The organism is Mesosutterella multiformis (assembly GCF_003402575.1).
Classification (GTDB): domain Bacteria; phylum Pseudomonadota; class Gammaproteobacteria; order Burkholderiales; family Burkholderiaceae_F; genus Mesosutterella; species Mesosutterella multiformis.
This window is the reverse complement of sequence record NZ_BGZJ01000001.1, coordinates 287,702-345,239: the sequence shown is the minus strand read 5'-3', so window position 1 is coordinate 345,239 and position 57,538 is coordinate 287,702. Positions and strand designations below refer to the sequence as shown.

At 59.4% G+C, this 57,538-nt stretch carries 51 protein-coding genes, 1 tRNA gene and 1 pseudogene (1 of these 53 only partly in view); 44 read left to right on the top strand and 9 right to left on the bottom strand.

Annotation, left to right across the window (positions count from 1 at the left end; genetic code table 11):
- Positions 1-38: 38 nt before the first annotated feature.
- Positions 39-905, bottom strand: a pseudogene (locus M4NBBH2_RS01560) (IS30 family transposase); the annotation flags it as partial.
- A gap of 58 nt (positions 906-963) precedes the next feature.
- Between M4NBBH2_RS01560 and M4NBBH2_RS01555 the strand changes: the two are divergent.
- Positions 964-1,485, top strand: a complete 522-nt coding sequence (locus tag M4NBBH2_RS01555; protein ID WP_116269329.1) for a hypothetical protein — start codon at positions 964-966, stop codon at positions 1,483-1,485.
- Positions 1,464-2,555, top strand: a complete 1,092-nt coding sequence (locus tag M4NBBH2_RS01550) for an IS3 family transposase (protein WP_116269437.1) — start codon at positions 1,464-1,466, stop codon at positions 2,553-2,555. The genes M4NBBH2_RS01555 and M4NBBH2_RS01550 overlap by 22 nt, the downstream gene beginning before the upstream one ends.
- A gap of 56 nt (positions 2,556-2,611) precedes the next feature.
- Here the strand turns inward: M4NBBH2_RS01550 and M4NBBH2_RS01545 are convergent, their stop codons facing one another.
- Together M4NBBH2_RS01545 and M4NBBH2_RS01540 are read right to left on the bottom strand one after the other, a co-directional pair.
- Positions 2,612-3,670, bottom strand: coding sequence for a hypothetical protein (locus M4NBBH2_RS01545; RefSeq protein ID WP_116269436.1), 1,059 nt, complete (start codon positions 3,668-3,670; stop codon positions 2,612-2,614).
- A gap of 318 nt (positions 3,671-3,988) precedes the next feature.
- On the bottom strand, positions 3,989-4,651 hold the full coding sequence (locus tag M4NBBH2_RS01540; protein WP_116269435.1) for an IS607 family transposase: 663 nt from the start codon (positions 4,649-4,651) through the stop codon (positions 3,989-3,991).
- A gap of 204 nt (positions 4,652-4,855) precedes the next feature.
- Here M4NBBH2_RS01540 and surE point away from each other — a divergent pair, with 204 nt between their 5' ends.
- From surE to M4NBBH2_RS01425, 23 genes are all read left to right on the top strand, one after another.
- On the top strand, positions 4,856-5,626 hold the full coding sequence (surE, locus tag M4NBBH2_RS01535; protein ID WP_116269434.1) for a 5'/3'-nucleotidase SurE: 771 nt from the start codon (positions 4,856-4,858) through the stop codon (positions 5,624-5,626).
- 21 nt (positions 5,627-5,647) lie between these two features.
- A complete protein-coding gene (locus M4NBBH2_RS01530) occupies positions 5,648-6,574 on the top strand; it encodes a M23 family metallopeptidase (RefSeq protein ID WP_116269433.1) in 927 nt (308 codons plus the stop codon).
- A gap of 116 nt (positions 6,575-6,690) precedes the next feature.
- Positions 6,691-8,133, top strand: coding sequence for a 23S rRNA (uracil(1939)-C(5))-methyltransferase RlmD (gene rlmD, locus M4NBBH2_RS01525; protein WP_116269432.1), 1,443 nt, complete (start codon positions 6,691-6,693; stop codon positions 8,131-8,133).
- A 159-nt stretch (positions 8,134-8,292) separates the two neighbouring features.
- Positions 8,293-8,718 (top strand): nucleoside-diphosphate kinase, encoded by a 426-nt coding sequence (ndk, locus tag M4NBBH2_RS01520; protein ID WP_022444170.1) that lies wholly within the window; start codon positions 8,293-8,295, stop codon positions 8,716-8,718.
- Between the two features lie 126 nt (positions 8,719-8,844).
- On the top strand, positions 8,845-9,984 hold the full coding sequence (gene rlmN, locus M4NBBH2_RS01515; protein WP_174703608.1) for a dual-specificity RNA methyltransferase RlmN: 1,140 nt from the start codon (positions 8,845-8,847) through the stop codon (positions 9,982-9,984).
- Positions 9,981-10,937: a helix-turn-helix domain-containing protein gene (locus M4NBBH2_RS01510; RefSeq protein ID WP_116269430.1), complete on the top strand. Its 957-nt coding sequence runs from the start codon at positions 9,981-9,983 to the stop codon at positions 10,935-10,937. Before rlmN ends, M4NBBH2_RS01510 begins: the two co-directional genes overlap by 4 nt.
- Positions 10,938-10,948: 11 nt before the next feature.
- Positions 10,949-12,205, top strand: coding sequence for a flavodoxin-dependent (E)-4-hydroxy-3-methylbut-2-enyl-diphosphate synthase (gene ispG, locus M4NBBH2_RS01505; protein ID WP_116269429.1), 1,257 nt, complete (start codon positions 10,949-10,951; stop codon positions 12,203-12,205).
- 36 nt (positions 12,206-12,241) lie between these two features.
- Positions 12,242-13,555 carry a histidine--tRNA ligase gene (gene hisS / locus M4NBBH2_RS01500; protein ID WP_116269428.1) on the top strand — a complete coding sequence of 438 codons (1,314 nt, stop codon included), beginning with the start codon at positions 12,242-12,244 and terminating at the stop codon, positions 13,553-13,555.
- 1 nt (position 13,556) lies between these two features.
- The gene (locus tag M4NBBH2_RS01495; RefSeq protein WP_116269427.1) at positions 13,557-14,303 is read left to right on the top strand and encodes a YfgM family protein; all 747 of its coding nucleotides are present in this window, start codon (positions 13,557-13,559) and stop codon (positions 14,301-14,303) included.
- A 30-nt stretch (positions 14,304-14,333) separates the two neighbouring features.
- On the top strand, positions 14,334-15,470 hold the full coding sequence (gene bamB / locus M4NBBH2_RS01490) for an outer membrane protein assembly factor BamB (RefSeq protein ID WP_116269426.1): 1,137 nt from the start codon (positions 14,334-14,336) through the stop codon (positions 15,468-15,470).
- Between the two features lie 40 nt (positions 15,471-15,510).
- Complete coding sequence (der, locus tag M4NBBH2_RS01485) at positions 15,511-16,875, top strand: ribosome biogenesis GTPase Der (RefSeq protein WP_116269425.1); 1,365 nt, start codon at positions 15,511-15,513, stop codon at positions 16,873-16,875.
- A 15-nt stretch (positions 16,876-16,890) separates the two neighbouring features.
- Complete coding sequence (locus M4NBBH2_RS01480; RefSeq protein ID WP_116269424.1) at positions 16,891-17,601, top strand: hypothetical protein; 711 nt, start codon at positions 16,891-16,893, stop codon at positions 17,599-17,601.
- Between the two features lie 112 nt (positions 17,602-17,713).
- Entirely contained in the window at positions 17,714-17,953 is a 240-nt protein-coding gene (gene hfq / locus M4NBBH2_RS01475) for an RNA chaperone Hfq (RefSeq protein ID WP_022444160.1), read from the top strand.
- Position 17,954: 1 nt separating this feature from the next.
- On the top strand, positions 17,955-19,160 hold the full coding sequence (hflX, locus tag M4NBBH2_RS01470) for a GTPase HflX (RefSeq protein WP_116269423.1): 1,206 nt from the start codon (positions 17,955-17,957) through the stop codon (positions 19,158-19,160).
- A 160-nt stretch (positions 19,161-19,320) separates the two neighbouring features.
- Complete coding sequence (locus tag M4NBBH2_RS01465) at positions 19,321-20,922, top strand: SPFH domain-containing protein (RefSeq protein WP_116269422.1); 1,602 nt, start codon at positions 19,321-19,323, stop codon at positions 20,920-20,922.
- Between the two features lie 12 nt (positions 20,923-20,934).
- Entirely contained in the window at positions 20,935-21,789 is an 855-nt protein-coding gene (locus M4NBBH2_RS01460) for an SPFH domain-containing protein (protein WP_022444157.1), read from the top strand.
- Positions 21,786-21,995 carry a DUF2065 domain-containing protein gene (locus M4NBBH2_RS01455; RefSeq protein ID WP_022444156.1) on the top strand — a complete coding sequence of 70 codons (210 nt, stop codon included), beginning with the start codon at positions 21,786-21,788 and terminating at the stop codon, positions 21,993-21,995. Before M4NBBH2_RS01460 ends, M4NBBH2_RS01455 begins: the two co-directional genes overlap by 4 nt.
- A 15-nt stretch (positions 21,996-22,010) precedes the next feature.
- Positions 22,011-23,183, top strand: a complete 1,173-nt coding sequence (locus M4NBBH2_RS01450) for an ATP phosphoribosyltransferase regulatory subunit (RefSeq protein WP_116269420.1) — start codon at positions 22,011-22,013, stop codon at positions 23,181-23,183.
- A gap of 9 nt (positions 23,184-23,192) precedes the next feature.
- Complete coding sequence (locus M4NBBH2_RS01445) at positions 23,193-24,488, top strand: adenylosuccinate synthase (RefSeq protein WP_116269419.1); 1,296 nt, start codon at positions 23,193-23,195, stop codon at positions 24,486-24,488.
- A gap of 130 nt (positions 24,489-24,618) precedes the next feature.
- A complete protein-coding gene (locus M4NBBH2_RS01440; protein WP_116269418.1) occupies positions 24,619-25,134 on the top strand; it encodes a phosphoribosyltransferase in 516 nt (171 codons plus the stop codon).
- Between the two features lie 395 nt (positions 25,135-25,529).
- Positions 25,530-26,657 (top strand): porin, encoded by a 1,128-nt coding sequence (locus tag M4NBBH2_RS01435; protein ID WP_116269417.1) that lies wholly within the window; start codon positions 25,530-25,532, stop codon positions 26,655-26,657.
- Positions 26,658-27,173: 516 nt separating this feature from the next.
- Positions 27,174-28,277, top strand: a complete 1,104-nt coding sequence (locus tag M4NBBH2_RS01430) for a porin (protein ID WP_170135094.1) — start codon at positions 27,174-27,176, stop codon at positions 28,275-28,277.
- A 358-nt stretch (positions 28,278-28,635) separates the two neighbouring features.
- A complete protein-coding gene (locus M4NBBH2_RS01425; RefSeq protein WP_116269415.1) occupies positions 28,636-29,754 on the top strand; it encodes a porin in 1,119 nt (372 codons plus the stop codon).
- A gap of 252 nt (positions 29,755-30,006) precedes the next feature.
- Here M4NBBH2_RS01425 and M4NBBH2_RS01420 read toward each other — a convergent pair.
- A tRNA-Leu gene (locus M4NBBH2_RS01420) sits at positions 30,007-30,093 on the bottom strand.
- Positions 30,094-30,138: 45 nt separating this feature from the next.
- Here M4NBBH2_RS01420 and M4NBBH2_RS01415 point away from each other — a divergent pair.
- The 8 genes from M4NBBH2_RS01415 to M4NBBH2_RS01380 all read left to right on the top strand — a co-directional run bounded on the left by M4NBBH2_RS01415 (position 30,139) and on the right by M4NBBH2_RS01380 (position 37,410).
- The gene (locus M4NBBH2_RS01415; RefSeq protein ID WP_116269414.1) at positions 30,139-32,505 is read left to right on the top strand and encodes a ribonuclease R family protein; all 2,367 of its coding nucleotides are present in this window, start codon (positions 30,139-30,141) and stop codon (positions 32,503-32,505) included.
- Positions 32,506-32,549: 44 nt separating this feature from the next.
- Entirely contained in the window at positions 32,550-33,338 is a 789-nt protein-coding gene (gene rlmB / locus M4NBBH2_RS01410; RefSeq protein ID WP_116269413.1) for a 23S rRNA (guanosine(2251)-2'-O)-methyltransferase RlmB, read from the top strand.
- 84 nt (positions 33,339-33,422) lie between these two features.
- On the top strand, positions 33,423-33,863 hold the full coding sequence (gene rpsF, locus M4NBBH2_RS01405; RefSeq protein WP_116269412.1) for a 30S ribosomal protein S6: 441 nt from the start codon (positions 33,423-33,425) through the stop codon (positions 33,861-33,863).
- Between the two features lie 35 nt (positions 33,864-33,898).
- Positions 33,899-34,183, top strand: coding sequence for a single stranded DNA-binding domain-containing protein (locus M4NBBH2_RS01400; protein WP_116269411.1), 285 nt, complete (start codon positions 33,899-33,901; stop codon positions 34,181-34,183).
- Between the two features lie 9 nt (positions 34,184-34,192).
- Complete coding sequence (gene rpsR, locus M4NBBH2_RS01395) at positions 34,193-34,465, top strand: 30S ribosomal protein S18 (protein WP_049687287.1); 273 nt, start codon at positions 34,193-34,195, stop codon at positions 34,463-34,465.
- Between the two features lie 18 nt (positions 34,466-34,483).
- Positions 34,484-34,933 (top strand): 50S ribosomal protein L9, encoded by a 450-nt coding sequence (rplI, locus tag M4NBBH2_RS01390; RefSeq protein WP_022443134.1) that lies wholly within the window; start codon positions 34,484-34,486, stop codon positions 34,931-34,933.
- Positions 34,934-35,142: 209 nt separating this feature from the next.
- The gene (gene dnaB, locus M4NBBH2_RS01385) at positions 35,143-36,567 is read left to right on the top strand and encodes a replicative DNA helicase (protein ID WP_116269410.1); all 1,425 of its coding nucleotides are present in this window, start codon (positions 35,143-35,145) and stop codon (positions 36,565-36,567) included.
- A 12-nt stretch (positions 36,568-36,579) separates the two neighbouring features.
- Positions 36,580-37,410, top strand: a complete 831-nt coding sequence (locus M4NBBH2_RS01380) for a DUF456 domain-containing protein (protein WP_116269409.1) — start codon at positions 36,580-36,582, stop codon at positions 37,408-37,410.
- A gap of 74 nt (positions 37,411-37,484) precedes the next feature.
- On the opposite strand, the gene M4NBBH2_RS01375 is transcribed toward M4NBBH2_RS01380, so the two are convergent.
- Entirely contained in the window at positions 37,485-39,236 is a 1,752-nt protein-coding gene (locus M4NBBH2_RS01375) for a PhoH family protein (RefSeq protein WP_116269408.1), read from the bottom strand.
- Positions 39,237-39,497: 261 nt separating this feature from the next.
- On the opposite strand from M4NBBH2_RS01375, the gene M4NBBH2_RS01370 reads away from it, so the two are divergent.
- The 7 genes from M4NBBH2_RS01370 to clpB all read left to right on the top strand — a co-directional run bounded on the left by M4NBBH2_RS01370 (position 39,498) and on the right by clpB (position 47,640).
- The gene (locus M4NBBH2_RS01370) at positions 39,498-40,805 is read left to right on the top strand and encodes a homoserine dehydrogenase (RefSeq protein ID WP_116269407.1); all 1,308 of its coding nucleotides are present in this window, start codon (positions 39,498-39,500) and stop codon (positions 40,803-40,805) included.
- 24 nt (positions 40,806-40,829) lie between these two features.
- Positions 40,830-42,257 (top strand): threonine synthase, encoded by a 1,428-nt coding sequence (gene thrC, locus M4NBBH2_RS01365; protein ID WP_116270557.1) that lies wholly within the window; start codon positions 40,830-40,832, stop codon positions 42,255-42,257.
- A 6-nt stretch (positions 42,258-42,263) separates the two neighbouring features.
- Complete coding sequence (gene mobB, locus M4NBBH2_RS01360) at positions 42,264-42,791, top strand: molybdopterin-guanine dinucleotide biosynthesis protein B (protein WP_116269406.1); 528 nt, start codon at positions 42,264-42,266, stop codon at positions 42,789-42,791.
- Positions 42,792-42,798: 7 nt separating this feature from the next.
- Positions 42,799-44,004, top strand: a complete 1,206-nt coding sequence (locus M4NBBH2_RS01355) for a molybdopterin molybdotransferase MoeA (RefSeq protein ID WP_116269405.1) — start codon at positions 42,799-42,801, stop codon at positions 44,002-44,004.
- Between the two features lie 89 nt (positions 44,005-44,093).
- The gene (moaD, locus tag M4NBBH2_RS01350) at positions 44,094-44,351 is read left to right on the top strand and encodes a molybdopterin converting factor subunit 1 (RefSeq protein ID WP_116269404.1); all 258 of its coding nucleotides are present in this window, start codon (positions 44,094-44,096) and stop codon (positions 44,349-44,351) included.
- A gap of 4 nt (positions 44,352-44,355) precedes the next feature.
- A complete protein-coding gene (gene moaE / locus M4NBBH2_RS01345; RefSeq protein WP_022444148.1) occupies positions 44,356-44,814 on the top strand; it encodes a molybdopterin synthase catalytic subunit MoaE in 459 nt (152 codons plus the stop codon).
- A gap of 213 nt (positions 44,815-45,027) precedes the next feature.
- The gene (clpB, locus tag M4NBBH2_RS01340; protein WP_116269403.1) at positions 45,028-47,640 is read left to right on the top strand and encodes an ATP-dependent chaperone ClpB; all 2,613 of its coding nucleotides are present in this window, start codon (positions 45,028-45,030) and stop codon (positions 47,638-47,640) included.
- Positions 47,641-47,758: 118 nt separating this feature from the next.
- Here the strand turns inward: clpB and putP are convergent, their stop codons facing one another.
- The 3 genes from putP to M4NBBH2_RS01325 all read right to left on the bottom strand — a co-directional run bounded on the left by putP (position 47,759) and on the right by M4NBBH2_RS01325 (position 53,718).
- Positions 47,759-49,243 (bottom strand): sodium/proline symporter PutP, encoded by a 1,485-nt coding sequence (putP, locus tag M4NBBH2_RS01335; protein WP_116269402.1) that lies wholly within the window; start codon positions 49,241-49,243, stop codon positions 47,759-47,761.
- Between the two features lie 100 nt (positions 49,244-49,343).
- Complete coding sequence (gene moaA, locus M4NBBH2_RS01330) at positions 49,344-50,471, bottom strand: GTP 3',8-cyclase MoaA (protein ID WP_116269401.1); 1,128 nt, start codon at positions 50,469-50,471, stop codon at positions 49,344-49,346.
- Positions 50,472-50,580: 109 nt separating this feature from the next.
- Positions 50,581-53,718, bottom strand: coding sequence for an Rne/Rng family ribonuclease (locus M4NBBH2_RS01325; protein WP_116269400.1), 3,138 nt, complete (start codon positions 53,716-53,718; stop codon positions 50,581-50,583).
- A gap of 797 nt (positions 53,719-54,515) precedes the next feature.
- On the opposite strand from M4NBBH2_RS01325, the gene M4NBBH2_RS01320 reads away from it, so the two are divergent.
- On the top strand, positions 54,516-55,535 hold the full coding sequence (locus M4NBBH2_RS01320) for an RluA family pseudouridine synthase (RefSeq protein ID WP_116269399.1): 1,020 nt from the start codon (positions 54,516-54,518) through the stop codon (positions 55,533-55,535).
- On the top strand, positions 55,516-56,187 hold the full coding sequence (locus M4NBBH2_RS01315) for an HAD-IA family hydrolase (RefSeq protein WP_116269398.1): 672 nt from the start codon (positions 55,516-55,518) through the stop codon (positions 56,185-56,187). Before M4NBBH2_RS01320 ends, M4NBBH2_RS01315 begins: the two co-directional genes overlap by 20 nt.
- 93 nt (positions 56,188-56,280) lie before the next feature.
- On the opposite strand, the gene M4NBBH2_RS01310 is transcribed toward M4NBBH2_RS01315, so the two are convergent.
- On the bottom strand, positions 56,281-56,883 hold the full coding sequence (locus M4NBBH2_RS01310) for a Maf family protein (protein ID WP_116269397.1): 603 nt from the start codon (positions 56,881-56,883) through the stop codon (positions 56,281-56,283).
- Between the two features lie 43 nt (positions 56,884-56,926).
- Between M4NBBH2_RS01310 and M4NBBH2_RS01305 the strand changes: the two genes are divergently transcribed.
- Positions 56,927-57,436, top strand: a complete 510-nt coding sequence (locus M4NBBH2_RS01305) for a YceD family protein (protein WP_116269396.1) — start codon at positions 56,927-56,929, stop codon at positions 57,434-57,436.
- Between the two features lie 72 nt (positions 57,437-57,508).
- Positions 57,509-57,538, top strand: partial view of a 50S ribosomal protein L32 gene (gene rpmF, locus M4NBBH2_RS01300; RefSeq protein ID WP_022444179.1) — the start only. The gene runs 156 nt beyond the window's last position; 30 of the gene's 186 nt are visible here — the first part of the coding sequence; the start codon lies at positions 57,509-57,511; the stop codon falls past the right edge of the window.

Sequence of the window (57,538 nt, the reverse complement as noted above, 5' to 3'; positions counted from 1 at the left end):
TTTGTTTGGATAAGTTGAATTTTTTTGTAGGTGAATTATCAAATCAAGTGCAAAGTTACTGAATAAAAGACTTCAGCCGGACACTTCCAATTGAGACGTTTTCTGGGTCTGAAATTCAGAGCATTGAACCGTTTCTGAACTTCTGCCTGAGAAATTTTATCGATACTCATTCCTTTTGGGAAAAAGTCTCTAAGAAGTCCGTTTGTATTTTCATTACTTCCTTTCTCCCATGGATGATGAGGCAAGCAGAAATACACTTTGGTTCTGAGATCTTTCTCCAGTTTTTCAGCCCAGGAAAATTCTTTTCCGCGATCTACGGTAATCGTACGCAGATCCTTATCTGACAGAGATTTCTCAATTACGGCAGACACATCGGCCGCAGTCTTGGAAGCGGTTTTCCCGCCACAGAGAAAGCCGGACTTCCTATCGACCAGAGTCGTGAGGCAGGCTCCGCCCTTTTTTCCGATGACGGTATCGCCTTCCCAATCCCCCAGGCGAGATCTGTTCTGAGCTTCCAGGGGTCGCTCTTCAATGCTGTGAGTGATCTGGATCTTTCCTCGCCTCTCGGTCATGCCTTTACGGTGACGCGTTTTACCGTGGTGTCGCAGGTGTCGGGACATCTTTCGGCCATCCACAAAGCGATCCAGAAAGCCAGAATTGATTCCTCGGTAGATTGTCGTGGCGCTGATCCTTAGATTCGGCAGCTCCTTTCTGAGACGGTATTGAATCTGCTCCGGAGACCAGAATTTCTTAACCAGCAGATTTGAGACAATCCTTGTCAGCAACGAGTCAGACTTCAGAATGTTTCTCTTTCCGCAATGCTTTCTCTGTCTCTGATATCGGGCCTGCGCGGCACAGGGATCATAGGCAGCTGAAGCCCCATCCTGGGCCGATACAGCCTTGTTTCATTATCTGTCAAAATAACTTTCGCCACTCTTTCAGTCTTACATGGAGTGGTAAAACATGCGATATTCGCAGGAGTTTATAGATAACCTCGTGGCCCGCATTCTGAGCAAAGAGCTTCGAATCTCTGAAGCCTCCGTTCAGTACTCGATAGGCAAATCAACAATCAGGTACTGGCTCGAGAAGGCAAAAGAGAAATCAGACTGCGTCACGCTGCCTAACACAGGAATTTCCAAGCCCATGGCCGACCTTAAGCTTCCTAAGGGTGTGACCTACCTGCAAGCCCATACCGCTGTCAACGCCAAAGCATTCCTGAGCGAGACTGACTTCGGTCAATACTGCCGTAAACACGGCTATCTCGCATCCACTGTGGACGCCTGGGCCGAATGGTTCAGCAAACACCCGGATGCCGTAGACAAGAGACAGCATGAAGCCCAGGCTTCCGCTATTACCGAGCTCAAGAAGGAAAACGCAAGACAGGCTCAGGAAATTTCCAGAAAAGACAAAGCATTGGCTGATGCTGCGACGATGCTGATGCTGTCAAAAAAAGCCGAGGCGATCTGGGGGGAAAAGGAAAACTGATCAGTGCCCAGGATCGTCAGGAAATTATTTCACTGGTCGATTTCGGTCAATCGCTGGGACTGTCGCAGAGGCTGTCCTGCGAAGCAGTTGGAATTACTCCGCGTACATTGCAAAACTGGCGGCATGCCCCTGATGGCGATGGACGGCTCGACCGGAGCAATTTTACGAGCTCCCGGCAAATCCCGGAGGATTTGCGGGAGCAGATCGTGGAGCGATTCTGTCGGGAGGATGTGCGCGATCTCAGCCTGACGCAGGCTTTCTACAAGCTTCTGGATGAAAACAAGGAGTACTGGTGTTCTCTCTCTACGCTTTACCGTCTTTTCAGAGCGCGGGGATTGAACGCGCGCCGCGCTCCCACCCGGAAAGCCCGTCTCCGCAGCAGGCCGACCGCTTACAGCGCGGAGAAGCCTAATGAAGTATGGACCTGGGACATCACCTATCTTCGCTCCAGCACTTACACGGGCAGGTTCTACTACGCGTACGTCATTGTCGACGTCTATAGCCGTATGGTTGTGAGTGCCAGGGTGTTCGACGCAGACAATGCTGATTTTGCCGTGCGCTTTCTCGGAGATGCCTTCAGAAAATATGGAATCAGGCCCGGACAGCTTGTCGTGCATTCAGACAATGGCGCGAGCATGAAAGCCGCGCCCACTATGGCTTTGCTTGAGAAGAACGGAATTATCTTCTCGCACAGCCGTCCGCGAGTCAGTAACGACAACCCGTATTCTGAGTCCTTTTTCCGTACGCTTAAGTACAGCGGCGATTGCCTGTATCCCCGAGACGGCTTTAACAGCGTCGAGGAAGCTGAACAATGGGTGCAAAGTTTTGTGGAACATTACAACGAGCACCACAGACATCGCGGCATCCGAATGGTTACACCCGGACAGCGTTACCGCTGCGAAGATGCGGAGGTGCTGCGCCGACGCAGGGAAACGATGCTGGAGGCTCGCAGAAACCACCCGGAGCGCTGGATCGGCGATTCCGTGCTGAACTGCACTCCGATCGGCAGGGTATGGCTTAACCCCGAAAATGGACAGCTTGAGGAAAAGCGTTTGCCGGGGGCTGCTTGAACAAACACTGCAACCTATTTTTTTACGAACAATTTCGGCGAAAGATCATTTGACACTCACCGATAGTCACCTATCACAACGTCACTCTGGCTATCGGACACGGTGTTTCCTAAGCCAGTGATATAAGTCTGCGTAACGTTTTCAGCCGTGTTCTTGTAGCCGTTCAGCGCATTGTATTGGCTTACGGAACTGGACGTGCCTTTGAGCGTATTGTTAACGCCGATCAGCTGTGAGGCTTGAGTATATTCCGCCTGATTTCCCCCGCCCAGGACCAAAGTTGCACCGCCAGAAGACTGCTGTATTCCGTTGATCAAAGCTTGTTGCATTGCGGCCACCGAGTCATAATGACCTGAGTAAGCGGATGAATTAATGCCAGCAGACGACTCTTTGACCGTGTTCCCAGCACCAATGACCACAGCGCCATTGCTGTTTGTCACCTTGTTAGCCAGACCACCAAGATAGTTGGCGACGCCGCTTGACAAAGTGCCCGTCATAGACTCGTTGGAATTAAGCGTACCGATGACAGTTGCGAAGGCATTTTTCGTTGAGTTATTAAGCGTGTCATAATTTCCACTGGCCGCATATGGGCTGGACTGAACGTTATAACTACCAATCGTCGTGGCAAAACCACCACCTGTATAGGAATTAGTGCCAATCGTTGTGGCGGCGACACCCAACTGACGAAGTTTGTCAGCAGTGGTATCACCAATCGCAATTTTGTTTTTCTCAAGAGTATGATCACCGATCTGGATAGAGGCGGTACGAGCGTAGGTATTGGTTCCTACAGCTATCCCAGAGGGGAGGTTTTGCTTCGCATCCGTGTTGCTGTGAATGTTCATGGAAAGTCCCAAGTTGGTAAAGGAGACATCTTCCCCGAACGACAACATGGATTCCTGCGTCCCCCCACCAATAAACACCTTGGCGTTCTTACCAATGGCAATATTGGTACCATCGTTTGCAGGGGAAATGTCATAAGCGATAGCCTGAGCTCCCTTATCAACGATATCGCTGTCAGCAGCCCAAGCCGGAGTCATGGCAAAAGATGAAGCAACAGCGATAGCTATAGTGGTTATCCTGAAGCGTGAGGACCTTGTACCTTTATTCTGTGTACGCATGTTTCTCTCCTAAGAGTAAAGAAATGTATGGATATGAGATTACCCCTCCTACCCCTCCCTCAATTCAGGGGTTTACCCCTAATTGTTGGAGAGCATAGGGATTTATTACCACAAACTAAGCCACAAACAGGTAATGATATCCGCTTAGCCCCTTTAAAAATAGGGGTATCCGAGTCCCACCACCGACCAATTCCAGGAAGGGAGGTAACGGAAGTTACCTCCCTTTTCCTTTGTCTGCGTGATGAAGGCACAAAAAATCCGCGGTCGCTGATGAGCGATACCGCGGATATTTTTTTGCGGGAAAGCGGCCGCTCGGAATCAGAGCGTCACTTCCGTCTCTTCTTCCTTCGGTTCTGCGGCGGCAGCGGCCCGCTCGGCCGCGCGTTCAGACGCCCGTTCGGACGCCTTCAGCATATCGAGGTCGCCTTCGTGCAGCAGCGCGATCAGGGCCTTCGCTTTCGCGGCGGCTCCTTTCCGTCCGTAGATCTTCGCGCAGTACGTGTCGAGGAGTTCCTCAAGCGTCGTTTCGTCATCGTGCCCTGAGAACTGTTCATCAAGGGCGATGATGCGCCGTCCGTCAGACTGCAGCGCAAGGTCGAGGTAATCAAAGCCGGACGGGAGAATCCGATCCGGGGTTTCAACCACGATCGTTCGGATCTGGCGGTTCTTCAGGAGCTTCTGAAGACCGCGGCGGTTTTCGTTCGTCACGGTCGCGATTTCAGAAGCCTTATCAATGACGCTCCAGCCCATGCTGGCCGCATAGACTTCGAGCCGTCTCATCTGACGCTTCAGACGGTCCTTTTCGGCTGCCGAGGAGACACGGGCGTAGAGCCCCACGCCGCCGGCAGCCGGCACATCGTCAACAACGATGGTGCCGGACGGAAGCTGGCAGGCGGGAACCGGGAGTTTTCCGGTCTTCCACATTCTCCAGGCAGTCTGATAGCAAATGCCCCTTTGATGGGCCCAGGCGGATAGCTTCATGGATAGGGAGAGAAAAAATCTGAACAACTAATCAGTCAATGGCTGAAAGTATAGACTCAGACGCCATTCGGCGTGAGAAAGAACCCCGGAATAATTGTGCTTTTGCGTGACCGGCTGTTCCTATGCCATTATCATTAACCAATTACTGATTGAAAACGGCTTCTGCAGAAGAACGCTGAACGCAGGGGCTGCACGAGGGATTTGATGCACATTCTGATTTCAAACGACGACGGCTACTCCGCCCGCGGCATTCAGGCGCTTGCGAAAGCGATGGCGAAGTTCGGCCGCGTGACGGTCTGCGCGCCCGAGCATAACCAGTCGGGAGCGAGCAACTCCCTCACGCTTCAGCTGCCGCTCCGGGTGACCGAGGTGGCGCGGGATGTCTACGCGGTGAGCGGCACCCCGTCTGACTGCGTGCACCTCGCCTTCACCGGGATTCTGAACGACCGTCCGGACCTCGTGGTGTCCGGGATCAATTCCGGCGCCAACATGGGCGACGACACAATGTATTCGGGCACCGTCGCAGCGGCGATCGAAGGCTACCAGTTCGGCGTCGATTCGATCGCTTTTTCGCAGATTGACCGCGGCTGGATGGAACTTGAGTCTGCCGCGGAAGTCGCTCAGACTGTGGTAGAACAGTTTCTGAATAAGAAGCAGTCCTCCGATCCCGTGCTTCTCAATGTCAATATTCCGAACATGCCTTACAGCGTGCTCTCCGGCATCAGCGTGACGAGGCTTGGCCGCCGTCACAGCGCGGATCATGCTGTACCGGAGCTCGACCCGAGGGGAGAGCAGGTGTACTGGCTTGGACGGGCCGGCAAGCCCCGTGACCAGGGACCGGGAACTGATTTCTACGCAACGCAGCACGGCTTTGTCTCCGTGTCGCCGCTGCAGATTGATTTAACGCATTACGGCCGGCTGTCGGCGACTTCATCCTGGTTTGATGAGGCGCTTCCGGGGAAAGGCCATCCGTAACAGTCTTTAGGGGAGAGTTTCATGTCTTCAGCAGGTAAGCTTTTAATCGCCAGCGCGCTTGCCGCCGTTTTCGCCACGGCCTGTACGTCGACTCAGATTGCTCCGGTGTCGGATAACAGCACCACGGGCACGATCAAGTCCGGTCCCGCCTCCGTGCCGGCCGCGCCCGCGGCGTCCTCTTCCGGCGCTCAGGTGGTGCCGCTTTCAGGCGGCAGCGGCTTCTCCGGAGGTTCCGCTATGTCGTCCGCGGCTCCTGCCGCATCCGGGAACACCTACACCGTGAAGGCGGGCGATACGCTTTACCGCATCGCGAAGAACCACGGCGTGAACGTGAATGAGCTGATGCGCGTGAATGGCATTTCGGATCCGCGCCAGCTCGCGGTCGGCCGTACGCTGCAGATTCCGGGCGCTGGGCGCCCGGCGGTCCGCGTGGCGACAGCCCCGGTCGCCGCTCATCAGGCTCAGCCGACAACCGCTCCCGCCTCTCAGGCGGTAGGCGTGAAGCAGCCGGCGGCTCCCGCTGGTGCTGCGGCCCCTGCGGCGGTGCCGGCAGCCACGGCTCATGCACCGACCCCGATTCCCGGCACTCAGGAGACGCTCTCCTGGCCTGTGACGGGTGACGTTGTGAGCCATTTCACCCCCGCGACCCGCGGTATTGATATTTCGAGCCGCCGCGGCACGGCCGTGAAGGCCGCCGCGAACGGCGAAGTGCTCCTCACCTCAACCGCCTTCAAGGGATACGGCAATCTCGTGATTCTCCGCCACGGCGACGGTACGTTTGTGACGACCTACGGTCAGCTGCAGACGATCAACGTGAAGAAGGGTGAACACGTGAAGGCCGGCCAGAAGATCGGCACAGTGGGCGGATTCGATGCCTCGAAGCCTGTGCTTCACTTCGAAGTGCGTATTGGCGGCAAGCCCGTCGATCCTTCTCCCTATCTGCGGTAATTTCTGAAATCCGCTAATATGGCGCGCCCGGTACTTCCATTTTTATCAGGAAGTTCCGGGCTTCTGATTTTCTGGAAGCAGACCCCCGGATGTATGACGATTGAGGAAAAGCGATAATGGCGCGTTCTTTTCATAAAAACAAAAAACCACGCGACCGTTTTACGGTCGAGATTGAGAGCCTGGATCAGGACGGCCGCGGCGTAGCGCATCGCGAAGGTAAAGCGGTCTTCGTCGAAGGGGCTCTGCCTCACGAAGTAGTGACTTACGAGCGGATCCGCAATAAGACGTCGTTTGAGATCGGACGCCTTGTGGAACTGCATAACGAGGGGCCGCTGCGCGTGAAGCCCCGCTGCCCGCATTTCGGTCTGGAGCCGGGGTGCTGCGGCGGCTGCGCGATGCAGCATCTCGATCCCTTCGCTCAGGTAGCGATCAAGCAGCGGGTGCTGCTTGATGCCCTCTGGCATATCGGTAAAACGAAGCCTGAAAACATCCTTCCCCCGATCTACGGTCCCTTCTGGGGCTACCGCCACCGCGCCCGCTTTACGGTGCGCGACGTGACGAAGAAAGGCGGGGTGCTGGTCGGCTTCCATGAGCGGAGCTCGTCCTACGTTGCCGATATGCATAGCTGCGCGATCCTCCCGAAGCATGTTTCCGACATGATTGATCCGCTGCGCGAACTCGTGTCGACGCTCACGATCCGTCAGCGTCTGCCGCAGATTGAAGTGGCGGTGGACGGTCACGGCCGCACGGCGCTGGTTTTCCGTAACCTTGAGCCGCTCGGTGAAGGGGACGAGGAGAAGCTCCTCGCGTTCGGCGACCAGTACGGCGCGGATATCTGGCTTCAGGCGAAGGGGCCGGATTCGGCTGCCCCGATCCGTCCGGAGCTTGAAAACGCGCTCGGCCTTTATCTTTCCGAATTCGATGTCCGCATTGCCTTCAAGCCCACGGACTTCACGCAGGTGAACCACGCCCTTAACGAAACCATGGTGAGCCGCGCGGTGAGACTCCTCAGGCTTACGCCTGAATCCCGCGTGGTGGACTTCTTCTGCGGCCTCGGCAACTTCACGCTTCCGCTCGCCCGACGCAGCGCCCGCGTGATCGGTCTTGAGGGAAGCGAGGGACTCGTGTCGCGCGCGAAGGCCGGCGCCGCGGAAAACGGTCTCGCGGATAAAACGGATTTCGTTGCCCGTAACCTCTTCACCTGGTCTGAGCAGGACTGGGACGCGATCTGGAAAAAGATGGGCGGAATCGACCGCCTGCTTCTTGATCCGCCGCGCGAAGGCGCTCAGGCGGTCTGCCAGGTGCTTGCCGCGACCGATAAGCGTCCGGAACGCGTGGTGTATGTTTCCTGCAATCCGGCGACGCTTGCCCGTGACTGCGCGATTCTGCAGCATCAGGGCGGATGGCGGCTGCTTGAGGCCGGCGTGATGAATATGTTCCCGCACACGGGGCACGTCGAAAGCATGGCGGTGCTTGTGCCGGGACCCAAGCCGATTCCCTCTGAAAAGGCGGAAGATAAGGCGGAATCAGGGGATTCCCGTCCCGCGGAAGCTGCCTGAGTCTGCTCCTAACACATGCTAAAATAAGCACCTTTCATCCGGCAGCCCCTTCGGGATAACTGAGGGCTGGCTGCCTGTCGGAAGAATTCTTTTTTGCCTCCGGGCAGCCTCTCGTCAGGTGCCCCGGCGGTGTTTCTTTGTTTTTCAATTGGACTAAAAATGACTGTTCAGCGTACTCTTTCCATCGTGAAGCCCGATGCCGTCGCCAAGAATGTGATCGGCAAGATCTACACCCGTTTCGAAGACGCGGGCCTCAAGATCGTGGCTGCCCAGATGCGTCAGCTCTCCCAGGCTGAAGCCGAAGGCTTCTACGAAGTTCATAAGGATCGTCCCTTCTTCAAGGATCTCGTTTCCTTCATGATCTCCGGCCCCGTCATGATCCAGGTGCTCGAAGGCGAAGATGCGATTCTGAAGAACCGCGAACTGATGGGCGCCACCGACCCGAAGAAGGCTGCTCCCGGCACGATCCGTCACGACTTCGCTGAGTCGATCGACGCCAACGCCGTGCACGGCTCTGATGCTCCCGAGACCGCTGCCCGCGAGATCGCCTACTTCTTCCCGGCTCTCGCGATTCACTCCCGCTAATCCGGCGGCAGTCAGGCGCAGTTAGCTAGTACCCCCTCCCTTCGCCCGCGGGTGAAGGGAGGGGATTGCAGTTTTTTGAAGTTTCATTGATTCATGGGCCCGACGGGCCGTGGAGGCAGGTGTCTAATGGCGGCAGAGCGAGTGAATCTCCTTGATTTTGATCGGGAGCAACTCACCAGGTGGTGTGACAGCCTCGGGGAAAAACCTTTCCGGGCAGTCCAGCTCACACGATGGATCCACCGCAACCTTGAAAGTGACTTCAGCAAGATGACGAATCTCGCGAAGTCCTTCCGCGAGAAGCTGGAGGCGATGGCTGAAGTCCGTCCTCCGGAACCGATGCGTGAACAGATTTCCTCCGACGGCACCCGCAAGTGGGCCTTCGATGTCGGCAACGGCAACGCCGTTGAGGCGGTGTATATCCCTGAAGTGGACCGCGGTACGCTCTGCATTTCGACGCAGGCGGGCTGCGCGATGGGCTGCCTCTTCTGCTCGACCGGCAAACAGGGTTTTGCCCGCAACCTGAAGACCTCCGAAATCGTGGGCCAGCTCTTCTGGGCTGAACGCGAACTGAGGCGCGAAGCGGGAACCGATAATCCGAATGAGCGCGTGATCACGAACGTCGTGCTGATGGGCATGGGCGAACCCCTCCAGAATCTGGAAGCTGTGGTGCCCGCGATCCGTCTGTTCCTCGACGATCACGCCTATGGCATTTCGCGCCGCCGCGTCACGGTGTCGACGAGCGGCCTCACGAACCAGATGGATAAGCTCGCGGAGCTGGCTCCGGTGGCTCTCGCCGTGTCGCTTCACGCGCCGACGGACGAGCTGCGCGACAAGATCATGCCGGTGAACCGCAAGCATTCGCTTGAGGATCTGATGGCGGCCTGCCGCCGCTACCTCCGGTACGCGCCCCGCGATTACATTACTTTTGAATACCTGATGCTGGACGGCGTGAATGATTCGCTCGAGATGGCGGATAAGCTGATCCGCCTCGTGCGGAACGTCCCCTGCAAGGTGAATCTCATTCCGTTCAACCCGTTCCCGGGATCCGGTCTCTTCAAGTCAGACCGCGATACGGTGCTTGCCTTCGAGCGCCGGATGAATGACGCGGGCATCGTGACCACGATCCGCAAGACCCGGGGTGATGATATTGACGCGGCCTGCGGTCAGCTCGCAGGCCAGGTGAAGGACCGCACCCATCGTGCGATACGGCTGGTCCGCCAGAAGGAAGAGGCGGCCTCGATTCTCAATAAAGCCGAGGAGAAATGATGGAAGAACAGAAAGAACAGACGGCGAAGGAACCGGCGGCCGGCGCTCAGCCTGGATTCGGCAAGCTGCTGCGCAGCCTGCGCGAGAAGGCCGGACTGTCGCTTGACGATGTCGCCAACCGCACGAAGATCAGCCGCGGACAGCTCGAAGCGATGGAACGCGAAGAGATGCGGCTTCTTCCGGAACCTGTCTACGTCCGGGCCTTTATCCGCGACATCTGCCGCGTGATGGGCGCGGACCCGAAGCCGGTGACAGACGCTTTTGCGCGTGACTTCGCGCCTGAGGCCCCCGCGGCGCAGGCTCCGGCGGCTGCGGATGCAGTCCCCGCGCGGAAGATGGAGAAGGAAGTGGAATTCCATGCGAGCCCGAGAAAGAAGGGGTTCCGCGTGTTCCTCGCTTTCGCCGTGGTGATCGTTCTGATCGGCGCGGTCTGGGGCGGATGGCGTGAAGGGATTCTCTCGAAGCTTGGCGGTGACAACACCGAAGCCGCTCAGGTTCAGATGCAGGAAGCGTCCGGCAGAACCGCGGCGCTTCAGCGCCCGCGTTCTCCCTCGAACGCGATGCCGGCGAACGCTCCTCTGACAGCGAATCCGGACGGCACGGCGTCAGCTCCTGACGCTGCGGCTTCTTCTCCCGTGGCTTCGAGCCCGGCTGCCACGGCTCAGACCGCCGCGGCGTCCGCGAAGACTGCTGACACGGCAGCTGCTCCCGCCGGCACCGGCAACGTGACGATCCGTACGATCGGCAGCTCCTGGGTGAAGCTGATCGACGCGGATGGCAAGACCATTTTCCAGGGGAACATCAAGGCAGGGGACGAGAAGTCCTTTACCGGCAAGCTCCCGATCCGCGCGACGGTCGGCAATTCGACTCAGTGCGCAGTGTCTCTCAACGGCACGCCCTTTGATCTCTCCGGCTACACGAAGGGATCGGTCGCCCGCTTCATCCTTCAGTGAGAAACGGAAAGATGGCACAGATTGCGACGATTTCGCTCCCCGGCCGGCGTGTGACGCCGACCGTCCATGTGAAGTGGGGGAACACGGATATCGCTATGGGCTCGGGCCACCCGATCGTGGTTCAGTCGATGGCGAATACGCCGACCGCGGATGTCGAGCAGACGGTGGCCCAGGTGCTGGAACTCGCCCGCGCGGGATCCGAGCTGGTGCGTCTGACGGTGAATACGCCGGAAGCGGCGAAGGCGGTCGCGGTGATCCGCGACCGGCTCGATCAGGCGGGCTGCAGCGTGCCTCTTATCGGCGACTTCCACTACAACGGGCATAAACTCCTGCGCGATGTGCCGGAATGCGCCCGCGCGCTCTCGAAATACCGGATCAATCCGGGAAACGTTGGCAAGGGGGACGCGAAGGACGAGCATTTCTGCCAGATGGTGGAAGTGGCGATCCGAGAGGATAAGCCTGTCCGGATCGGCGTGAACTGGGGGTCGCTCGATCAGGAGCTCTTCGCCCGCATGATGGATGAGAACGCGAAGCGGCCCGTGCCGCTGCCGCCCTCTGACGTGCTGCGTGAGGCTCTGGTGGAAAGCGCGGTGGCGAGCGCGAAGCGCGCGATGGATGTGGGGCTTCCCGCTGAAAAGATCGTGCTTTCCGCGAAGGTTTCCGGCGTCCCTGATCTCGTGCATGTTTATGAAGAACTCGCGCGCCGCAGCCGCTGCTGTCTGCATCTCGGCCTCACCGAGGCTGGCATGGGGATGAAAGGCATGGTGTCGAGCGCCGCGGCGCTCTCCATTCTGCTGAACGAGGGGATCGGTGACACGATCCGCGTGTCGCTCACGCCGAAGCCCGGCGAATCGCGTGCTGAGGAAGTGCGTGTCGCGCAGCAGATTCTCCAGTCGCTTGAACTCCGCAGCTTTACGCCTGAAGTGACGGCGTGCCCGGGCTGCGGCCGGACCTCAAGCGATCTCTTCCAGCGTCTCGCGAAGAGCATCGAGGAATTTATCTGTGAGCAGATGCCCGTCTGGAAGAGCGAATTCCCGGGAGTTGAACGGATGAAGGTCGCCGTGATGGGCTGCGTGGTGAATGGTCCCGGCGAATCCGCTCACGCCGATATCGGCATTTCGCTCCCCGGAAGCGGCGAAAACCCCGTGGCGCCTGTCTACATGGACGGAAAGCACTGGGGCACCCTTAAAGGGCAGGATATTGATACGGAGTTCAAAAAGCTCCTAACCGACTATGTCCGCCGGACTTACGGCCCGAAGGGCGAGTAGCGGACCATTTACTGAAGCAAGAAAGGATTACTTGGGATGGCTTCAAAAGCAAAAATCAGGGCTGTAACCGGCATGAATGACATGCTGCCGATGGACAGCGCCATTTGGGAATTCTTTGAGGATACGGCCCGCGACATCGCGACCGAGTACGGCTACCGCCCGATGCGGACCCCGGTGCTTGAGTCGACGGACCTCTTCACGCACGGTATCGGTGAAGCGACTGACGTCGTGGAGAAGGAAATGTATTCCTTCGAAGACTCCCTGAACGGTGAGCGGCTGTCGCTGCGTCCTGAGAACACCGCGGGCATTGTCCGCGCGGCGATCGAGCACAACATGCTTTACGACGCCCCGCGCCGTGTCTGGTACTTCGGTCCGATGTTCCGCCACGAGCGTCCGCAGCGCGGCCGCTATCGTCAGTTCTATCAGTTCGGCTGCGAGGCTCTCGGCTTCGCGGGTCCTGATGTCGACGCGGAAATGATCCTCATGACCTCCCGCCTCTGGAAGGCGCTGGGCATTCAGGAAGTGAAGCTTGAAATCAATTCTCTCGGTGAGCCTGCGGAACGCGCCGCGCACCGCGAGGCGCTCCTCAAGTACTTTGAGGCGCATCAGGATCAGCTGAACGAAACGGCGAAGCACCGCCTTTACCTCAATCCGCTCCGTATTCTCGATACGAAGGATCCGGACATGCAGGAGCTCGCGAATAACGCTCCCCGTCTGATCGATTACCTTGGCGAAAAGTCCCGTGCGTTTCTCGCCGGGATCGAGCATCAGCTGGAACGCGCCGGGATCGAGTACACGGTGAACCCGCGTCTCGTCCGAGGCCTCGACTACTACAGTCACACGGTGTTTGAGTGGACGACGGACCGTCTCGGCTCCCAGGCGACGATCTGCGGCGGCGGCCGCTACGATGGCCTGATGGAGATCCTCGGCGGAAAGCCCGCGCCCTGCGTCGGTTTCGCGATGGGAGCGGAACGCGTTCTCGAGCTCATGAAGGAATTCGGCGTGAAGCCGGAAACCCCTGACTGCTCGGTTTACGTGATCCACGCGGGCGAAGGCACGCTTGACCCCGCGGTCACCGTGGCTGAGTCGCTCCGCGACTTCGACGTGAGCACGATTGTTCACGGCGGCGAGGCGAGCATGAAGAGCCAGATGAAGAAGGCGGATGCCTCCGGAGCTGAATTTGCCGTGATTATCGGCGATACTGAAGCCGCGAACGGCACGGTGTCCGTGAAGCGTCTCCGCGACCGCGGCGAGGATGCCCGGTTTGCGCATCAGGAAACGCTCCCGGCCGACGACGCCTGCGATACGATTTTTAGCGAACTTTTAGCACTCGAAACGAAGGACCTTTGACATGGCATACAACCTCGAGGAACAGGAGTCGATCGACAACCTGAAGGGCTGGTGGGAAAAGTGGGGCACGCCCGTTCTGGTCGTCATCACGCTCGCCTGCGTCGGCGTCGCCGGCTATAACGGCTGGAAGTGGTGGAACCACCGCCAGACCGCCAAGGCTTCTGTTGCCTATGTGGCGCTTGAAACGGCTGTGAACAATCAGGACGGCAAGAACATCAAGTCGATTTCCGACGGCCTGATCGATCAGTACGGCTCCACGGTCTACGGTCCGATGGCGGCTTTTGTCGCCGCCCGCTATGCGGCCGATAACGGCGATATCGCCACCGCGAAGCAGAAGCTTCAGTGGGTGGTGGATCACGGTGACCGCAAGGAGTTTGAGGCGATCGCGCGTGTCCGTCTCGCCGGTCTCCTGATGGATGAGAAGGCGTACGACAAGGCTCTGACGCTGCTCACGGGGTTCACGCCCTCGACCGACACTGAGCGCCTCGTGATCGATGACCGTCTGGGTGACGTTTACCAGGCGATGGGTAAGAACGCCGAGGCCCGCAAGGCCTGGCAGGATGGCATTGCCGCGGCCCGTGACGGTGACCCGCTGCAGAACCTGCTGCGTCTGAAGCTGGATTCGCTTCCTGAGGACGGCACCGCAGCCGCCCCGGCGCCTGCCGCGGCTTCCGCTGCTGCCTCTTCTGCCGCTGCCTCCGCTCCGGCTTCTTCTGCCCCGGCTGCCAAGTCTTCCGCTGCCGGCTGATCAATCAACATTTTTGGAGTGTGAGAGCACATGAGTCAGAAATTACTTCGCACCGCAATTGCCGCAGGCCTTGCGCTCGCGCTGGGCGGCTGTTCCCTCTTCTCTTCCGAGAGCCCCCGGGCTCCGGTGAAGCTCACTGAGATTCAGCAGACTGCCTCCGTGAATACGGTCTGGTCGACGAAGCTCGGCAGTTCTGAGCACTCCTTCCTGACACCGGCACTCGCCGGCAACGGACTCTATGCGGCGGGCTCGAATGAAGTCTTCCGTATTGACCCGTCGAACGGCGCCAAGGTCTGGACCGCCTCTCTGAAGGAGAAGGTGGTGGCAGGCGTTGGCTCCGACGGCTACTTTGTCGCGGTCGGCACGGATCAGGGGAACGTCGTTGCGCTCTCCGCCGAAGGCAAGGAACTCTGGCGCCGCAAGATGCCGTCAGAAGTCGATATGCCGCCGCTTGTCGGCCACGATCTCGTGATCGTGCACACGTCGGATACCCGCGTGACGGCGTTCAATGCCCGCACGGGTGAACAGGCCTGGTACTACCAGGGGCAGGTGCCGATCCTCTCGGTGCGCGCGCCGCGCCAGATGATTTTCTTCGCTGACGGCATTCTTGTCGGCCAGGCGAACGGCAAGCTGATCGGCATTTCGCTCACCGGCAAGGTGGCGTTCGAAGCGTCGATCTCGATGCCTTCCGGCATCACCGAGGTTGAGCGTCTGAATGACGTCGTGGGAGCGCCTCTCGTCACGTCCGGCGTTCTCTGCGCGGCCTCCTATCAGGGCCGTGTCACCTGCATGAGCGCCCAGAACGGCTCTGTCCGCTGGACCGAAAAGGTTGACGCCGTCACCGGTCCGACGGCTGACCTGAAGACCGTCTACGTGGTGGACGAGAAGAGCACGATTCACGCCTATTCGCTTGCGACGGGCGGCGAGCTCTGGAAGAACGACACCATGAAGTACCGTCAGAACTCCGCCCCGGTTGCCGTCGGCTCCTATGTGGCGAGCGGCGACTATGACGGTTACGTGCATCTCCTTGACCCGATCACCGGGCGTGAGATGGGCCGCGGCCGCCTCTCGGGCGCTATTTACACCACTCCGATTGCCTATGGCGACGGAGCCATTTTTCAAACGGTTGACGGAGAACTGGCGTTCATCCGGTCAACCAGCCGCTAAAGACAGCACAGCGGATTTTATTTTTTAGGAAATTTCTCTCATGCTTCCGGTTATTGCGCTTGTCGGTCGTCCGAATGTCGGGAAATCCACACTCTACAACCGGCTCACCAAGACTCGGGATGCCATTGTCGCGGACTTTGCCGGCCTGACGCGTGATCGCCACTACGGCGACGGCAAGGTGGGCCCGCGCCCTTATATCGTGGTCGACACGGGCGGTTTTGAGCCCCAGAGACCCGAGGGCGTGGTGAGCCACATGGCGTCTCAGGCCGAGCTGGCGATTGAAGAAGCGGATGCCGTTATCTTTATTGTCGACGCGAGAACGGGCGTTACGCCCCAGGATCACCGTATCGCGCAGACGCTGCGCGAATCGGGCCGCAAGATCTATCTTGCCGTCAATAAGGCTGAAGGCCTCAGCGCGATCGCGGGCTCTGAATTCTATGAACTCGGTCTCGGTGTCGAGCCGTTTATGGTGTCAGCCGCTCACGGTCAGGGTATCGCGAGCCTGATGGAAACCGTGCTTTCCCCCTTCCCTGAGGATGAGGAGGAAGAGAAGCCCGCCGAGGAGGAAGAGGGCGAACACCGGATCCGTGTCGCGATCGCCGGACGCCCGAATGTCGGCAAGTCGACGCTCGTGAACGCGCTGCTCGGTGAAGAGCGCGTCATCGCGTTCGATATGCCCGGCACGACCCGCGACGCGATCAATATCGACTTCGAGTACGACGGTCATCCGTTCACGCTCGTGGATACGGCCGGTCTCCGCAAGAAGGGCCGTGTTTTCGAGGCGATCGAGAAGTTTTCGATCGTGAAGACCCTCCAGGCGATCGCCGATTCGAACGTTGTGGTGCTCGTGATTGACGCCCGGAGCGGTGTCGCTGAGCACGATGCCCACATCGCCGAATACGCGCTCGACTCGGGCCGCGCGCTCGTCGTCGCCGTGAACAAGTGGGATGGCATGAGCGCCTACGACCGCTCGCAGCTTGATCAGCAGCTCGATATGAAGCTCCGGTTCCTGCACTGGGCGAAGTTCGTGCATATCTCCGCCCTGAAGCATAACGGCCTCAACCACCTCATGAAGGCGGTTCAGGAAGCCTATCAGGCCGCTATCGCGAAGCTGCCGACTCCGAAGCTCACGCGCGCCCTGATTGAGGCTGTTGAGCGTCAGCAGCCGCCGCGTGCCGGCAAGGTCCGCCCGAAGATGCGTTACGCCCACCAGGGCGGCACGAATCCGCCGGTGATCGTGATCCACGGCAATTCGCTCCAGCAGATCGGCGACAGCTACCGCCGCTATCTCGAAAGCTGGTTCCGTGATAAGTTCAATCTCGCGGGTACGCCTCTCAAGATTGAATTCCGTACCGGCCGCAACCCGTACGCGGATCCGAAGCCCGCAAACGGCAAGAAAAAGTAAAAAGAAGGCAGCACTATGAAAAGAACCAAGCTGTCAGCCTGGCTGCTGACTGTGGTCGTCTTCCTCATTTCGCTCGGGGTGATCTACTGGGTCGGCGTGCCGCTCGGTAACCCCGACGCGAATGTGCTGCTCGCGGTTGAGGTGGTGCTTGCCGCGGCGTTCGCGATGTTTGTGAACGCTATCGCTTATCCGCAGAGCCGGATCGGGGATCAAACGGGGCTCGGCGCTCCCTCCGTTTCCTTCACGGTGGCTGTGGTGACGCTTGCGATCGCGGGCCTGGCCGCGGCGTTCGTGGGACTCCGTCATCCGATGGTTGCGGCGTGGCTTGCCGGGATTGCCGCTGTGGCGATCGTTTTCCGGACGCTGCTCACGCGGTTCCTCACGCGTCTCTACTGGGGCGCGCCGATCAAGAACCGCCCGAGTGTCTGCACGATCTGGAAGGTGGGGCTCGCCGAGGTTGCCGGGAAAGAGATGAATGAACCCTTTCAGGAGCGTCTCTCTGAAGTCCAGGCGCTCTGCGCGAGTCAGCCCAAGGTGACCGCCGAGACCTCGCAGAAGACCGCGGAGCTGGATGAGGAAATCACCCGTGCGGTCCGCGAGCTGCAGGGGTTTGTCTCTGAGGGGGAACTCGGGAAGGCGACGGCGTCGCTTGACACGATCCGTGACGGTCTCCGCCGCCGGATTGAAATTCTCGGGTCCGGCAAGGCTCCTCATAAAGACGTATGATAATTGGGTGCAGACAGGTCTTTATTTGTCAGCACACACACTTCGTCACCCGCTTTTTTATTGGCGGGTGTAGCAAACAAAGAACAAGCGCAGAAGCGCTGGGAAAAACATTATGGCCAACAATAACAAGGGACAGCTTCTTCAGGATCCTTTCCTTAACGCACTTCGCAAAGAACATATCCCGGTCAATATCTATCTGATCAACGGCATCAAGCTGCAGGGTCAGGTGGAATCTTTCGACCAGTACGTCGTGCTGCTTCGCAACACCGTGACGCAGATGGTCTACAAGCACGCGATCAGCACGGTCGTGCCGACCCGCTCCGTCACTATCACGAACACTCCGGAGTCTTGATCTGACAGTATTTCAGGTAGACCGGGAGCGGGATGACCGCCCCGGAAAGGCTTGGCTTGTCTGCGTAAGCCTCGGCCGGGATTTCCGGCCGGATGCAAGCGAGGAGCTTTCGCTTCTCGTCACCTCGGATGCCTTGATCCCGGTGGGCCTCACGGAGGCTCACCGCGACAAGCCCGATCCTGCTACATATCTCGGCAGCGGAAAGATTGAAGAAATCGCGACCGCGGCCCGGGAGGCTGGAGCAGACGTGCTGATATTCGACACGCCGCTCTCGGCAGCCCAGGAGCGCAATATCGAGAAGGCGGCTCATATCGCCGTTCTCGACCGCACCGAGCTTATTCTCGAAATTTTCCAGAAGCGCGCAAAGAGCCGTGAAGGCCGTCTGCAGGTGGAGCTCGCGAAGCTCGAGCACCTGTCGACCCGTCTTGTCCGCGGATGGACCCACCTTGAGCGTCAGCGCGGCGGTCTTTCGAAGACCGGCGGCCCGGGCGAAAAGCAGATCGAGCTCGACCGCCGAATGCTTTCTGAGCGCGTGAAGCAGCTGAAGGTCCAGCTGAAGAAGCTGGAGCGGCAGCGTGACACGCAGCGTCGCTCGAGAACACGCGGCGATCAGATGACGGTGTCGCTTGTCGGCTATACAAACGCGGGGAAGAGCACGCTCTTCAACCGCCTGACACGGTCTGACGCCTATGTCGCGAATCAGCTTTTCGCGACACTCGACACGACAGCGAGACGCTGCTGGGTGGGCGGAAGCGAGATGGTGGTGCTTTCTGACACCGTCGGCTTTATCCGTGACCTTCCGACGCAGCTCGTCGAGGCCTTCAAGTCAACGCTTGAGGAAACCGTGCACGCGGATCTGCTCCTTCACGTGGTCGACGCTTCAAGCGAAGTCCGCGAGGATCAGATTGACTCCGTGAATCAGGTGCTTTCCCAGATTGATGCCGATACGATTCCGACGATCCTTGTCTATAACAAGATCGACCGGGCTCCGGCCGCGGCCGGTGTTGTTCGGGATGAGAAGGGACGTGTCCGTTCCGTGGGCGTGAGCGCCGTGACGGGCGAGGGGCTTGATGAGCTCCGGGCCGCCATTCTGGAGTTTGCCGAGCACTGGCATAAGGATCACCCGGTGAAGGCCCGTGAGCTTGAGCCCTGGGAACAGGCGAAGCTCGAAGCCGAAGCCCGCCGCGCGGGAAAACCGACGGCTTGATTCATGCGCCTTTTCCCGTCCCGGCGGGATCCCCAAAGGGGGTGCCCGGGGCGGATCAGGTGTTAGACTGAAAGACTTGCAGGCTGTACCCTTCGGGGCACGGCAGGGGTGCGCTTGCGCGCAGGAATTTCGGGGACATCCCCCTCAGGATTTTTTCTTTATGTCTATTGATGATTACCGCTGGGGAAGACACCCGGAACCGGAAAAGAAAGATCCGGAGAAGGAATCTTCTTCAGGTAAGAATGAGCCGGAAACGCCGAAAGTGAGCGGAACCGGTTCGGAACCTACCGGAACGCCGGAGCCTCCTCAGAAGCCTGAGGAGCCCCGTCGCGCGCAGCCGCAGCCCGAGAAGCCCGAAATCCGCAATCCGGGAACCCCGAACAGTGACTCTCACTCCGGCCGCCCCGAAGACACTGAGGAATCCTCCGCGAAGAAGAGCGGAAAGGACCTTGACGCTGAGTGGAAGGCGTTTAATGACCTCCTGCAGTCCATCTGGGCAAACGGTGGAAAGAACGGCCCCCAGGCATCCGGTGCCCAGCAGACTGGAAAGAAGCCCGGAACCCCGGATTCCCCGCGCCCGGATGATATCCCCCAGATTGATCGCAGCAGGCGTTCGAGCCGCATCGCGGCGCTGGTCGCGATCGTTGCCATTTTCTCGGTCGGCGCGTACCTCGGCGCCGGCTTCTACTCCGTGCCGTCCGGCGAAACCGCCGCGCTTTACGCGACAGGTCAGTTCAAGGAACTGGTCGGCCCTGGCACGCACTGGCACTTTCCGTGGCCCTTTGAGAAAGTCCGCATGGTGGATACGCGTCTCGTGCACAGCCAGGACGTGAGTTTCTCGGGGAAAGCGGGCGAAGGTTATCTCCTTACCGCTGACGGCAGCTTTGTTTCCGCCACCGCCACCGTAAAGTGGCAGGTCGCGTCTGACGGTGTCCGGAATTATCTCGAACATATGGTGAATCCCTCGGAAGTGATCGATGCGGCGCTTCGCCGCGCGCTCCGTCAGGAGTTCACCGATATGACGGTGCATGACGTGCTGAGCGGCCGGGCGGCGCTCCTGAAGGACGATCTCGCGAAGCGGGTCCAGAAGGAAGCGGACAGCCTCGGTCTCGGTGTCCATATCGAATCCGTGTCGGTCACGAACGCCGGTATCCCGACTGAAGTCCGTGAGGCCTCACGCGTGGCGCTTGAGGCGCAGAACGCGGGTGAAAACGCGTTCGGGAATGCTCAGAGGTGGGCTGAACTCGCGGGTGCGATGTCTGTCAACACGTCGCGCGCCATCTTAGAAAATGCTGAATCCTATCGGGAGCGCGTTGTGCGGGTTTCCGAAATGGACAGCCGCTATATCAGCTACCTCTATGGCGAAAAGGCTTCTGACGCCGCGAAGCGCGACGCGATTGAGCAGGCCTGGAATGCCGGGCTCGCGGCAGCCCTTCCGAACAAGGGATCGATCGCGAACGCGAAGCTTGATGACCTGATGGCCGTGATCCGTGCCGCGAAACCGAAGGCTCCTGAAGGGAAACCGGGTGAGGAATCCGCGGTTCCGGTGGTGACGGAAGCCCAGATCATTGCCCAGAAGAAGCTTGACGCGGAGAAGAAGGCAGCTCCTGCTGCCGCGTCTTCCGCTCCCGCGTCGTCACCCGCCGCTGAGGCAGCCGCAGAGGCCGCGGCTTCGAACGTGACAACTCCGGGCGAGGATCCCGCGAATGAGCGTGAAAGCACCACGGACCGCCGCGATTACCTCCGTAACCGCGGACGCTAGGAGACGATGATCATGAAGAAATTGATAGCAGCCTTTGTGATCGCCCTGGCAGCGATTCTCGCCGCGAGACTTTCCTTCTTCACGGTTGAAGAGGGAAGGGCGGCGCTCGTGCTTGGATGGAACAAATCCGTGTCTGCTGAGGTGACGGAGCCTGGGCTTCATGTGAAACTCCCGGACCCCATTGAGCGGACCGCGATGATTGACTGCCGCGGGCAGTCGCTTCAGGTGTCGGCGCTTGAGCCGAAGGGTGAAGGCAGCATTCCGACGCTTGGCTACGATGTGGTGTGGCGTGTCGTGAAGCCTGAAGTCTGGTGGAAGGAATTCAAGGGAAGCGGCGATCAGACGGCGCGCGAAATCACGCAGGCCGTGCAGACCGCGTCAGCCGGCGAAACCGCCGGGCTGAATGACGCGTCTCTCATCACGCGGGGCGGCGTCTGGATCTCGTCCCAGGTGATGGCGAAAGTGGCGCCTGAATTCCTGAAGCGCGGCGTGCGGATTGAATCCGTGCGAGTCGCTGAAGTGCGCCTCAACGCGAAGAGCCAGGCTTCGGCCCTTGACGCCACTGCGAAGATTCTGAATGGCCAGGTGCAGGCCTCGGGCCGCCTCGTCGAGGAGAGCGCGTCAGAGATCCGCGCCGCGGCCGACGCGAAGGCCCGTCAGACGCTTTCCGCGGCGCTCAGCCGCGCCGCTCAGATGAAGTCTGAAGCCGATGCCGCGGCGAACGCGAATTATCAGAAAATAGACCGTGTGACTGGAATCCGGGATTTCTCCTCGGCGCTTGAAAAGGCCCGTTCTGAAGAGAAGCCTGGTGAAAAGCTCGCCCCGATGCCCGACTTCCGGGGACTTCCTGGAGGCACAAAGCCATGATGGGACTGAAGGAGCTTCTGGTCGCCTTCGGGTTCATGATGATTTTCGAAAGCCTGATGCCGATGATCTCGCCCCGCCGCTGGAAGCGGGCACTGTCGCTTCTGCAGCAGGTGCCTGACTCAGCGATCCAGAAGCTTGGGATCGTCGGCGTGCTTTGCGGCCTCGCGGTTATCTGGCTGCTGCAAACCGATATTGCTTCGCTTTGATAGGATTTTTTCCAAATGACGAACTGGGTATTACCGGATCATATTGCCGACATGCTGCCCCGGCAGACGCGGGAACTTGAAACCCTGCGTACGCGCACCCTCGAAGTGATGAGGTCTCACGGATTTGAAGCTATCCGTCCGCCCATGTTCGAGTTCCTGGATTCTCTTCTCACCGGTACCGGCAACCGGCTCGATCGCACGACGATCAAGTTTGTCGATGAGGCGAGCGGCCGTCAGGCCGGGTTCCGCGCCGATATCACGCCTCAGGTGGCGCGTATCGATGCCCACATTCTGAACCGCACCGGGATCACACGGCTTTGCTACGCGGGGTCGGTGCTCCACGCTCGGCCTCGTCACCCGCTCGCTACGCGTCAGCCGTATGTGGCCGGCGCCGAAATGTTCGGTGCGACAGGGCGGGAGGCCGATCTTGAAATGGTGCGGCTCGCCGTGGATATGCAGCGCGAAGTCGGTATCCGGCGCGTACATCTCGCAATCGGCCACACCGGGATTGTGCGTTCCATCCTGAAATCGGACCCGGCGCTTACCCCCGCGATCCAGGACGCCGTTGTCGCGGCGCTTTCCGATAAGGATCCGGCGGGACTCGCTGTTGCCGCGGCGCCCCTCTCCGCGAAGACCGTTGAAGCGCTCTCCGGACTCTGCCTCATTTATGGCGGCGACGACGCGCTGGACCGCGTTCTCGCGCTCTGCAAGGGGAACCCGGACGCCGAGAAGGCCGTGGATGAGCTTCGGTGGATCGCGGAGCGCTGCGGAGCCGACGACGTCACGATTGACGGTGCCTCGGTGACAGGATTTGATTACTACACGGGTATTTCCTTTGCCGGTCTTGTTGAAGATCTGCCCGAACCGCTCCTCCGGGGCGGCCGCTATGACGGAATTGGATTAGCGTTCGGACGCTTTAGACCGGCAGTTGGATTTACACTCTATCTACGTGAGCTTGCTGTGCTCAGAACGCCCGAACTTCCCTTCGCGGTCATTGCGCCCCCGGCGTCAGAAGATCCGAAGCTTGAGAGTCTCGTGCGCAAACTCCGTCATGCCGGCAGAATCGTCGTGCAGCTGCTGCCGGGAGAAGACCCTGCCGGGCTCGCTGAGAGCTTCCAGGTAACGGAGCGTATTGTTTTCGAAAAGGGTGAGTGGCAGGTGGTTCCTGTCTCCGCCAAGTCCATTTAGGAGAAAAAGATGGCAAAAAATGTAGTGGTCGTCGGCGCCCAGTGGGGTGACGAAGGCAAGGGCAAGATCGTCGACTGGCTCACCTCCAAGGTCGACGGCGTCGTGCGCTTCAACGGGGGCAACAACGCCGGCCATACGATCGTCGTGAACGGCAACAAGACCGTGCTTCGCCTCATTCCGTCCGGCGTCATGCATCCGACGATGCAGTGCTACCTCGGCAACGGTGTTGTCTTTTCGCCGTCCGCCTTTTTCTCCGAACTCGATCAGCTGAAGGAACACGGAATGGACGCGGAGTCCCGCCTCCACGTGTCCGGCAATTGCGCGCTTCTGATGCCGTACCACGTGGCTCTTGACCATGCCCGTGAAAATAACCTCGGCAAGAAGAAGATCGGCACGACCGGCCGCGGCATCGGTCCGGCCTACGAAGACAAGGTGGCCCGCCGTACGGTGCGCGTCGCTGACCTCTACAACGTCCCGTTCTTCGAAGAGCGCGTCCGCACGGCTCTCGAGTACCACAACTTCGAACTGACGCATTTCCTCCACGCTGAGGCCCTCGACCCGCAGAAGGTGATCGACGAGGTGCTGGGCTTCGCGGATCGTCTGAAGCCGCGCGTGATGGACGTCTCCCATACGCTGAATAAGCTGATGGCCGAAGGCAAGCAGTTCCTCTTCGAAGGCGCCCAGGGTTCGATGCTCGATATCGACCACGGCACCTATCCGTTTGTCACGTCCTCCAACACCGTCGCGGGTTACGCCACGGCTGGCGCGGGTGTCGGCCCCCATCACCTCAACTACGTCCTCGGCATCACCAAGGCTTACTGCACGCGTGTCGGCGCGGGTCCCTTCCCGACCGAGCTCCTCGATGAAGAGGGTGAACGCATCCGTCAGCGCGGCGGTGAATTCGGTGCCGTGACGGGCCGTCCGCGCCGCTGCGGCTGGTTCGACGGCGCGGCGCTCCGCCGTGCGGTCGAGATCAACGGTCTGACCGGTCTTGCCGTGATGAAGCTCGACGTGCTCGATGAGTGCGATGTCGTGCGTCTGGGCGTTGGCTACAAGAAGGACGGCGTTGAACTCGAAGTGATGCCTTACGGCGCGGAAGAGGTCGCGGGCTGCGAAGTGATCTATGAAGACTTCCCCGGCTGGAAGACCAGTACCTATGGCATCAAAGAATGGGATAAACTCCCCGCTGCGGCGCGCAGCTATCTGAAGCGCCTTTCTGAAGTGGCTGGCTGCCCGATCGCGGCAGTGTCCACTGGTCCGGATCGTGAACAGACCATTCTGCTCAGCGATCCGTTTGAAGCCTGAGCCCCATAAACAGGGGAAAGTCTGATCCGCGGGCAAGCGGATCAGACCGACAGCCTATAAGCATCACACAGGCGGCACTGCAGTAAAAAACGCAGCGCTGCCTTCCTTTTTTTGTTGGATTTGAAAAGCCATGGCGGATCTCTTTGTATCTTGGCAGGATTACATCGACCTGAATGAACAGCTCGTCCTCAAGGTTGCGGACAGCGGCTGGAAATTTGATTCTCTCCTTTGTCTCGCTCGCGGCGGCATGCGCCCCGGGGATATTTTCTCGCGCGTCTACTCGAAGCCGCTCTCCGTGCTGTCGACGAGCTCTTACCGCGCGATGTCCGGCACGGTGCAGGGCGAGCTGAATATCAGCAGCTGCATCACCGGCACCGAGGCTCTGAAGGGAAAGGTCCTTCTGGTCGATGACATGGTGGACTCCGGCATCACGCTTGAAAAGGTGGTGAAGCACCTGAAGAGCGACTTTCCGGAAATCACCGAGATCCGTATCGCTGTGCTCTGGTGGAAGGAACGCTCCATCTTCCAGCCGGATTATTTCGTCTCTTACCTCGAAGGGAACCCCTGGATCCACCAGCCGTTCGAGGCTTATGACGATCTCGGTATCGAGCGGCTCCGTGAGAAGCGCGCGATCGCCGGCAAGTAATCCCGCCTGACACTGCGGAAATTCATCTTCCGCTGCTTCTTTCCTGAGGCGGCGGCCGATGGCTTCTGTACAGAATCCCTGCTTCAGAAATGAGGCGGGGATTTCTTTTTTTCAGGTCTCTCACCCTGTAAAGGAAAGGCCGGTGACTGTAATTAAATGTGTATCTGAGGGAAATCTGTTGCTTTTTGGCAACGGCTACAATTTACACAAATGTATCACCTAGTTACATACACTTAGCCAGCAATCTGAATTCCTTCAAAAAGTTATTTTTCGTAGTGTTTTACAATCAGGGTTTGTACCATAAGACTCCTTTTTTTCCGGCCGCATCATGAAGTCAGAGGGGAGATTCACTCAGATGCATTTCCCTTCAGATATATTTTTTGGAGTCACACATAATGAAGAAATCTCTACTTGCTCTCGCCCTTCTCGGCGCTTTCACGGCTTCTGCTTTTGCTGAACCGTCCGTCACGCTGTACGGCCGCATTGATACGGGTCTTGTCTACACCCACAAGAATCTGGATAACACTGCCGGTTCCACCGACACGTTCTCCATGGATTCCGGTGTGACCACCGGCTCCCGCTGGGGTCTGAAGGGTTCTGAAGACATCGGCAACGCGAAGGTTGGCTTCGTCCTCGAATCCGGCTTCAATTCTGATGACGGCACGTCCGGACAGAATAACCGCCTCTTCGGCCGTGAAGCTCAGGTGAACATCTCCAGTGCCTACGGTACCCTGTATGCTGGCCGCCTTGGCTCTATCGCGTCCGATAACGGCTCGCTCGGCTATCTCGGCGATGTGTCCGCCTTCCCGTCTGCCTACGGTTTCGTCGGCAACCAGCAGGGCTCCACCGGCACGGCTTATGGCCGCTATGACAACACCCTGGCTTATCAGACCCCGACGTTCGGCGGCCTGCAGGGTGCCATCATGTATTCCTTCAAGGGCGACACCAAGGCCTCCGACTCGAACGTTGCTGATGCCCGTGAGAATTCCGGCGATGCTGACCGCTACCTCGCCGCTGGCCTGCGCTACAAGGCTGGCAAGGCCGCTGTTGTCCTCACCGGCGACATGACGATGTACGGCAATGACGCTAAGGATTATGGCAGCGTTGATAACGGGTACAGCTTCGTCCTCGGCGGCAACTACGACTTCGGTGTCGCGAAGGCTTTCGCGAAGGTCACCTACTTTGATAACCAGGTGAACGTTCTCGACTCCTTCGACCTGATCAGCGATTCCCGCGATCTGAAGAAGGCTGAGGCTCTGAAGGGCTGGGGCGCTGAACTCGGCACAAATGTTCCGGCCTTCGGCGGCAACTTCCTTGCTGCAGTCGGCTATCGTGATGCCAAGGACGTCGATGACGGCTCCTACAAGTTCAAGCGCTGGAACGCGGCTGTCGGTTACACCTATGCCTTCAGCAAGCGCACCAACGTCTACGGTCTCGCTGGCTACGCTCAGGAAAAGGCGAATGCTCTCGACCGCAAGGCGAGCGGTGCCCAGGTCGGTTTCGGCCTCGTCCACAAGTTCTGATCTCTTAAAAGAGACCGGCAGAAGTTCGCCATTCTGCTGAGAACTGAAAAACCGCATCCCGTGAGGGATGCGGTTTTGTCGTTTTAAGGAAGGCGGCATCGACATGACAGGAGAAAGAGGGCGACAGGAGGAATTTCTGAAATATGGATCACAAAAGTAAAGCGTTTAATAGTTGCTCCTGAATTTTTGTACAAGTCAATAACAGTCTTGTTTCACTTTGTAACTCTTTATCAGATATCGTTTTTTTATTTCGGTGGTGTTCGCCTAAAGCCGTTTTCTGTTTGTTTGTTGCATAAAAACAACACAAAATGTGGAATTAAAGGAATACGAAAAATAGTTGTAATATTGTCTTAATTATTGAAAATAAATAAAAAATTTAAGTTTTATACCAATAATAAAGGGTTTACCCTTATGACTGGTGAGGAAATATTTTTGCATCATGCATTTGGGGTGACTCCAAAAGCCCTTAAAACTGTAGTTAGCAATACACACATTCAAACTACTGGAGAAAATTTCATGAAGAAGTCTCTCATTGCCGCTGCTCTGCTTGGCACTTTCGCGGCATCCGCTTTCGCTGCTCCGTCCGTCACGCTGTACGGCCGCCTCGATACGAGCCTTGCTTATACCCACTTGGATAAGGATAAGGCTGGTGTTGATTCCACCGACACGGTTTCGATGGAATCCGGCTTCTCCACCGGCAACCGCTGGGGCCTGAAGGGCACGGAAGATATCGGCAACGCCAAGGTTGGCTTCGTTCTCGAATCCGGCTTCAACTCCGATGACGGTGTCTCTTCCGACAAGGAAAGCCGCCTCTTCGGCCGTGAAGCTCAGGTGAACGTCTCCGGTGCCTACGGTACTCTGTACGCTGGCCGCTTCGCCTCCATCGCTTCTGAATCCGGCTCTATCGGCTACCTGACCGATGTGTCCGCCTTCCCGAACGGCTTCGGTGTCGTTGGCACGCAGAAGGGCTCCACTGGTTCGGCTTATGCCCGTTACGACAACGCCCTCGCTTATCAGACCCCGACGTTTGGTGGCCTGCAGGCTGCTGCCATGTACTCCTTCAAGGCAAATTCTCAGACGGATAAGACCTCCCGTGAGAATTCAAGCTTTGCCGATCGCTACGCCGCTGCTGGCCTGCGCTACAAGGCTGGCAAGGCTGCTGTCGTTCTCGCTGGCGACTACACCCTGTACAGCAACAGCACCCATGCTGGTCTGGATAACGGCTACAGCGTGATCCTCGGCGGCAACTACGACTTCGGTGTTGCCAAGGTCTTCGCCAAGGCCACCTATTTCGACAACCAGGCTTCCGCCCTTGACTCCTTCGATCTGATCAAGGATTCGAACGCTGCTGGTGTTGAAGGCTGGGGTGTTGAACTGTCGACGGCTGTTCCGGCTTTCGGCGGCGCCTTCCTCGGTACCGTCGGTTATCGTGACGCCAAGGACGTGGATAACAGCTCCAACAAGTTCAAGCGTTGGAACGCCGCTGTTGGTTACTCCTATGCGTTCAGCAAGCGCACCAGCGTCTACGCTGCTGCCGGCTACGCTCAGGAAAAGGCTAACAACCTCGATCGTAAGGCCAATGCTGCTCAGGCTGGTTTCGGCCTCGTCCACAAGTTCTAATCTCGTAGAAGAGATCGGCAGAAGTTCGCCATTCTGCTGAGAACTTGAAAGGAAAAACCGCATTCCGTAAGGGATGCGGTTTTTTGTTGAGGGTTAGGTTGGAAATGTCTGATTAAAATTGCTTTTTTGTACGGAAAACAGGGGGCTGTTGCAAGAATACAACACTTTGTTGAGGTATTACCCCCTCTGTGTTTTGTTTTATAACTATTTAAAAATAAATAATAAATTTTTGTAAACGGTATAGTCTTCCCCTGAAGGCTCATTGACTTTGAAACTGCCTATTTGCAATATTTCTCTCAAGGCAGATCACATAACGATTTGCCATTAATCCAAGAAAATTCACACTGGAGAATTTTTCATGAAGAAGTCTCTCGTCGCCGCCGCTCTGCTTGGCACTTTCGCCGCTTCCGCTTTCGCGGCTCCGTCTGTCACGCTGTATGGCCGCGTGGATACGGGCCTCGCCTATACCCACAAGAATCTTGATAACGATACGTCCTCTACCAACACGGTTGAAATGACGTCCGGTTTCTCCACGGGCAACCGCTGGGGTCTGACTGGCACGGAAGACATTGGCAATGCCAAGGTTGGTTTTGTGCTCGAATCCGGCTTCAACTCTGACGACGGCGCTTCCGGTCAGGACGGCCGCCTGTTTGGCCGTGAAGCTCAGGTGAACGTCTCCGGTGCCTACGGTACTCTGTATGCTGGTCGCCTTGGTTCCGTTAATTCCGATAACGGCACGCTCGGTTACCTTGGTGATGTGTCTGCCTTCCCGTCCGGCTTCGGTATTGTCGGCAGCCAGGCTGGCTCCACTGGCACTGCCTACGGCCGTTATGACAACGTACTCGCCTATCAGACCCCGGCCTTCTCTGGTCTGCAGGCTGCCGCCATGTACTCCTTCAAGGCTGACTCCAAGAAGGATACGACTACCCGTGAAAACACGAGCTTTGCCGATCGCTACGCTGCTGCTGGTCTGCGCTACAAGGCTGGTAAGGCTGCCGTCGTTCTCGCCGGCGACTACACCCTGTACAGCAACAGCAACGCGACCTACAAGAATCTGGATAACGGTTACAGCGTGATCCTCGGCGGCAACTACGACTTCGGCGTTGCCAAGGTCTTTGCCAAGGCCACCTACTTCGATAACCAGGCTTCCGCCACTGATTCCTTCAGCCTGCTCTCCGACTCCAAGACTGTTGGCGTTGAAGGCTGGGGTGTTGAACTGTCGACGGCCGTTCCGGCTTTCGGCGGCACGGTGCTCGGCACGGTTGGCTATCGTGATGCCAAGAACGTTGACAACAGCGACGCCAAGTTCAAGCGTTGGAACGCCGCTCTCGGCTACGCCTATGCGTTCAGCAAGCGCACCAGCGTCTACGCTGCTGCCGGCTACGCTCAGGAAAAGTCCAACGCCAAGGACCGCAACGCCAAGGACCGCAAGGCCAGCGCCGCTCAGGCTGGTTTCGGCCTCGTCCACAAGTTCTAATCTCGTAAAAGAGAACAGCAGAAGTTCGCCATTCTGCTGAGAACTTAGAAAAAGCCGCATTTCCTTACCGGAGATGCGGCTTTTGACTGTACGGCGGGGAGAACGTATCCCCGGCGTATGATGAAAGCGGGAACTGGCTGATTGAGCTGCGTTTTCTGCGGGTAACAAAAAAGCCTCTCCGCAATCGCGAAAAGGCTTTAATGGCTTTCGTTTCTGAGGTTCACCGCACAATCATATGTTTTCCAGTATGATTGGTGCCCGGGACTGGACTCGAACCAGCACGCCGGTGAAGGCGCTAGCACCTGAAGCTAGTGCGTCTACCAATTTCGCCACCCGGGCACATCCTCACAAACGAGGATGTAATTATCGCTGAAGAGAATAATTTTGTCAATAGATAGAAGAAAAAAAATCCGGAAAAATACAGGAACCTCGTCCAGAAGGCCCAGGACCAGGGTTGATGATGGCGGTCTGACCGCATTTCTGACGGGAACCGCCGCTTCCGAGCTCGAGTCGGTTCTCGGCCGGGCGGGAACGCCGCTCGCCTTTGATGAGCTTTACGCGCTGGTGCACGACCGGTCCCGCAGCCGGACGAAGAATGAGGTGCTGTCGGCGCTGGAGCGCCTGATTGATGACGGCACGGCGGTGGCGGATGACGAAGGAAAGATTTCGCTTTCCCACGGCTCCGCGTGGCTTGAGGGCACGGTATCCGGCACCCGGTCCGGCATGGTGTTTTTTGACCCGGATACGGGAACCGGAGACGAAGGGGTTTCCTACGTCTTCTCCCAGGGGCAGGGGGACGCGGTGTTCCCCGGCGACCGGGTGAGAGTCGCGCGACTCGGGTTTGACAGCAAGGGACGGAACCTTGTCTCTCTCAAAGAAGTGACGGAACACAACACCTGGAAGGTGGTCGGCGTGGTCCGGAAGCAGGGGACAGATTTCTGGCTCGATCCATCGGACCCGCGGGTCCATGTGCAGATCAGGCTTTCAGGTGCCTCAGCGCTCGCGGGGCAGGGTGTAGTCGCCGCGATCACGACGCAGCCGACGCTTGAAGAACCGGCCCGCGCTCAGGTCGAGGAAATTCTCGGGTCCGCGAGCGACGCGTCGGTTGAGATTGAAATGGCGGCCCGCCGCTTTGGGCTTCCGTCCATCTTCGCGCCTGATGTGCTGACAGAAGCCCGGGCGCTCCCGGATCATGTGCTGAAGAAGGATGCCGGAAAGCGTGTCGACCTCCGCGATATTGCCTTTGTCACGATTGACGGCGAGGACGCGAGGGACTTCGATGACGCGGTCTGGTGCGCGCCTCTTGTGTCTGGCGGTTACCGGCTGCTTGTCGCTATCGCGGATGTGTCCTGGTACGTGAAGCCTGGCACAGCCCTCGACCGCAGCGCGCAGGAACGGCTGACTTCAGTCTACTTCCCGCGCCGCGTGATTCCGATGCTTCCTGAGGAGCTTTCAAACGGTCTCTGCTCGCTGAACCCGAAGGTCGACCGCTGCACAATGGTGTGCGACGCGCTGATTGACGCGAAGGGTGAAGTGACGGCCTATCAGTTCTATCCCGGTCTCATTAATTCGCACGCCCGCCTGACCTATACCCAGGTGTGGAACGCGCTCCAGGATAAGGAAGGAGCACGGGACGAGATTCATGAGGTCTATCCGGACGTCGAAAATCTCTATTCGCTTTATAAGGTGCTCGCAGAGGCAAGAAAGAAGCGCGGCGCCATTAATTTTGAAACCCGCGAAACCTATATTCAGACAGACGAAACCGGCCGCATCACCGCGATTCTGCCGCGTGAACATAATGACGCGCACCGCCTGATTGAAGAGGCGATGCTGGTCGCGAATACCTGCGCCGCGGACTTTATTGTCCGGAAGAAGACGGAGTGTCTCTTCCGAATTCATGAAGGGCCGTCCGAAGAGCGCCTTGAGCTGCTCCGCACGACGCTCTCAGGATTCGGTCTCAAGATGGGCGGCGGGTCCTCCCCGAAACCCGCGGACTACGAAGCCGTGATGGCGAAAGTGCGCGGGACGCCGAACGAAGAGGCGGTTCAGACCGCGCTGCTCCGAAGCATGCAGCGCGCCGTATATTCACCGGAACTTCACGGCCACTTCGGTCTCGCGTATCCGGCGTACACCCATTTCACCTCCCCCATCAGACGCTACCCCGATCTGCTCGTGCACCGGACGATCCGTGGTATTCTCTCCCGCCGCCGCTATAAGCCCGAAGTCGCGGTGTCGCCTTCTGACCTTCTCAATTCCGAATTCTCTCTGAAGCAGAAGGGGAAGAAGAAAGAAGCGCCGAAGCCTGAAGCGACACCGTACGCGCGTCCTACGGCTCAGCATGCCGCCTGGGAAACGCTTGGCAAGATGTGTTCCGCCGCGGAGCGCCGCGCTGACGAAGCGAGTTACGACGTCACCGCGTGGCTGAAGTGCATGTACATGAAGGACTTCATCGGCCGCGGGTTCTCTGGAAAGGTCACCGGCGTCACGCCGAACGGCGTCTATGTGACGCTTGATGATCTCTTTGTTGAAGGCTTCATCCGGGTCTCGAACCTCGGCTGGGACTACTACTTCTATAACAGCGACGACTGCCTCCTTGAAGGCAGTGCATCAGGCGAAGTGATCCGTCTCGGAACGCCGCTTGAAGTGCAGGTGGCAGGCGTCGACGTTGATCTGCGGCGGATTGATTTTGAGCGCCGCGATGTGCAGAGACGGAAAGGGCCGAGGCGCTGGAAAGGCGAACCGAGACTCTGAACGGATTGCAAGAAAAAGAATTGATATCTAAAGGAAAAGATTGAATGGCTGGTAATAAAAAAGCGGTCCTCGCGGGTTTTCACGCCGTGACGGCGCGGCTCAGACTGAACCCGGAGTCGATTGACGAAGTCTATGTGGACCGCAGCCGGCATGACCGCCGCATGCACGAAATGTGCGAAAAGCTGAAGGCCGCCGGCATCCGCCCGGTGGGCGCGGACGCGGAGCGTCTGGACCGCATCGCGGGGCACGGTGTGCAGCATCAGGGGATCGTCGCGGTGGGCAGTGTGCTCGAGAAGACGCTCTCCTTTGATGAGCTTCTCGATTCCATCACCGATAAGACGCTGCTCCTCATTCTGGACGGCGTGACGGATCCCCGGAACTTCGGCGCCTGTCTCCGTGTGGCGGATGCCGCCGGGGTGCAGGCCGTGATCGCGCCGCTGAACCGCTCGTCCCACGTGACGCCGGCCGCGGCGAAGGCCGCCGCAGGTGCCGAGGAATCGGTTCCGGTGGTGTATGTCGTGAATCTCGCCTCCGCCATCGCGGAGCTGCGTGACGCGGGTGTCATGGTGGTCGGAACGGCGGGTGAGACCGACCGCTCGATCTATGACTTCGATCAGAAGCGCGCTTTTGCCTGGGTGCTTGGCGCTGAGGGCGAAGGCCTCCGTCAGCTCACGCGCAAACGGTGCGACGCGCTCGCCGCGATTCCGATGATGGGGTCGGTTGAGTCTCTCAACGTGTCAGTTGCCGCCGGTGTCTGCCTCTTTGAGTCTGTCCGTCAGCGGGTCGGTGAAAAGGCCGCCCGGGTGGATAATCCCTCGCGTGCAAAATTTTAATTTTTAGAGTAAGATAACCGTTTTCTCGTTAGTCCTTGCCGCACCGGGAGACGCCCTGGGCGGTTTTTTCCGCAAGGAGGATCAATGCGTCATTACGAAATCTGCATCATCGTGCATCCTGATCAGTCTGAACAGGTTCCGGCGATGATCGAACGCTACAAGAACCTTGTTCTCGAACAGGGTGGAAAGATTGAACGTATCGAGGATTGGGGCCGTCGTCAGCTCGCCTACCCGATCCAGAAGCTGGTCAAGGCTCATTATGTTCTCCTGAACGTGGAGTGCTCTGACGCCACGCTCGCCGACATCGAAAACAATTTCCGTTTCAACGACGCCATTCTGCGCCACCTCGTGGTGAAGACGAAGCACGCCGAAACCGCTCCCTCCCCGATGATGAAGGTTGTCGAGAAGGAAGAGGCCAAGAAGGCTGCCGTGGCCGCTCGCGCGAACAGCAAGGCTTCCCACAAGTCTGATGACGCTTCCGACGAAGCTGAAGACGAGGAATCCGACGTTCAGGACGCCGAGTAATTCGGCTAGAGGCGCTTTAAAGAGGACTGCCAGACATGAATGAGCTGGTCCTTGACGGCGAAATCATCCGCTCCGAAGAGCCGAGATTCACACCGTCCGGACTGCAGGTTTTTGAAGGCATTCTTCACCACTCAGGCGAAGTCCGGGAAGCAGGCGGCATGCGCCGCCTCAATTTCGAAACCCTGGTGGTCGCATACGGAGAGGTAGCGGCAAAGCTCTATCAGCTTCCGCTTCCCGCGAGGATAACCCTCAAAGGGTACATCACCCCTCGCTCGAGCCGCACGCAGCGCCTCATTGTTTACATAACGGAATTCAGTTAGGAGTTCAAAATGGCTTTTGGTTCCAAGGGTCGTACCGGCAACCGCCGTCCCTCCCAGGGCAATGCCCTCTTCAAGCGGAAGAAGTTCTGCCGCTTTACCGCTGCTCACGTTGAGCAGATCGATTACAAGGATATCGACACGCTGCGCGATTTCATCCAGGAAAATGGCAAGATCATGCCCGCCCGTCTGACCGGCACGAAGGCGATCTACCAGCGCCAGCTCGATACCGCGATCAAGCGTGCCCGCTTCCTCGCCCTCCTTCCCTACACCGACAATCAGTAATCCCGGGGAGATATCGACATGCAAGTTATTCTGCTTGAAAACATTCATCACCTCGGCAATCTGGGCGATGTGGTCAAGGTCAAGGACGGCTACGGCCGCAACTTCCTGATCCCCCAGGGTCACGCCAAGCGCGCCACCAAGGCCGCTATCGCCGAGTTCGAAACCCGTCGCGCTGACCTTGAGAAGGCTCAGGCTGAGCGTCTGGCCAATGCCCAGGCTCTCCAGGAAAAGCTGAATGGCGCCACCGTTACCATCGCCTCCAAGGCTGGTGTTGACGGCCGTCTGTTCGGTTCCGTGACCAACTCCGACATCGCTGAAGCCGTGGATAAGCTTGGCTTCACGATCAAGAAGAGCCAGGTCCGCACGCCGCTCGGCATGATCAAGGCTGTTGGCGAGTACCCGATCACGATCGCTCTGCTCTCCGACATCACCGCTGACATCACGGTTCAGGTCGTCGCCGAAGAGTAATCTCCGGAACGTCCGACTCCTGACAGAGCCTCCGCAAGGGGATTCTGTCGGAGAAAAAAATAGGCTTCCGAAAGGAGGCCTATTTTTTTCCCCTTCCTGCTTTACTGTTATTATTTAACCCGCTTTCGCCTTTCTGAAAAGTGTTTCAGAGGGCGTTTTGCATCATGGGGCCCGCTTGCTCCTTTCCGGCCTCTATGGAGCGCAATCTGATGCCTGATCCTTTTTCCAGTTCTGATCTTCCTGCGAATTCTGTCCGTGTTCCGCCGCATTCTGTCGAGAGTGAACAGACGATTCTCGGCGGTCTGATGCTGAATACCCAGGCGTTTGACCAGATCTCCGACATTATTACGGCTGAGGATTTCTACCGGGCCGACCACCGCGTGATTTTTGACGCCATCGCGGCGCTGCACCTCCGGGGTGAGCCCGCGGACGTGATCACGGTCTATAACGAGCTCGAGCGCTCGGGGCGGGCGGATGCCGCGGGCGGCCGCCCGTACCTCAACGCGCTGACAAGCAATTCGCTTGGCGCCGGGAACATCCGCACGTACGCGGAAATCGTCCGCGACTGCTCGATGCTGCGGCAGCTCGTGTCCGCCGCGGATACGATCGCCGCGTCCGCTCTCGCTCCTGAAGGCCGCGAGACGAAGGACATCATTGATGACGCGGAGAAACTGGTTCTCCAGATCAATGAAAGCGCGGACCGCGGGAACAAAGGCTTCGTGAGACTCAATAAACTCGCGGCGAACGTCTCAGATATCGTCGCGGAGCGCTACCGCACGAAGTCAGCGAACGATGTCACCGGCGTCTCGACCGGTTATCGGTACCTCGATCAGCTGACGTCCGGCATGCAGCCTGGCGATCTCATCATCATCGCCGGCCGCCCCTCGATGGGTAAGACCGCGCTCGCGCTGAATATCGCGGAGCATGTTGCGATGGCGGGCGATAACAGCTGGCCGGTTGCCGTGTTCTCCATGGAAATGAGCGGCGAGCAGCTCGCGATGCGACTCATCTGCTCGCATGGGCGCCTCGACGCGCAGAAGGTCCGCAAGGGCCGCCTCGATGAGGATGGCGACTGGGATCGGTTCACGACCGCGGTCGCCGATATGGAAAAGGCACCGCTTTATATCGATGACACGCCGGCGCTCAGCGTCACCTCGCTCCGAAGCCGCGCCCGGCGCCTCATGGCGCAGACCGGACAGCTCGGCCTCATCGTGGTCGACTACCTGCAGCTGATGGGCGGCAGCTACAGCCGCCGCGAAGAAAACCGCGCAACCGAGATTTCTGAAATTTCCCGCGGCCTGAAGAGCCTCGCAAAGGAACTCCGCGTTCCCGTGATCGCGCTCTCCCAGCTCAACCGTTCGGTTGACGGCCGCCCTGACAAGCGCCCTGTGATGTCCGACCTTCGCGAGTCGGGCGCTATCGAACAGGACGCTGACGTCATCATGTTTATTTATCGCGATTGGGTTTACAACAAGGAATCCGATCCGACGCTCGCCGAAGTGATCATCGGCAAGCAGCGTAACGGCCCTGTGGGGACCGTGAAGCTTACGTTCAACGGGAAGTACACGTCGTTCGAAAACCGGGCAGAGGTGCCTGAAGGCTATGTGCCGGACGACATGCAGGAACCTGCCTAAGGATAGGAAGACATGGAATACCTACTGTATCTCGGGGCTCTCGCCCTTATCGCTGTGGGTCTCGCCGGAACCGTGATCCCCGCGATTCCGGGATTGCCGATCATTTTTGCCGGCAGCTGGCTGATCGGCTGGGCGAGCGGCTATGAGCTGATCTCGGTGACGGCGGTCGTGATTCTCGCGCTGCTCGCCGCGGTCGGTATCGGCATCGATATCCTCGCGCAGATTCTCGGCGCGAAGCGGGCGGGCGCGAGCCGCGCCGGCCTCTGGGGCGCTGTGATCGGCACCGTGGTGGGGCTGGTTACCGGGATCTGGGGCATTGTCTTCTTCCCGCTGATCGGAGCGGTGATCGGTGAAATCATGGCGGGCCGCGACATGCTGAAGGCGGGAACCGTGGGTCTCGCCACCTGGATAGGGATGGCAGTCGGGATCGGCGTGAAGATCGCGCTCGCGTTCATCATGGTGGGTATTGTCCTTTTCTCGATCGTGACGAACTCCGGCATCACGAGTTTCTTCGGGGGTTCAAGCGCGGCTGCCTCCGCTGCCGCCGTGGTTCCTCAGGCGCCGAATGGGGCAGCGCCCCTTGAAGGCCACCCGGGACAGCCTTCTGAGCGAGGCCGGATCGTGGAAGTGCCGCAGGGCCAGCGGTCGAAGAGTTCTGACGACGCTTCGTCTCCCGCTGTGGACGCCGCACCGTCAGACGCCGCTCCTGCCGCTCCCGCGCCGTCTAATGACTTCCCGCAGGTAACCGCGTCGCAGATGAAGAACCCGGACGCAGCCTCGTCACCTAAGCCCGCTCCGACTCCCGCGGCTCCTGCCGCACAGCCCGCGGCACCGCAGCCGTAACGAAACGGCAGCAGGGACAAAAAATCCCGGATCTTTTTTTGGATCCGGGATTTTTTATGGGTGAGAGCAGGGGGTCAGAGGACCGAGGACGCGAAGTCCGCGAGGCGGCTCCGTTCACCGCGCTGCAGCGTGATGTGACCCGCGTGCGCCCAGCCCTTGAATTTATCGACGACGTAGGTGAGGCCCGAGCTCCCCTCCGTGAGGTACGGCGTATCGATCTGCGCGATGTTCCCCATGCAGACGATCTTCGTGCCGGGGCCGGCTCGCGTGATAAGAGTCTTCATCTGCTTCGGCGACAGGTTCTGCGCCTCATCGATAATGAGGAAGCGGTTGAGGAACGTGCGGCCGCGCATGAAGCTCATCGACTTCACGCGGATCCGGGAGCGGATGATGTCCTGCGCCGTGTCGTGCCCCCAGGTGCCGGAGGAGGCATCGGTGTGGTTCAGCACTTCGAGGTTATCTTCCAGAGCCCCCATCCAGGGCACCATCTTCTCTTCTTCTGTGCCGGGGAGGAAACCGATCTCTTCACCTACCGAGACCGTCGCGCGGGTGAAGATGATTTCCGAGTACCGGCGTTCATCAAGCGTCTGCGTGAGAGCCGCGGCAAGCGTGAGGAGCGTTTTGCCGGTGCCGGCCTGACCGAGGAGCGATACGAAGTCAATCTCGGGGTTCATGAGGAGGTTCAGCGCGAAGTTCTGTTCGCTGTTCCTCGCGGTGATGCCCCAGACGTTATTCTTCGGGGTCGTGTAGTTCTTGAGTGACCGGAACACCGCTTCATCGCGGTCGACCGAGCTCACAATGCCTTCAAAGCCCCCTTGGGCGCTTTCCGAATACACGAATTCGTTCACGAGCATCTGGGGAACGAGCGGCCCCTTCACCCGGTACCAGGTGAAGCCGTCCTTCTGCCAGGATTTCATCCCCTTCGCGTGCGTTTCCCAGAAGTTCCCGGGGAGCGAGAGTTTGCCGCTATAGAGGAGGTCCGAGTCGTCGATTGTCTTATCGTTGAAATAGTCTTCAGCGGGGAGACCGATCGTCGCGGCCTTGATCCTCATATTGATGTCTTTCGAGACGAGGATCACGACGTGGTCCTTGAGGACCGAGGTGATGCCAAGCACCGAAGAGAGAATCGCGTTGTCGCCGGACCCGGTCTTCAGATCCGAGGGGAGCGGGAGTTCGACATTCAGGCGTCCGGTCTGGAAGTAGAGCTTTCCCTTCGCCTCGCGGTTTCCGAGGGCGGAAAGCGGAAGGCCTTCTGAGAGATCGGGGTTCCCGGCCGCTTCCATCAGCTGATCGATTGTGCGGGAAACCTGGCGCGCGTTACGCGCGATATCGCTCATGCCGGTCTTATGGCGGTCAAGTTCCTCAAGCGCGGTGAGCGGAATGAAGACGTCATGCTCCTCAAACCGGAAGAGGCAGGTCGGATCGTGGAGGAGCACATTCGTGTCGAGCGCGAACATACGGGGCATCTTCGGGTCCGGCAGCGCGCGGCCGCGGCGAAGCGACGGGAGCTTCGTTTCAGAAGGAGTGCCCAGCGTGATCGGCGGCTGAACCTTCGGAGCCGCGGCGGTTTCAGCCTTGCGGGCGGCCCGGACGGCTGCTTTCCCGGCCGCCTTCTTACGGCGGGCGGGTTTCTTCTCTGTGACCGCGGCGGCGGGCGCTGCCATTTCGAGCGCCTCGGCGGGGGCCTTCCCGCGGCGGCGCCTCTTCGGCTGCTTTTCTGCGGCCGGGGTTTCCGCTTTCGGCGGAGTCTTCAGCGGCAGGTCATTTTCACTCTGATAGTCGGCGAGCATGTCGCCCGGAACTTTCGGGGAAGCCGGCAGAGGCATAGTTTTCCTCATATTTGCGTGTCTGTATCACTGACCAATATAACGCGGCGAATTGACAGCTGTGTGAACTCCCGCAAAAAATCGCATATCCGGGATCCGGAGCCCGCCCTCTGATTTTCTATAGGTCTTGATATTTGGTACGATTTTCAAATTGCCGCTGCAGAAAAAAATAAGCAGCGCTCGGGCGCGGTCACCCTATCGGATCGCGGTGAATAACGGGCGGATGGCGTTACTCTCAAAATAAGCAGGGAGCTTTAACTCATGGATTCAGTGAAAATCGGTCTGGCCGGCGCAGGAACCGTCGGCGGCGGTGTCTGCCGGGTGCTTAACCGCAATCAGGAGCAGATCAGCGCGCGAGCCGGCGCCAGGATCGAAGTGAAGTATGTGACGTGCCGTCACCCCGAGAACCGTTCTGACCTCGTCCCGCTCGTGGGGTCGCTCGGCATTGACTGGCATGAAATCGTGGAGGATCCCGAGATCGCGATCGCGGTCGAGGCGATGGGCGGAATCGAACCCGCGCGCTCCTTTATTCTTGCCGCGATCGACGCGGGGAAGCACGTCGTCACCGCGAACAAGGCGCTTCTCGCGCAGCACGGGGACGAGATCTTTGACGCCGCGGCGAAGAAGGGCGTGATCGTCGCCTTTGAGGCGTCGGTCGCTGGCGGCATCCCGATCATCAAGGCGATGCGTGAGTCGCTTGTCGCGAACCGCATTCAGTCGGTGGTCGGCATCATCAACGGCACCTCAAACTTCATCCTCACCAGCATGCGGAAGGAAAAGATTTCGTTTGCTGAGGCGCTCTCCAAGGCTCAGAAGCTGGGGTACGCGGAGGCCGATCCTTCGTTCGATATCGATGGCATTGACGCAGCGCACAAGATTTCGATCCTTTCCTCGATCGCGTTCGGCGGCCCGATTTCGTTTGATAAGGCCTATATCGAAGGGATCCGCGATCTGCAGAACGTGGATATCGAGTTCGCGGATCAGCTTGGCTACCGCGTGAAGCTTCTCGGCATCACGAAGCGCCGCGGGACCGGGATTGAGCTTCGCGTCCACCCGACGCTCGTTCCTGAGCGGCGGCTCCTCGCCCACGTGGGCGGCGTGACAAACGCCGTTGAAGTGAAGGGCGACGCCGTGGGCTCCACCCTTTACTACGGCCCGGGCGCGGGGTCAGAACCCACCGCCTCCGCTATGATCGCGGATATCGTGGACGTGGTCCGCATGATCGGCGTGTCCTCCAACCACCAGGTTCCGGTGCTCGGCTACAAGCGAAAGATTGAGAACGTCGACGTGCTCCCGATGGGCGAGACGGTCTGCTCCTACTACCTCCGTATCGGCGTGACGGACAGCCCCGGCACGCTCGCCGACGTGAGCCGCGTCTTCGCGGATATGGGGATCAGTATCGAATCCCTCATTCAGAAGGAAGCGGTCGCGGGTCAGGGATCGACCTCGATCGTCCTGATGACGCACACCGCCTGGGAAGCGGCCGTTCAGGAAGCGATCCGCCGGATCGAGGCGCTTGACTGCGTGACTGGCAAGATCGTTCTCCTTCGCAAAGAAGAACTGAATTAATAAGAGGACAACATGGCAAGCAATATCCGCTATCTCTCCACCCGCGGTGAATCGACCGGGGCGTCCTATGATGAAATCGTGCTTCGGGGGCTCGCGTCTGACGGCGGCCTCTTCATGCCGGAAAGCTACCCGCAGGTGACAGCCGAGACGCTCGAATCCTGGCGGAAGCTCCCGTACGCGGAGCTCGCCTTTGAAGTGCTGCGGCTTTTCGCGAGCGGGATCGATGAGGCGGCGCTGAAGGAAATCTGCCGCTCGACCTATACCGAGAAGACCTACTGCAACGCGCGTGAGGGGGATGATCCGAAGGACATCACGCCGGTGCGCTGGCTTGAGGACGGGATCGGTCTTCTGGAACTCTCGAACGGCCCGACGCTCGCTTTCAAAGACATGGCGATGCAGTACCTCGGGGCGCTTTTCGAGCATCTCCTCGCGCGTGAAGGGAAGACTCTCAATATTCTCGGCGCGACGTCCGGCGACACCGGGTCCGCAGCCGAATACGCGATGCGGGGCCGGAAAGGGATCCGCGTCTTTATGCTGTCGCCTTACGGCCGCATGAGTGACTTCCAGCGCGCCCAGATGTATTCGCTTGAAGACCCCAATATCTTCAATATCGCGGTCCGCGGGACGTTCGATCAGGCGCAGGACATCGTGAAGGCGGTCTCGAACGACCACGCGTTCAAGTCCGCGCATTCAATCGGCACCGTGAACTCCATCAACTGGGCGCGCGTTGCCGCTCAGGTGGTCTATTACTTCAAGGGGTGGCTTGCCGCGGCCGAAAAGGGCGAGGCGATTTCGTTTGCCGTCCCGTCCGGCAACTTCGGCGACGTCCTCGCTGGCTGGATCGCGAAGCAGATGGGACTCCCGATCGCGAGCCTTATCGTCGCGACGAACGAAAACGATGTGCTCACCGAATTCTTTGAAACCGGTGTCTATCACCCGAGAGACGCGGCGCATACGTACGTCACTTCCTCGCCCTCAATGGATATCAGCCGCGCGTCGAATTTTGAGCGCTTCATCTTCGATATCGTCGGCCGCGACCCTGAGGTGCTGAAGCGCCTCTGGCACGTGATGGCGACGGAGGGTGAATTCCGTCTCACCGGGGAACTCTGGGAGCGCGTCCTCGCCTCAGGCTTCACCGCCGGAAAGAGCACCCACGCGGACCGTCTTGCCACGATCCGCGACACCTGGGAGCGGCTCGGCGTCATGATCGACCCGCATACCGCGGACGGCCTCAAGGTGGCTCGCGAGAAGCGTCTTCCGGGGGTAAAGTGCCTGTGTCTCGAGACGGCTCAGGCCGCGAAGTTCTCGAAGACGATTATCGAAGCGACGGGTACGGTGCCTGCGATCCCCGCCTCCTGCGCCGACCTTCTCAGCCTTCCGCAGCGCTGCGAAGTGATGGATCCTGAAACGGAGAACGTGAAGCAGTTCATCGACCGTCATACAAAGGAGTAATCAAAATTGTTTCTCTTCGGCATCACGGGATACTCCGGAAGCGGGAAGACCACCCTCAACGAAAAGGTGGTTGAGTGTCTCCGTTCGCTCGGCTACAGTGTCTCCTGCGTGAAAGACGCGCATCATCAGGTGGATCTCGATACCCCCGGGAAGGACACGTACCGGTACCGGGTGTCGGGCGCCGAGCAGGTGATCCTCAGGACGCCTGACCGCTGGGCGCTGATGGAGGAGACGCCGGAAGGCCGAAAGCCGCTCGGGGATATTCTCCGCGCGATGAAGCCGGTGGATTTCGTGCTGCTCGAAGGATTCAAGGATGACGGCGACTTTCCCCGTATCGAAGTCTCGAGGGGGCCTCATAAAGAAGCCCCGCTCTGGACGAAGAGAGGTGATATTGTTGCGGTTGCCTCTGACACTCCGGAAGGAATTCCGCCCGGAATGCCGTGGCTGAACCTCAACGAACCCCGGCAGGTCGCGGATTTCATCGTGAGCCTGCGGGATAGCTGGATGAAAGAGAAAGATAACGTTAAGGAGTAACCGGGAAATGATTTCCTACCGTGAAGCGCTGCAGAACCTGCTCTCCAAAGTCACCCCGATCGGAAGGACTGAAACCATTCCGACGCTTTACGCCGAGGGCCGGGTGCTTGCGGAAGACATCATTTCACCGGTGAACGTGCCGCCGGCGGATAACTCCCAGATGGATGGCTACGCGGTCCGCGCGGCGGATCTCGCGTCTGCCTCTCCCGAGCACCCGGTGACGCTCCCTGTGTCGCAGCGGATCCCCGCGGGTTCCGTCGGCACGCAGCTTGAAGCCGGCACCGCTGCCCGCATTTTCACGGGCGCTCAGGTGCCGCCCGGAGCGGATTCCGTCGTGCAGCAGGAGCTCGTTGAAAAGAACGAGGACGGCACGGTGATCTTCAAGGCTCCGGTGAAGACGGGAACGAACGTCCGCCTTGCGGGAAGCGACTTCCCGGCAGGCGAAACGATTCTGCACGCGGGCGATAAGCTTACGCCCGCGAATCTCGGTATCGCGGCGTCGACCGGCCGCGCGTATCTCCGCGTTTACGGCCGCCTCCGTGTCTCGATCTTCTGCTCCGGCAGCGAACTCGCGCGTCCCGGCGAGCCGCTCCGCGAAGGCGCGATTTATAACTCGAACCGTTATCAGCTGCGGGCGCTTCTCCATGCGCTCGGCTGCGAAGTGAACGACGTGGGTTCGGTCCGCGATTCGATCGAGGATACGGTGGAAGCGTTCCAGAAGGCCGCGCGCTCGACCGATGTGATCGTCACGACCGGCGGCATGAGTGTCGGCGAAGAGGATTACATCAAGCCCGCGGTGGAGCGGCTCGGCCACATCGATATGTGGCGTCTTGCCGTGAAACCCGGAAAGCCATTCGCGTTCGGCGAAGTGTCCGGCGTTCCGTTCCTCGGTCTTCCGGGGAATCCGGTTGCCGTGTTTGTCGAAACCCTCATGATGGTGCGCCCGTTCCTTCGCGTCCGTCAGGGCGGCCGCGCTGACCTTCACCGTCCGATCGCGGTCCGCGCGGACTTCAACTGGAAGGCCGGTGACCGTGAGGAATTTATCCGCGTGTACCGTAACGACAAGGGAGGGCTCTGCATCCTCCCGAACCAGAATTCCCAGGTGCTTTCTTCCTGCGCTAAGGCGGACGGCATCGTGGACGTCCCTGTCGGGAAGGACATCCGGCAGGGGGATTTCGTGGACTACTATCCACTGGCAGAGTTCCTCGCCTGAGGCGGAGTGTCGCAGCTCCCGGCCCAGCAGTTCCTCAGATCGATCCGGAACTCTCCCTCCTTTAATACAACAAAAAAGAGGATCCTCAAATGAAAGTCAAGGTGCTTTATTTCGCTTATTGCCGCGACGCGGTCGGCCGTCCTTCTGAAACGGTTGAAGTGCCCGCCGGAGTCGAAACGGTCGGCGCGCTCCGCGATTACCTCGTGGGGCAGGGCGATCCCTGGAAGAGCGGCTTTGAAAGTGTGAAGCGTATCCGCTTCTCCGTGAACCAGGTGATGGCGGACGAAACCGCGGCGATCAAGGATGGCGACGAAGTCGCTTTCTTCCCGCCTGTCACCGGAGGCTAGTCCTATGGGGATCACGAAGGTGATCGTGCGGCACGAGGATTTCGATGTGTCGCGCGAAATGGAGGAGCTGCGGAAGGGCTCAGGCTCAGCCGGCGCCATGGTGGCCTTTACGGGCGTTGTCCGTAACCGGAACCAGGGGGACGATATCTTCGCGCTGACGCTCGAGCACTATCCGGGAATGACGGAATCCGCGATCACCGCGATCGCGGATAAGGCCCGCGCCCGCTGGGAGCTTGATGACATCGTCGTGATCCACCGCGTGGGGCGTCTTGAGGTAGGCGATCAGATTGTGCTTTGCCTCGTCACGTCCGCGCACCGCGGCGAAGCGTTCGAGGCGTGCGAATACATCATGGACTGGCTGAAGACTGAGGCTCCCTTCTGGAAGAAGGAAGAGACTCCGTCGGGCAGCCGCTGGGTGGATGCGCGTGAGAGCGACGAAAAGGCGAAGGCGCGCTGGCAGTAAGCCATTTTTCCGAAACACAAAAAGAAGTTACGAAACCGCATGGGATTTGTTCCCTTGCGGTTTTTCTTTTTCCGGTTCAGCCTATTACGCAGGGATTAAAAATTTACTTTTGATAACGAATCCCCCTTGAAAAATGGTTTCTGTGTCCCCATATAGGAACTACGAACGACGGAAGCCTAATTCCGGCGATTCCTAAAGGAAAGATATAAACCTATGCGTCAAGACAAACTCACCACGAAGTTCCAGGAAGCTCTGGGCGATGCCCAGAGCCTAGCTCTCGCGCACGACAACCAGTTTCTCGAGCCCGTGCATCTGCTCGCCGCAATCCTTCACGATAAGGATGGCTCCGCGGTGAGCCTGCTCGAGCGCGCGGGCGTGAACGTCTCCGGTCTTACCCGGGCAGCCGACCAGGCGATCGAAAACCTCCCGAAGGTTTCCGGCACCTCGGGCGATATCCAGGTGAGCCGCGATCTCGCGAACGCTCTCAACCTCACCGAGAAAGAGGCGATGAAGCGGGGCGATGAATTCATCGCGACCGAGATGTTCCTTCTTGCCCTCTCGGACGAGAAGAGCGATGCCGGCCGTATTGCCCGCGAGAACGGTCTTACCCGGCGCGCGCTCGATGCCGCGATCACGGAAGTGCGCGGCGGCCAGGCGGCCGATAACGCGGACGCCGAACAGTCCCGCGGCGCGCTTAAAAAGTACACGATTGACCTCACCGCGAAGGCCCGCGAGGGGAAGCTCGATCCTGTGATCGGCCGCGACGATGAAATCCGCCGCACGATGCAGATCCTGCAGCGCCGTACGAAGAATAATCCGGTCCTGATCGGTGAACCGGGCGTTGGCAAGACCGCTGTCGTTGAAGGTCTCGCGCAGCGTATCGTGAACGGCGAAGTGCCGGACACGCTGAAGAACAAAGTGATTCTGTCGCTCGACATGGCGGGGCTGATTGCCGGCGCCAAGTACCGCGGTGAATTCGAGGAACGCCTGAAGGGGCTTCTGAAGGAAGTGACCGCGCAGAACGGCCGCATCATTCTCTTCATCGATGAGCTGCATACGGTGGTCGGAGCCGGCAAGACCGAAGGCTCGATGGACGCCGGCAACATGCTGAAGCCCGCGCTCGCGCGTGGCGAACTCCATGTGATCGGCGCGACGACTCTCAACGAATACCGTCAGTACATCGAGAAGGACGCGGCGCTGGAACGCCGTTTCCAGAAGGTGATGATCGGGGAGCCGTCCGTTGAGGACACGATCGCCATTCTCCGCGGTCTTCAGGAGAAGTACGAAGCCCATCACGGCGTCCAGATCACGGACCCGGCGATTGTGGCTGCGGCTGAGCTCTCGAACCGCTACATCACGGACCGTTATCTCCCGGATAAGGCGATTGACCTTATCGATGAGGCGGCTGCCCGCGTGAAGATGGAAATCGACTCGAAGCCCGAGGCGCTCGATAAGATCGACCGCCGCCTGATTCAGCTGAAGATCGAACGCGAAGCGATGAAGAAAGAGACGGATGACGCCTCGAAGAAGCGCCTCGCGACGATTGAGGAAGAGATCGAGACGCTCTCCCGCAAGTATTCAGACCTCGAAGAGATCTGGAAGCGCGAGAAGGCGGACGCGATCGGCGAAAAGGAAACCCGCGACAAGATCGATCAGGTCCGCCGCGAGATGGACGAATGCCGTCGGAACGCTCAGTACGAGCGCCTCGCGGAACTCCAGTACTCGGTGCTCCCGGAGCTTGAGAAGAAGCTGAATAAGGAAGCGAGCCAGGTGAAGAAGGATGAGTCGCCTGATAAGCCGCACCTCCTTCGTACAAGCGTCGGCGCTGAGGAAATCGCTGAAGTGGTGTCCCGCGCGACCGGCATCCCGGTGTCGAAAATGATGCAGGGCGAGCGTGAGAAGCTCCTTCACATGCGTGAGGAACTGTCGAAACGCGTGATCGGTCAGGATGAGGCCGTGAGAAAGGTCGCGGAAACGATTCAGAGAAGCCGCGCAGGACTCTCGGACCCGAACCGGCCGTACGGCTCGTTCCTCTTCCTTGGACCCACGGGTGTCGGCAAGACCGAGCTCACGAAGGCGCTCGCCTCGTTCCTCTTCGATAGCGAAAAGGCCATGATCCGAATTGATATGTCGGAATACATGGAGAAGCACAGTGTCGCCCGTCTGATCGGCGCGCCTCCGGGATATGTCGGCTATGACCAGGGCGGCTACCTCACGGAAGCTGTCCGGCGCCGCCCCTACAGCGTGATCCTGTTCGATGAAGTCGAAAAGGCTCACCCGGACGTCTTCAACGTCCTGCTGCAGGTGCTCGACGATGGCCGCATGACGGATGGTCAGGGCCGCACGGTGGACTTCAAGAACACCGTGATCGTGATGACCTCGAACCTCGGTTCGCAGGAAATCATGCAGATGGCCGGCCGCCCGCATGACGAGGTGAAGGAAGCCGTGATGGAAGAAGTGAAGCAGCACTTCCGTCCGGAATTCATCAACCGTATCGACGAGATCGTGGTCTTCAATTCGCTCGGTGAAAAGGCGATTCAGAAGATTGCCGGTATCCAGGTGCAGAAGCTTGCTGACCGTGTGGCTGAGCAGGGCATCACGCTGAAGGTGACCGACGCGGCGCTCGCGGAAATCGCGAAGGCCGGGTTCGATCCGGTGTTCGGCGCTCGGCCGCTCCGCCGCGAAGTGCAGGACGCGCTCGAAACGCCGCTCGCGCAGTTCCTCCTCGAAGGGAAGGCTGCGGAAGGCGACACGGTGAACGTGGGCCTGAACGGGAAGGAACTCGCCTTCTCGGTGACAAAGGCGGAAGAAACCCCGAACGCCTGACGGGGAAATGGAAGGTGCCGGATGAAACCTCCGGCGCCTTCTCTCAGGACAAAAAAATACCGGTCATGCAGTTTTCGCTGCATGACCGGATTTTTTTGCCTTTTATGCGAAGAAACTTTTAGGACTCTTCGACGAGGCGGCGTTCCACCGTATTGAACGCGTCCGTCACTTCCTTTTCCGGAGCCTTATCAAGGAGGCTCACCACGATGATCGCGAGAGACCCGAGGATAAAGCCCGGGAGAATCTCATAGAGATCAAACCACGCGAAGTAGTGCCAGACGAGCACCGTGATCGCGCCGACCAGCATGCCGGCGAGAGCCCCGTTACGGGTCATGCGCTTCCACCAGAGGGAGATCAGGATCACGGGACCGAACGAGGCGCCGAAACCGGCCCAGGCGTAGGAGACGAGCGACAGCACGAGGCTGTTCGGGTCGCGCGCGATGATGATCGCGATGATGGAAACGAGAAGCACCATGCCGCGGCTGAAAAGCATCAGTTCGCGGTTGCTCGCCTTCGGGTGAATCAGGCGGCGGTAGAAGTCTTCCGTAAGCGTTGAGGAGCAGACGAGGAGCTGGCAGGAGAGTGTCGACATCACAGCCGCGAGAATGGCGGACATCAGCACACCCGCGATCCACGGATTGAAGAGCGCCTTCGCGAGTTCAATAAAGACCCGTTCGTGGTTCTCCGTCACAGCACCGGCGAGTTCCGGGTGACCCGCGAAGAACGCGGCGCCGAAGAACCCGGCAGCCACCGACCCGGCGAGGCAGAAGATCATCCAGGTGATCGAAATGCGGCGGGCATTCGGAATCACGCGGATTGAGCGCGTCGCCATGAAGCGGACGAGGATGTGCGGCTGGCCGCAGTAGCCAAGACCCCAGGCGAGAAGCGAAATGATGCCGATTGTGGTCTGACCGTTCATCATGCTCAGCATATCCGGGTTGATCGCGGCGACCTGGCTCGTGGCGGCGGAAGCGCCTCCGAGATCGATCATGACAGCGACCGGGGTCACGATGAGCGCGATGCACATGAGGGAGGCCTGAATCGTATCGGTCCAGGACACAGCGAGGAATCCGCCGATAAAGACGTAGGCGATCGTCGCGATCGCGCCGAGCCAGAGCGCGGTGGAGTAGGGCAGATGGAACGTGTTCTCGAAAAGCCGGGCGCCGGCCACCATGCCGGAGGCGCAGTAGATCGTGAAGAAAACGAGAATCACGGCCGCGGCGCTCACGGCGAGCCAGTGCGACTTGTCTTCGAAACGCTGCCGGAAATAATCCGGGAGCGTGAGCGCGTTATGCGACACCTCGGTGTAGAGGCGGAGACGCGCGGCGACGAGCTTCCAGTTCAGCCACGCGCCGATCGTGAGACCGATCGCGATCCAGGATTCGCTGACACCGGCGATGTAGGCCGCGCCCGGGACACCCATCAGGAGCCAGCCGCTCATGTCGGACGCGCCGACTGAGAGCGCGGTTACGAGGCCGCCTAGTTTTCGGCCGCCGAGAATGTAGTCACCAAAGCTTCTCGTGTGATGCCAGGCATAGAAGCCGATCATCACCATCAGCACGAGATAGCCGATGAAGGTTATCGCTGTGGGATTGAAGTGCATTTTTTTCTTTCTGTCTCAGACGGAAGGGAGCAGAGTATTTTTCCGGTATTTTCCGAGAGAGAGCTGCGAGTGGCAAAACCTTTATTCTAACGACAGAGTGTCAGCCACCGATATAACTCATTTCGACCTTTTTGACCGGAAGAGGCATTCCGTTCATTCGGAGTTCCGAGTAGTGGTTGCTCCGGTTTGTCCAGATGCGGCCGAGAGCCTCGGCGATTTCCTCGTCGCTCGCGCCGCCGCGAAGCATCGTGCGGATATCAAAACCCCGGTCCGCGAAGAGGCAGAGGTACACGGCGCCCTCGATCGACAGACGGGCGCGGGAGCAGTTGCGGCAGAAGGGGCGTGTGACGGACGAAATGCAGCCAAACTCATCGTCACCCTCGCCGTAACGCCAGCGCTGCGCGGTTTCACTCTGATAATTCGGCGTGAGAGGCGTCACCTTGAACCGTTCGCTCACGATCCGGATCACTTCGCTTGTCGGGACGACGTCATTCATCCGCCAGCCGTTAGACGTGCCGGCATCCATATACTCAATAAAGCGGACGATAACCCCGGTGCCGGCGAAGTGTTCGAGAAGCGGAACAATCTGATTCTCGTTGATGCCGCGCTTCACGACGGTGTTCACCTTCACGTGCTCAAAGCCCGCTTCGCGCGCCGCGTGAATCCCCTCGAGGACTTTCGCGGCCGGGAAACCGACGTCGTTGAACTCCTGGAAGATCTTTTCATCGAGCGCGTCAAGCGACACCGTGAGACGGTCAAGCCCCGCGTCTTTGAGGCCCTGCGCTTTCTTCGCGAGGATCGAACCGTTTGTCGTCATCGCGATATCGACTTTCTTTCCGTCCGGAGTCCTGAGGGTCGCGAGCTTCGCGATCAGATCCTCAATATGCTTTCTGAGGAGCGGCTCACCGCCCGTGAGGCGGATCTTCCGGACACCATGCTCCACCGCGATCCGCGAGATCCGGTAGAGCTCCTCAAAATTCAGCAGTTCCTCATGCGGCAGATAGGCGTCAAACTTATCCCAGATCTCCTTCGGCTTACAGTAGCGGCAGCGGAAGTTGCAGTGATCGGTGACCGAAATACGGATATCGGTCAGCGGCCGCCCGAGCATGTCGATCCAGTAGCCGTCTTTCTCCCGGATACCGCCATTCAGCGGTATCGGCAGGGCTTTGAGCGACTCACTCACGATCGGAATCACGCGGGAGTTATCGGTTAGGTTTTCAGACGCCATGTATCTCACCTGAGAAAAAGGAAAGCGAAAGAAAAAGGAAAGGCGCTGGAATTTCTAGAAACCCCAGCGCCCTTTTTATTGCGGTGCCCCGATCCTGGGGCTGATCGGATTAAGACGCGTCTTTCTTCGTCTCGACCTGGATCATTTCGACCGCCTCAACCGGAGGAAGCACCGGACGGGGACGTCCCGGCGCCTTCGGCTGCGTGTAGCTCACTTCGCCCACGAGTTCGGGACGGGTGTGAACGACCTGCAGGCCGTGAGACGCGAGTTCAGCCTCGATACCGGTGGCGCCGTCCGCGATCCGGGCTCCGGTGACGGAAGCCTCAGGCTTCTCTTCAGCGGGAGCGGGAGCGGCGGATTCGGCTTCAGCCGGGGCAGCCGTCACGGTTTCCACCATTTCGGCCGCAGCCGGCACAGCTTCCGGAGCGCTTTCTACGGGTTCAGACTGTACCGCAGTTTCGGCTTCGGCCGGAGACTTTTTTTCAGGTTCCGCGGCAGGTGCTGCGGGAGCCTCAGCGACCGGAGCGGCGGGTTCAGCCTTCACTTCCGGGCTCGGAGCCGCGGTAACGGCTTCAGCTACGGCAGGAGCGATGGCGGCAACGGCGGGGACCGCGGCTTCAGCTGCGGCCGTGTTTTCCGTCTTCACGGCGTCCGCGGCGCGCTCGGCACCCGACTTTCCGCCGCGGCGGCGGTTACGGCTGCGGCGGGAACGCGTTCCGCCTTCCTTCTCGTCCTTCGGAGCCTCGTGAGCGGGAACGGCGTCCACCGCCTGAGCGACAGCCGCGACGATCGGTTTCACCTCGGAAACGCTTTCGCCGGATGTCGCCGGGGCAACGGCGAGCTTCGCCGCGCGGGTCTCAAACTCGCGCACTTCGCGTTCCGTCACATCCTCCGCGGGAGCCACGGTCTGAGCGGCGGTCTGCTGCGTCTGCTGATCCTCCTCACGCGTGCGGTGAGAGTGATGACGGCGGCGGCGACGGCCTTCGTTCTGCTGCTGATCCTGAGCGGGCTGCTGGGCCTGGGCGTCCTGAGCGGCGGCCTGCTGCTGGGGCTGCTTCTTCTCTTCCGAAGCCTGAGCGCCCTGCTGCTGAGCCTGACCGTTCACCTGTCCTTCGGTCTCTTCCGAATGACGGCGGCGGCTCCGTCTGCGGCGGTTTTCCGTCGTTTCAGCGGCAGCGGCCTTCGCGCGGCGTTCAGCGGCCGGTGCGGACTCGTGTTCCGGACCTTCCGTACGGGCGTTCGAGCGGCGGCGGTTGCCGCGGCGGCCGCGGCGGGATTCTCCCGCTTCGTCTTTCTTCGCTTCGGGCTTCGCGGCGGCCGCGGGAGCGGCAGCTGCGGCGGTAGTTTCCGCCTTCGGAGCGGCGGTCTCAGCCTTCGGTTCGCTCGAGCCAAGGAGAATGTCGATGAGGCGCGCGAAGAATCCCTTCTTCGGAGCCTCGGCCTGCGCGGGAGAGGCCTTCGGAGCGGCAGCCTCAGCCTTCGCGGCCGGCGCTTCCTTCTTCTCCTCTTCCTTCTTACGCTCAACATGAGCCGGCGCCGGCGTGTCACGCGTGATGTTCTTGATCACGGGGACCTGCTTCGGACGGGCGGGCTTGTTTTCGTCAGACTTCAGGGCGTACGGGTCAGTCGACACCGGCTGGATGTCTTCAGCGCGCTTGTAGCTCGCAACATCGTCCTCCATCCGTTCGTCATTCGCGCGGATGCGTTCGATGTGGTAGTGCGGGGTCTCAAGCACGGTGTTCGGGATCAGGATGACCGGGATGCGGTTACGCTGCTCGATCTTCGCGATTTCGGTGCGCTTCTCGTTCAGGAGGTACGTCGCGACATCGACCGGAACCTGAGCGTGGATCGCGCCGGTACCGTCCTTCGTGGCTTCTTCCTGGATGATGCGGAGAACCTGGAGCGCGGAGCTCTCAGTGTCACGGATGACGCCAAGGCCGTTGCAGCGCGGGCAGGTGATGTGGTGGCCTTCAGAGAGCGCTGGGCGGAGTCTCTGGCGGGAGAGTTCCATGAGGCCGAAGCGGCTGATCTTCGCCATCTGCACACGGGCGCGGTCGTCCTTCAGGGCGTCCTTCATGCGGAGCTCAATCGCGCGCTGGTTGCGGGCGTCTTCCATATCGATGAAGTCGATCACGACGAGACCGCCAAGGTCGCGCAGACGCATCTGGCGGGCGATTTCGTCCGCCGCTTCGCAGTTCGTGCGGAAGGCGGTTTCCTCAATATCAGCGCCGCGGGTCGCGCGGGCCGAGTTCACGTCGATCGCGACGAGAGCCTCGGTGTGGTCGATCACGATCGCGCCGCCGGAGGGCAGCGTCACGGTGCGGGAGTACGCGGTTTCAATCTGGTGCTCGATCTGGAAGCGGGAGAAGAGCGGAGTCTCCTCGCGGTAACGCTTCACGCGGCCCACCATGTCCGGCATCACGTTCAGCATGAACTGACGGGCCTGGTCATAGATTTCGTCCGTGTCGACGAGAATCTCGCCGACCTCGGGCTGGAAGTAGTCGCGGATCGCGCGGATCACAAGGGCGCTTTCCTCAACGATGAGGAAGGGGGACGGATTCACGCGGCGGAGCTTCTGGCCGTTCACGACGGGGTCCGTCACGTAGGACACCACGCGGTGGCCGTTTTCGTCGCGGACGAGTTCGTATTCAGGAGTCGCGGCGTCGCAGATCGCGTTCCAGAGCTTCAGGAGATAGTCGAGATCCCACTGCAGCTCCTCGATCGTGCGGCCGATGCCGGCCGTGCGGGCGATAACCGACATCCCCTGCGGGAGCTTCAGCTCTTCGATCAGGTGACGCAGTTCCTGGCGCTCTTCTCCTTCGATACGGCGGGAAACTCCGCCTCCGCGGGGGTTCTTCGGCATCAGGACGAGGTAGCGTCCGGCAAGCGAAATAAAGGTCGTGAGGGCGGCACCCTTGTTGCCGCGTTCTTCCTTCTCCACCTGCACGAGAATTTCCTGGCCTTCGCGCAGCGCCTCGCGGATCGTGCACGTATGAACGTCCACGTCCTTATTGAAGTAGCTGCGGGAAACTTCCTTGAAGGGGAGGAAGCCGTGGCGCTCTTCGCCGTAGTCGACGAAGCACGCTTCAAGCGACGGCTCGATGCGGGTGATGATGCCCTTATAGATGTTGGACTTATGCTGCTCGTGACCAGCGGTCTCGATATCAATATCGACGAGCTTCTGTCCGTCAACGATCGCCACGCGGGTTTCTTCGGCCTGCGTCGCGTTAAATAGCATGCGCTTCACTGGAGCACTCCTAAGCGCCTCTGTCGCGGGCGCAGTAAGCGTGCGGAATGAATGCGGTGGACCCCGTTTCGGACCCGCGCCCCCTAACTGAATAAGGTGACCGGCCCGGAGGAAGGCCGGGTTATGGCTGATCTAGGCGCAGAACGCGGACGGCTCCGCCGCCCGCTGAAGGCATCTGAAGCCGCATGCGCGATAGGACGGCGGCGGGAAACGCTTGCAGCATCCCCGCCTCGGCAGCCCGTATTCGGCAATCCAGTTGTCTTTCTTCTCTAGTCACAGGTTAATCATCAAAAAGCTGAAAAAATAACCGCCGTACAACCCAGGCACACGCAGCACGGTCACTCGTCTGAGAGAGTCAGACTCAGGCGGCATGCGGCACCCATGCATTCTTCGCAGACACAGTCCGAGGTGCTCGCCGCGGACTGTGTTCGGGATTCCCGTTCTCCTCAAGCACGGCAGTCATCCGGCACTCCGGCCGGGTCCGCTCCGCGCGAGCTGCGGGCAATCCCATTTTTAAAAAATTGCTGATGTCGGGGCGTACCCCTTCTTCGCCCGCGTTTCCGCGCTCAGGTTGCATCTGACGCAAGGCCGAGACTTGAAGCGAAGGATGAGAATCCCGCCCGGGACGGCTACAATGCCTCCATCCCCGACAAATCGACAGGGGACCGCAACGGCAGGTCGATCAACCTCGCATCCCTAGCGGGATGCAGGGAAAACTCTCAAGGGTTGCTTGGAAGCGGATGGCTTCCGGGGGTCCGCGCCTGAATCGATGTCCGTAAGTATAGTGGATAGGGACAATGTCAGAGATAAATTCTGCAGAAAAATTCATCATTTCATCCTCCCGGGTGACGGAGCTTTCGCCGGACCGCGTGACGTGGATCCGGATCGGGGAAGATTCGGACGGGCAGCGCGTGGATAATTTCTTCCTCCGCGTGGCAAAAGGCGTGCCGAAGAGCCACATTTACCGGCTTCTGCGGAGCGGTGAAGTGAGGGTGAATAAGAAGCGCGTGAAGGCGGAGACGAGGCTCGCGCTGGATGACATCGTCCGCGTACCGCCTATCCGTGTGCCGCAGAAGCGGGATCTCGTGCCGCGCGCCGCGCCGATCTCAGACGACACGCTCCCGATCCTCTTCGAGGACGAGCATCTCCTGATCGTCGATAAGCCGGCGGGCCTTGCCTGCCACGGCGGCAGCGGGATCGCGTTCGGGCTCATCGAGCGGCTCCGCGCGAGCCGTCCGAATCAGCCGTTCCTTGAACTCGCGCACCGGCTGGACCGCGATACCTCGGGCGCGATCATCGTCTGCAAGTCCCGCAAGGCGCTTGTCAGGCTTCAGAAGTCGATGCGGGAAGGCGGAATCGAGAAGCACTACCGGACGCTCGTGAAGGGCGACTGGGTGAATGACCGGCAGCATGTGAACCTCCCGCTTTTCAAATACGTGACGAAGGAGGGTGAGCGCCGCGTCCGGGTGGATCCGGAGAAAGGCGTCCCCTCGCACTCGATCTTTACGCTCATCCGCCGCTACGGCGACGTGAGTTTCCTCGACGTGGAACTCCTCACCGGCCGCACGCATCAGATCCGTGTGCACGCCGCGGAAAGCGGTCACCCGCTGGTTGGTGACGACAAGTACGGTGACTTTGACTTCAACCGCGAAGTCTCGAAAGGACTCCTCGGGATTCCCTTCCGCCGGATGTTCCTTCACTCATACAGCCTTGCCTTCGAGCACCCCGTGACTCATGAGAAAATGAAGATTGAGTCGCCGCTGCCTGAAGCCTGCGAAGAACTGATCCGGGTGCTGAATGAAAGAAAGACCGTTTGAACTGTTTGTCTTTGACTGGGATGGGACCTGCATGGATACGACGCACGCCATCGCGTGCGCGATCCAGGAGGCTGCCCGGGTTCTCGGTCTCGGGGTCCCGAGCTACGAAACCGCGGAAAGCGTGATCGGGCTCGGCCACAAAGACATGATGAGCCGCGCGGTGCCGGACTGCACGGACGCGATCTACCCGGCTTATAAAGCTGAGTACTGGAAGGCTTATATAAAAGAGGAAGACCGGATCACGGGGCTGCACCCCGGGATGCGGGAGATGCTCACCGCGATGAAAGATGCCGGCCTCTGGAGCGCGATTGCGACAGGAAAGAGCCGTGCGGGACTCGCGCGGGTGCTCGCGAAAACCGGGTCCGATGGCTACTTCTGCGCGAGCCGCACGATGGATGAGGCGCAGTCAAAGCCCTCTCCTGATATGCTGCGGCAGCTCTCGGACGAATGCTGCGTCCCGATCTCGAAAATCGTGATGATCGGAGACGCGGTGCATGACCTCGAAATGGCGAATAACGCAGGCGCCGCCGCGGTCGGTGTCACCTGGGGCGCGGGGCGGCGCGAGGCGCTTGAGAAGCTTCACCCGATCGCCGTGGTGGACACGGTGCCTGAACTCGCGCGCGCGATCGGCGTTGAGGACCTCCTGAAGTAAAGCCGGGGTTCTGATCAGGAGCCCGGAAAAAAGCCGCACCCGGAAAGGTTTCCCGGTGCGGCTTCTGTATAAAAGTGAGCAGAACGGCGGTGATCAGGCTTTAAGTCCCGGAAGCACCGTGACGCCGGACTGCGTGAGAAGCGTCGTGAGTGCCATGAGGGGGAGGCCGATGAGGGAGGTCGGATCATCCGACTCCACTGTTTCCATGAGCGCGATGCCGAGCTTCTCGATCTTCGCGGATCCCGCGCAGTCGTAAGGCTCCTCGCGGTCCACGTAGGCTTCGATCGTCTCGCGGGTGAGGGGGCGCATCTTCACGCGGGTCTGCGAGAGTTTTTCCCGCACCGTGCCGTCCGGCGCGATCACGGCGAGCGCCGTGGAGAAAACGATCGTGTGACCCTGCATCGCGAGGAGCTGCTCGATCGAGCGCTCACGCGTATGCGGTTTCCCGAGACGGACGCCGTCGAGATCCGCCACCTGGTCTGAACCGATCACGCAGGCACCGGGGTGCTTCGCGGCGACCCACTTCGCCTTTTCCACCGCGAGCCGCTGGCAGGCTTCCACCGGCGTCTCGCCTTCGCGCGACGTTTCATCAATATCAGACGCTTCCGCGGTAAACGGAATGCCGAGCCGCTCAAGCAGTTCGCGGCGATAGCGCGAGCTTGAGGCCAGAACAAGTTCAGGATTCTTCTTTATCATAGTGGGCCTTATTGTACTGAAACCAGTTAAGGGAGTTCTCCGCATGTCTGCTGTCCAGATCGATGTCTTCCGCCTCTCGAAGGAGCGCGGGACTGCGTCCGGAAAATTCACAGCGGCCGAGCTGCCGCTCCTCGCGGGCCATGACGGCCAGTTCACCGAGGGGCAGGTTGAGTGGAGCGCGACCGGAACCGAGGGCCGCAAACATCTCGCCGGTGCCATTCTCCGCATCGAAGGGAAACTGATCGGCTCCTGCTGCCGGTGCGGTGATCCGCTCACTGTTGATGTTCATCTGAAAACGTCGTTTCTTTTTACGAAAACCGAGTCTGAAGCGGATTCAATGCCCATTTCGGAAGACGGCGAGGATGAAGTTGTTGTAGGATCTAGCCACTTTGATGTGGCTAACTGGGTGCAGGAAGAATTGCTGCTCAAGCTGCCGCTTTATCCGGCGCACGATGTCTGCAAGGCTCCCGAGCTCCCGACGGATGAGGAGGAAGAGCTGGAAGATGCCCGGCCCAATCCCTTCGCAGTCCTGTCATCATTAAAGAAACACTAGGTTTTTCCTCAGGATTTTACAAACCCGGGGATAAACGGTTATAATTCGCTGTTTTCAACGTGGGGTCTAAAAATGGCTGTCCAGCAAAATAAAAAATCGACT

Bases quoted from the DNA above. Each gene is read 5' to 3' on its own strand.
- M4NBBH2_RS01555 (WP_116269329.1), top strand. From the start codon at position 964: ATGCGATATTCGCAGGAGTTTATAGATAACCTCGTGGCCCGCATTCTG.
- M4NBBH2_RS01545 (WP_116269436.1), bottom strand. From the start codon at position 3,670: ATGCGTACACAGAATAAAGGTACAAGGTCCTCACGCTTCAGGATAACC.
- M4NBBH2_RS01540 (WP_116269435.1), bottom strand. From the start codon at position 4,651: ATGAAGCTATCCGCCTGGGCCCATCAAAGGGGCATTTGCTATCAGACT.
- surE (WP_116269434.1), top strand. From the start codon at position 4,856: ATGCACATTCTGATTTCAAACGACGACGGCTACTCCGCCCGCGGCATT.
- M4NBBH2_RS01530 (WP_116269433.1), top strand. From the start codon at position 5,648: ATGTCTTCAGCAGGTAAGCTTTTAATCGCCAGCGCGCTTGCCGCCGTT.
- rlmD (WP_116269432.1), top strand. From the start codon at position 6,691: ATGGCGCGTTCTTTTCATAAAAACAAAAAACCACGCGACCGTTTTACG.
- ndk (WP_022444170.1), top strand. From the start codon at position 8,293: ATGACTGTTCAGCGTACTCTTTCCATCGTGAAGCCCGATGCCGTCGCC.
- rlmN (WP_174703608.1), top strand. From the start codon at position 8,845: ATGGCGGCAGAGCGAGTGAATCTCCTTGATTTTGATCGGGAGCAACTC.
- M4NBBH2_RS01510 (WP_116269430.1), top strand. From the start codon at position 9,981: ATGATGGAAGAACAGAAAGAACAGACGGCGAAGGAACCGGCGGCCGGC.
- ispG (WP_116269429.1), top strand. From the start codon at position 10,949: ATGGCACAGATTGCGACGATTTCGCTCCCCGGCCGGCGTGTGACGCCG.
- hisS (WP_116269428.1), top strand. From the start codon at position 12,242: ATGGCTTCAAAAGCAAAAATCAGGGCTGTAACCGGCATGAATGACATG.
- M4NBBH2_RS01495 (WP_116269427.1), top strand. From the start codon at position 13,557: ATGGCATACAACCTCGAGGAACAGGAGTCGATCGACAACCTGAAGGGC.
- bamB (WP_116269426.1), top strand. From the start codon at position 14,334: ATGAGTCAGAAATTACTTCGCACCGCAATTGCCGCAGGCCTTGCGCTC.
- der (WP_116269425.1), top strand. From the start codon at position 15,511: ATGCTTCCGGTTATTGCGCTTGTCGGTCGTCCGAATGTCGGGAAATCC.
- M4NBBH2_RS01480 (WP_116269424.1), top strand. From the start codon at position 16,891: ATGAAAAGAACCAAGCTGTCAGCCTGGCTGCTGACTGTGGTCGTCTTC.
- hfq (WP_022444160.1), top strand. From the start codon at position 17,714: ATGGCCAACAATAACAAGGGACAGCTTCTTCAGGATCCTTTCCTTAAC.
- M4NBBH2_RS01465 (WP_116269422.1), top strand. From the start codon at position 19,321: ATGTCTATTGATGATTACCGCTGGGGAAGACACCCGGAACCGGAAAAG.
- M4NBBH2_RS01460 (WP_022444157.1), top strand. From the start codon at position 20,935: ATGAAGAAATTGATAGCAGCCTTTGTGATCGCCCTGGCAGCGATTCTC.
- M4NBBH2_RS01455 (WP_022444156.1), top strand. From the start codon at position 21,786: ATGATGGGACTGAAGGAGCTTCTGGTCGCCTTCGGGTTCATGATGATT.
- M4NBBH2_RS01450 (WP_116269420.1), top strand. From the start codon at position 22,011: ATGACGAACTGGGTATTACCGGATCATATTGCCGACATGCTGCCCCGG.
- M4NBBH2_RS01445 (WP_116269419.1), top strand. From the start codon at position 23,193: ATGGCAAAAAATGTAGTGGTCGTCGGCGCCCAGTGGGGTGACGAAGGC.
- M4NBBH2_RS01440 (WP_116269418.1), top strand. From the start codon at position 24,619: ATGGCGGATCTCTTTGTATCTTGGCAGGATTACATCGACCTGAATGAA.
- M4NBBH2_RS01435 (WP_116269417.1), top strand. From the start codon at position 25,530: ATGAAGAAATCTCTACTTGCTCTCGCCCTTCTCGGCGCTTTCACGGCT.
- M4NBBH2_RS01430 (WP_170135094.1), top strand. From the start codon at position 27,174: ATGAAGAAGTCTCTCATTGCCGCTGCTCTGCTTGGCACTTTCGCGGCA.
- M4NBBH2_RS01425 (WP_116269415.1), top strand. From the start codon at position 28,636: ATGAAGAAGTCTCTCGTCGCCGCCGCTCTGCTTGGCACTTTCGCCGCT.
- rlmB (WP_116269413.1), top strand. From the start codon at position 32,550: ATGGCTGGTAATAAAAAAGCGGTCCTCGCGGGTTTTCACGCCGTGACG.
- rpsF (WP_116269412.1), top strand. From the start codon at position 33,423: ATGCGTCATTACGAAATCTGCATCATCGTGCATCCTGATCAGTCTGAA.
- M4NBBH2_RS01400 (WP_116269411.1), top strand. From the start codon at position 33,899: ATGAATGAGCTGGTCCTTGACGGCGAAATCATCCGCTCCGAAGAGCCG.
- rpsR (WP_049687287.1), top strand. From the start codon at position 34,193: ATGGCTTTTGGTTCCAAGGGTCGTACCGGCAACCGCCGTCCCTCCCAG.
- rplI (WP_022443134.1), top strand. From the start codon at position 34,484: ATGCAAGTTATTCTGCTTGAAAACATTCATCACCTCGGCAATCTGGGC.
- dnaB (WP_116269410.1), top strand. From the start codon at position 35,143: ATGCCTGATCCTTTTTCCAGTTCTGATCTTCCTGCGAATTCTGTCCGT.
- M4NBBH2_RS01380 (WP_116269409.1), top strand. From the start codon at position 36,580: ATGGAATACCTACTGTATCTCGGGGCTCTCGCCCTTATCGCTGTGGGT.
- M4NBBH2_RS01375 (WP_116269408.1), bottom strand. From the start codon at position 39,236: ATGCCTCTGCCGGCTTCCCCGAAAGTTCCGGGCGACATGCTCGCCGAC.
- M4NBBH2_RS01370 (WP_116269407.1), top strand. From the start codon at position 39,498: ATGGATTCAGTGAAAATCGGTCTGGCCGGCGCAGGAACCGTCGGCGGC.
- M4NBBH2_RS01355 (WP_116269405.1), top strand. From the start codon at position 42,799: ATGATTTCCTACCGTGAAGCGCTGCAGAACCTGCTCTCCAAAGTCACC.
- moaD (WP_116269404.1), top strand. From the start codon at position 44,094: ATGAAAGTCAAGGTGCTTTATTTCGCTTATTGCCGCGACGCGGTCGGC.
- moaE (WP_022444148.1), top strand. From the start codon at position 44,356: ATGGGGATCACGAAGGTGATCGTGCGGCACGAGGATTTCGATGTGTCG.
- clpB (WP_116269403.1), top strand. From the start codon at position 45,028: ATGCGTCAAGACAAACTCACCACGAAGTTCCAGGAAGCTCTGGGCGAT.
- putP (WP_116269402.1), bottom strand. From the start codon at position 49,243: ATGCACTTCAATCCCACAGCGATAACCTTCATCGGCTATCTCGTGCTG.
- moaA (WP_116269401.1), bottom strand. From the start codon at position 50,471: ATGGCGTCTGAAAACCTAACCGATAACTCCCGCGTGATTCCGATCGTG.
- M4NBBH2_RS01320 (WP_116269399.1), top strand. From the start codon at position 54,516: ATGTCAGAGATAAATTCTGCAGAAAAATTCATCATTTCATCCTCCCGG.
- M4NBBH2_RS01315 (WP_116269398.1), top strand. From the start codon at position 55,516: ATGAAAGAAAGACCGTTTGAACTGTTTGTCTTTGACTGGGATGGGACC.
- M4NBBH2_RS01310 (WP_116269397.1), bottom strand. From the start codon at position 56,883: ATGATAAAGAAGAATCCTGAACTTGTTCTGGCCTCAAGCTCGCGCTAT.
- M4NBBH2_RS01305 (WP_116269396.1), top strand. From the start codon at position 56,927: ATGTCTGCTGTCCAGATCGATGTCTTCCGCCTCTCGAAGGAGCGCGGG.